This window comes from bacterium, assembly GCA_035691305.1.
Lineage (GTDB): Bacteria > Sysuimicrobiota > Sysuimicrobiia > Sysuimicrobiales > Segetimicrobiaceae > DASSJF01.
This window is the reverse complement of the sequence record DASSJF010000033.1, coordinates 57672-107256: the sequence shown is the minus strand read 5'-3', so window position 1 is coordinate 107256 and position 49585 is coordinate 57672. Positions and strand designations below refer to the sequence as shown.

General features: G+C 70.2%; 44 protein-coding genes (1 of these 44 running past the window's edge). 14 read left to right on the top strand and 30 right to left on the bottom strand.

The window, feature by feature from the left end:
* Window positions 1–28: 28 nt before the first annotated feature.
* The 4 genes from VFL28_05810 to VFL28_05795 form a co-directional block, all read right to left on the bottom strand.
* On the bottom strand, window positions 29–778 hold the full coding sequence (locus VFL28_05810) for an ABC transporter ATP-binding protein (GenBank protein HET7264166.1): 750 nt from the start codon (window positions 776–778) through the stop codon (window positions 29–31).
* Window positions 732–2813, bottom strand: coding sequence for an ATP-binding cassette domain-containing protein (locus VFL28_05805; protein ID HET7264165.1), 2082 nt, complete (start codon window positions 2811–2813; stop codon window positions 732–734). Before VFL28_05805 ends, VFL28_05810 begins: the two co-directional genes overlap by 47 nt.
* Window positions 2814–2822: 9 nt before the next feature.
* Entirely contained in the window at window positions 2823–3752 is a 930-nt protein-coding gene (locus VFL28_05800) for a branched-chain amino acid ABC transporter permease (GenBank protein HET7264164.1), read from the bottom strand.
* 100 nt (window positions 3753–3852) lie between these two features.
* The gene (locus VFL28_05795) at window positions 3853–5109 is read right to left on the bottom strand and encodes a branched-chain amino acid ABC transporter substrate-binding protein (GenBank protein ID HET7264163.1); all 1257 of its coding nucleotides are present in this window, start codon (window positions 5107–5109) and stop codon (window positions 3853–3855) included.
* Between the two features lie 273 nt (window positions 5110–5382).
* Here VFL28_05795 and VFL28_05790 point away from each other — a divergent pair, with 273 nt between their 5' ends.
* From VFL28_05790 to VFL28_05765, 6 genes are all read left to right on the top strand, one after another.
* On the top strand, window positions 5383–5898 hold the full coding sequence (locus tag VFL28_05790) for a sulfocyanin-like copper-binding protein (GenBank protein ID HET7264162.1): 516 nt from the start codon (window positions 5383–5385) through the stop codon (window positions 5896–5898).
* Between the two features lie 144 nt (window positions 5899–6042).
* On the top strand, window positions 6043–6876 hold the full coding sequence (locus VFL28_05785; protein HET7264161.1) for a cytochrome c oxidase subunit II transmembrane domain-containing protein: 834 nt from the start codon (window positions 6043–6045) through the stop codon (window positions 6874–6876).
* Between the two features lie 17 nt (window positions 6877–6893).
* Window positions 6894–8642 (top strand): cbb3-type cytochrome c oxidase subunit I, encoded by a 1749-nt coding sequence (locus VFL28_05780; protein HET7264160.1) that lies wholly within the window; start codon window positions 6894–6896, stop codon window positions 8640–8642.
* 16 nt (window positions 8643–8658) lie between these two features.
* Window positions 8659–9321 (top strand): cytochrome c oxidase subunit 3, encoded by a 663-nt coding sequence (locus tag VFL28_05775; protein HET7264159.1) that lies wholly within the window; start codon window positions 8659–8661, stop codon window positions 9319–9321.
* Between the two features lie 28 nt (window positions 9322–9349).
* Complete coding sequence (locus VFL28_05770) at window positions 9350–9973, top strand: cytochrome c oxidase subunit 3 (GenBank protein ID HET7264158.1); 624 nt, start codon at window positions 9350–9352, stop codon at window positions 9971–9973.
* A gap of 18 nt (window positions 9974–9991) precedes the next feature.
* The gene (locus tag VFL28_05765; protein ID HET7264157.1) at window positions 9992–10348 is read left to right on the top strand and encodes a cytochrome C oxidase subunit IV family protein; all 357 of its coding nucleotides are present in this window, start codon (window positions 9992–9994) and stop codon (window positions 10346–10348) included.
* A 60-nt stretch (window positions 10349–10408) separates the two neighbouring features.
* On the opposite strand, the gene VFL28_05760 is transcribed toward VFL28_05765, so the two are convergent.
* The 7 genes from VFL28_05760 to VFL28_05730 all read right to left on the bottom strand — a co-directional run bounded on the left by VFL28_05760 (window position 10409) and on the right by VFL28_05730 (window position 18974).
* Window positions 10409–11494: a deoxyguanosinetriphosphate triphosphohydrolase gene (locus VFL28_05760; GenBank protein HET7264156.1), complete on the bottom strand. Its 1086-nt coding sequence runs from the start codon at window positions 11492–11494 to the stop codon at window positions 10409–10411.
* A gap of 73 nt (window positions 11495–11567) precedes the next feature.
* Window positions 11568–14258, bottom strand: coding sequence for a pyruvate, phosphate dikinase (gene ppdK, locus VFL28_05755; GenBank protein ID HET7264155.1), 2691 nt, complete (start codon window positions 14256–14258; stop codon window positions 11568–11570).
* Between the two features lie 130 nt (window positions 14259–14388).
* Complete coding sequence (glyS, locus tag VFL28_05750; protein ID HET7264154.1) at window positions 14389–16542, bottom strand: glycine--tRNA ligase subunit beta; 2154 nt, start codon at window positions 16540–16542, stop codon at window positions 14389–14391.
* Window positions 16526–17416 carry a glycine--tRNA ligase subunit alpha gene (locus tag VFL28_05745; protein HET7264153.1) on the bottom strand — a complete coding sequence of 297 codons (891 nt, stop codon included), beginning with the start codon at window positions 17414–17416 and terminating at the stop codon, window positions 16526–16528. The genes glyS and VFL28_05745 overlap by 17 nt, the downstream gene beginning before the upstream one ends.
* 10 nt (window positions 17417–17426) lie before the next feature.
* Window positions 17427–17672 (bottom strand): hypothetical protein, encoded by a 246-nt coding sequence (locus tag VFL28_05740; protein HET7264152.1) that lies wholly within the window; start codon window positions 17670–17672, stop codon window positions 17427–17429.
* The gene (recO, locus tag VFL28_05735; GenBank protein ID HET7264151.1) at window positions 17636–18505 is read right to left on the bottom strand and encodes a DNA repair protein RecO; all 870 of its coding nucleotides are present in this window, start codon (window positions 18503–18505) and stop codon (window positions 17636–17638) included. Before recO ends, VFL28_05740 begins: the two co-directional genes overlap by 37 nt.
* Window positions 18492–18974 carry a cytidine deaminase gene (locus tag VFL28_05730; protein ID HET7264150.1) on the bottom strand — a complete coding sequence of 161 codons (483 nt, stop codon included), beginning with the start codon at window positions 18972–18974 and terminating at the stop codon, window positions 18492–18494. The genes recO and VFL28_05730 overlap by 14 nt, the downstream gene beginning before the upstream one ends.
* Before the next feature lie 142 nt (window positions 18975–19116).
* Here VFL28_05730 and VFL28_05725 point away from each other — a divergent pair, with 142 nt between their 5' ends.
* Entirely contained in the window at window positions 19117–20208 is a 1092-nt protein-coding gene (locus tag VFL28_05725; GenBank protein ID HET7264149.1) for an SIS domain-containing protein, read from the top strand.
* A 24-nt stretch (window positions 20209–20232) separates the two neighbouring features.
* On the opposite strand, the gene VFL28_05720 is transcribed toward VFL28_05725, so the two are convergent.
* The 11 genes from VFL28_05720 to VFL28_05670 form a co-directional block, all read right to left on the bottom strand.
* On the bottom strand, window positions 20233–21531 hold the full coding sequence (locus VFL28_05720) for a hemolysin family protein (protein HET7264148.1): 1299 nt from the start codon (window positions 21529–21531) through the stop codon (window positions 20233–20235).
* A gap of 126 nt (window positions 21532–21657) precedes the next feature.
* Window positions 21658–22149 (bottom strand): diacylglycerol kinase family protein, encoded by a 492-nt coding sequence (locus tag VFL28_05715; protein ID HET7264147.1) that lies wholly within the window; start codon window positions 22147–22149, stop codon window positions 21658–21660.
* Window positions 22146–22646, bottom strand: coding sequence for an rRNA maturation RNase YbeY (gene ybeY, locus VFL28_05710; protein HET7264146.1), 501 nt, complete (start codon window positions 22644–22646; stop codon window positions 22146–22148). Before ybeY ends, VFL28_05715 begins: the two co-directional genes overlap by 4 nt.
* Before the next feature lie 53 nt (window positions 22647–22699).
* A complete protein-coding gene (argR, locus tag VFL28_05705; GenBank protein ID HET7264145.1) occupies window positions 22700–23188 on the bottom strand; it encodes an arginine repressor in 489 nt (162 codons plus the stop codon).
* Window positions 23189–23190: 2 nt separating this feature from the next.
* The gene (gene argH / locus VFL28_05700) at window positions 23191–24792 is read right to left on the bottom strand and encodes an argininosuccinate lyase (GenBank protein ID HET7264144.1); all 1602 of its coding nucleotides are present in this window, start codon (window positions 24790–24792) and stop codon (window positions 23191–23193) included.
* 9 nt (window positions 24793–24801) lie between these two features.
* Window positions 24802–26085 carry an argininosuccinate synthase gene (locus VFL28_05695; protein HET7264143.1) on the bottom strand — a complete coding sequence of 428 codons (1284 nt, stop codon included), beginning with the start codon at window positions 26083–26085 and terminating at the stop codon, window positions 24802–24804.
* Window positions 26086–26096: 11 nt separating this feature from the next.
* Complete coding sequence (locus tag VFL28_05690; protein HET7264142.1) at window positions 26097–27326, bottom strand: acetylornithine transaminase; 1230 nt, start codon at window positions 27324–27326, stop codon at window positions 26097–26099.
* A gap of 10 nt (window positions 27327–27336) precedes the next feature.
* A complete protein-coding gene (argB, locus tag VFL28_05685; GenBank protein HET7264141.1) occupies window positions 27337–28212 on the bottom strand; it encodes an acetylglutamate kinase in 876 nt (291 codons plus the stop codon).
* Between the two features lie 55 nt (window positions 28213–28267).
* Complete coding sequence (gene argJ, locus VFL28_05680) at window positions 28268–29485, bottom strand: bifunctional glutamate N-acetyltransferase/amino-acid acetyltransferase ArgJ (GenBank protein HET7264140.1); 1218 nt, start codon at window positions 29483–29485, stop codon at window positions 28268–28270.
* Between the two features lie 19 nt (window positions 29486–29504).
* Complete coding sequence (argC, locus tag VFL28_05675) at window positions 29505–30551, bottom strand: N-acetyl-gamma-glutamyl-phosphate reductase (protein ID HET7264139.1); 1047 nt, start codon at window positions 30549–30551, stop codon at window positions 29505–29507.
* Between the two features lie 114 nt (window positions 30552–30665).
* Entirely contained in the window at window positions 30666–31073 is a 408-nt protein-coding gene (locus VFL28_05670; protein HET7264138.1) for a carboxymuconolactone decarboxylase family protein, read from the bottom strand.
* A 91-nt stretch (window positions 31074–31164) separates the two neighbouring features.
* Between VFL28_05670 and pip the strand changes: the two genes are divergently transcribed.
* Window positions 31165–32142 (top strand): prolyl aminopeptidase, encoded by a 978-nt coding sequence (pip, locus tag VFL28_05665; GenBank protein ID HET7264137.1) that lies wholly within the window; start codon window positions 31165–31167, stop codon window positions 32140–32142.
* Here the strand turns inward: pip and carB are convergent.
* Together carB and carA are read right to left on the bottom strand one after the other, a co-directional pair.
* Window positions 32139–35336 carry a carbamoyl-phosphate synthase large subunit gene (carB, locus tag VFL28_05660; GenBank protein HET7264136.1) on the bottom strand — a complete coding sequence of 1066 codons (3198 nt, stop codon included), beginning with the start codon at window positions 35334–35336 and terminating at the stop codon, window positions 32139–32141. The two genes, pip and carB, sit on opposite strands and share 4 nt — an antisense overlap.
* Window positions 35336–36436, bottom strand: a complete 1101-nt coding sequence (gene carA, locus VFL28_05655) for a glutamine-hydrolyzing carbamoyl-phosphate synthase small subunit (GenBank protein HET7264135.1) — start codon at window positions 36434–36436, stop codon at window positions 35336–35338. The genes carB and carA overlap by 1 nt, the downstream gene beginning before the upstream one ends.
* A 315-nt stretch (window positions 36437–36751) precedes the next feature.
* Here carA and VFL28_05650 point away from each other — a divergent pair, with 315 nt between their 5' ends.
* Window positions 36752–37036: a hypothetical protein gene (locus tag VFL28_05650; protein HET7264134.1), complete on the top strand. Its 285-nt coding sequence runs from the start codon at window positions 36752–36754 to the stop codon at window positions 37034–37036.
* Here the strand turns inward: VFL28_05650 and VFL28_05645 are convergent.
* The 4 genes from VFL28_05645 to murJ form a co-directional block, all read right to left on the bottom strand.
* Window positions 36966–37916, bottom strand: coding sequence for a 50S ribosomal protein L11 methyltransferase (locus tag VFL28_05645; protein HET7264133.1), 951 nt, complete (start codon window positions 37914–37916; stop codon window positions 36966–36968). The two genes, VFL28_05650 and VFL28_05645, sit on opposite strands and share 71 nt — an antisense overlap.
* Window positions 37913–39046, bottom strand: coding sequence for a molecular chaperone DnaJ (gene dnaJ / locus VFL28_05640; protein HET7264132.1), 1134 nt, complete (start codon window positions 39044–39046; stop codon window positions 37913–37915). Before dnaJ ends, VFL28_05645 begins: the two co-directional genes overlap by 4 nt.
* Before the next feature lie 12 nt (window positions 39047–39058).
* Entirely contained in the window at window positions 39059–40078 is a 1020-nt protein-coding gene (hrcA, locus tag VFL28_05635; GenBank protein HET7264131.1) for a heat-inducible transcriptional repressor HrcA, read from the bottom strand.
* A gap of 109 nt (window positions 40079–40187) precedes the next feature.
* Window positions 40188–41801 carry a murein biosynthesis integral membrane protein MurJ gene (gene murJ, locus VFL28_05630; GenBank protein ID HET7264130.1) on the bottom strand — a complete coding sequence of 538 codons (1614 nt, stop codon included), beginning with the start codon at window positions 41799–41801 and terminating at the stop codon, window positions 40188–40190.
* 110 nt (window positions 41802–41911) lie between these two features.
* Here murJ and VFL28_05625 point away from each other — a divergent pair, with 110 nt between their 5' ends.
* Both VFL28_05625 and rpsT read left to right on the top strand, forming a co-directional pair.
* Window positions 41912–43225: an alkaline phosphatase family protein gene (locus VFL28_05625; protein ID HET7264129.1), complete on the top strand. Its 1314-nt coding sequence runs from the start codon at window positions 41912–41914 to the stop codon at window positions 43223–43225.
* Window positions 43226–43326: 101 nt separating this feature from the next.
* On the top strand, window positions 43327–43596 hold the full coding sequence (gene rpsT / locus VFL28_05620) for a 30S ribosomal protein S20 (GenBank protein HET7264128.1): 270 nt from the start codon (window positions 43327–43329) through the stop codon (window positions 43594–43596).
* Window positions 43597–43651: 55 nt separating this feature from the next.
* Here rpsT and holA read toward each other — a convergent pair whose 3' ends face one another.
* Entirely contained in the window at window positions 43652–44626 is a 975-nt protein-coding gene (gene holA / locus VFL28_05615; protein ID HET7264127.1) for a DNA polymerase III subunit delta, read from the bottom strand.
* Window positions 44627–44706: 80 nt separating this feature from the next.
* Here holA and VFL28_05610 point away from each other — a divergent pair, with 80 nt between their 5' ends.
* Window positions 44707–45339 (top strand): YceI family protein, encoded by a 633-nt coding sequence (locus VFL28_05610; GenBank protein ID HET7264126.1) that lies wholly within the window; start codon window positions 44707–44709, stop codon window positions 45337–45339.
* Here VFL28_05610 and thrS read toward each other — a convergent pair.
* Window positions 45336–47321, bottom strand: a complete 1986-nt coding sequence (gene thrS, locus VFL28_05605) for a threonine--tRNA ligase (protein HET7264125.1) — start codon at window positions 47319–47321, stop codon at window positions 45336–45338. The genes VFL28_05610 and thrS overlap by 4 nt on opposite strands.
* Window positions 47322–47791: 470 nt before the next feature.
* Here thrS and VFL28_05600 point away from each other — a divergent pair, with 470 nt between their 5' ends.
* Complete coding sequence (locus VFL28_05600; protein HET7264124.1) at window positions 47792–49396, top strand: ABC transporter substrate-binding protein; 1605 nt, start codon at window positions 47792–47794, stop codon at window positions 49394–49396.
* Between the two features lie 60 nt (window positions 49397–49456).
* Window positions 49457–49585, top strand: partial view of an ABC transporter permease gene (locus VFL28_05595; protein HET7264123.1) — the start only. 876 nt of this gene lie beyond the right edge of the window; 129 of the gene's 1005 nt are visible here — the first part of the coding sequence; its start codon is at window positions 49457–49459; the stop codon falls past the right edge of the window.

Below are 49585 nucleotides of genomic sequence, written 5' to 3'. Positions count from 1 at the left end.
TACGCGGGGTCTCGCCGAACGACTCGAGCTACGCTGTCTTGACCTCTCCGAGGTACGCCTCCCGGATCATCTCGTTCTCGCGGAGGCTCTTAGCGGTTCCCGACAGCACCACTTGCCCGGTCTGCAGGACGTACCCCCGGTGCGCGATGCTGAGCGCCATGTTGGCGTTCTGCTCGACGACGAAGATCGAGGTCCCCTGCTTGTTGATCGTCTGGATAATGTCGAAGACCTGCTCAACGAACGCCGGCGACAGCCCCATCGACGGTTCGTCCATGCAGAGCAGCTGCGGCCGCGCCATCAGCGCGCGGCCCATCGCCACCATCTGCTGCTCGCCGCCGGAGAGCGTGCCGGCCAGCTGGTGGCGGCGCTCCTTGACACGCGGGAACAAGCTGTAGACCCGCTCGAGGTCTTCGGCGATGCCAGCCGCGTCGTCCCGCGTGAACGCGCCCATCTCGAGATTTTCAAAAACGGTCATGCGCGGGAACAACCGGCGCGCCTCCGGCACCGGCGCGATGCCGCGCCGGACGCGCTCCGCCGTCGACAGCCGGGAGATGGTCTCGCCCTTGTAGATGATCGTCCCGCGGGCCGGCCGCACGAGCCCCAACACGGTCTTCATCGTGGTCGACTTGCCCGACGCGTTGCCGCCGAGCAGACACACGATCTCCCCGACGCCGATCTCATAGTTCACGCGCTTGAGCGCGTGCAGCTCGCCGTAGTAGGTATCGACGTCCTTAAACTCGAGCAGCGGACGCCCGGCCGAGATAGGCTCGGATGACATCGGGGTTCCGGTGCACCTCCTCCGCGGTGCCCTCGGCGATCTTCTCGCCGTAGTCGAGTACGGCCACTTTGTCGGAGATGGTGTTGACCACGTTCAGCTTGTGCTCGATCAGCAGGATCGTCAGGCCCATGTCCTTCAGGCTGCGGATCTGGTCGGCCAGCTCCAGCGTCTCCGCGGGGTTCATGCCGGCCGTCGGCTCGTCGAGCAGCAGCATCGACGGCCGCGAGGCGATCGCCCGCGCGATCTCGAGCCGCCGGCGGTTCGCGTACGACAGGCTGCTGGCCAGGTGATTGACGCGCGGGGTCAGGCGGTTGCCGAAGATCCGCAGCACTTCCATCGCCCAGTCGACGGATTCGCGCTCCTCCGTGCGAACGGAAGCCGGGCGCACCACCGCGCCGACCGCGTTGGCATGCGTCCACGCGTGCATGCCGACGAGGACGTTCTCGAGGACGGTCATGTCCGGGAAGAGCCGCAGCGTCTGGAACGTGCGGGCGAGGCCGCGTTCGACGACGGCGTGCGCGGGCAGCCCCGTGATGCTTTTACCCGCAAAGAGAATCTGGCCGGAGTCCGGCGTGTCGAGCCCGGTCACCAGATTGAAGAACGTGGTCTTGCCGGACCCGTTCGGCCCGATGAGGCCGACCACCGAGTGCGGCGGGACGACCAGATCGACGCCGCGAACCGCGGTAATGCCGCCGAACCGCTTGGTCAGAGCGCGCGTCTCGAGCAGCGGCGCGGCGTCGGGCACCGGCGCCCGGCTGAGCCGGCTCAACGAGAGCCCGATGCCGCCGCGGGACGGGTGCGCGGCCTGCTCTTCCAGCGAGAGCGCGGCGGTTGTGCGCGAGGCGGGAATCAAACCCTGGCGTCGGTAGAGCATCATCGTGACCAGAATGATGCCGAAGATCAACTCGATCGTCTGCGCCAACTCGACGTGCTGGAACATCTCGATCCCGGTGATCCGCCCCAGCGCGTGGATCCACTGCGTCATGTCCTGGAGGAACCACGACTGCAGCAGTTGCAGCAAGAGCGCCCCGACCACGACGCCGGGGACACTGCCCATCCCGCCGAGCACGATCATCACGAGCACCATCACCGACACCGGAAACATGAACATGTCCGGCGTCGCCGTCTGCAGCTTGGCGATGTAGAGGGTGCCCGTCATCCCGGCGAAACCCGCCCCGACCGCGAAGGCGAGGAGCTTGAGGCGCACGCGGTTGACGCCCATCGCGCCCGCGGCGATCTCGTCCTCGCGGATCGCCATCCAGGCCCGCCCGACGCGGGACGACTTGAGCCGGTAGCTCACGAAGACGAGCAGCATGATCATCCCGACGGCGACGTAATAGTACGGCGTCGCGTTGACGCCGAAGCTGTAGCCGAAGGTCTGCGGTGCGAGCACGCCGTTCAGCCCCATCGCGCCGTTCGTCAGCGTCTGCGCGTTGCGGACGACGATCGGGATGATCTCGCCGAACCCGAGGGTGACGATCGCCAGGTAGTCGCCTTTCAACCGGAGCGTGGGCGCGCCGAAGAGGACGCCGAAGAGCGCCGCGACAATCGCCGCCCCGGGCAGCATCCACCAGAAGGAGAAGTGGAACTGCACCGTGTCGGGGATGCCTTGGAAGTGGAAGCGGCTGACGAGCCCGAGGGTCTGCAGCGGCTGCCACGCCGGCGTCCAGAGCGGGTGCACCTGACCCGACGCCAGGATGCCGTACGTGTACGCCCCGATCGCGAAGAACGCGGCGTAGCCCAGGTCCAAGAGGCCGGCGAAGCCGACGACGATGTTGAGGCCGAGGGCGAGCGCCGCGAAGCACAGGGCGTTCGTCGCGGCGTCCACGTCGCCGCCGTTCGAATGGACGATCGGGAACAGCACCGCCGCGGCGAGCAGCGCGATCCCCGTGAGCCGGCTCCGCACGTGGGCCGGAATCCGGTCCAACGGACCCGCGAGCGGACGGGCCATCGCGTCCCAGACGCCGCGCCGCGCCCGCGACGGCCGGGCGACCTGGTCGACCTCGACGGCCGGAACGGGCGTGACGTCAGCCACGGCGTACGCTCACGACTTGTTCGGCGAGGCGATGCCCAGGAGCCCGGTCGGACGGAACACCAGCACGATGATCAGAATGCCGAAGATGATGATGTCCGTCCACCGAACGGCGAGCAGCTGACCGCCGAGCGCCTCGATCAGACCGATGATCACCCCACCCATCATCGCGCCGAGCACGTTCCCGATGCCGCCGAGCACCGCCGCGGTGAACGCGCGGAGCCCGGCCGTATAGCCGATGATGAAGCTCGTGAAGTTGTAGTAGAGCCCGAAGATCATGCCCGCCGCGCCGGCGAGGGCCGAGCCGATGAAGAACGTCAGCATGACGACGCGGTCGACGTCGATGCCCATCATCCGCGCCGCCTCGGAATCCTGGGCCGTGGCGCGCATCGCTTTCCCGATCTTGCTCCTGCGCACGAAGAGGTGCAGGCCGCCCATCAGGACGAGCGACACGCTCCACAGCAGAATCTCCCGCAGGCGCAGGGTCGCTCCCCCGATCGACCAGCCGAGCACCGGCACCGGATTGGGATAGTTGAGGGTGGAGGCGCCGGTCCGCAGCAGCACGACGTTGAAGAGGATATAGGAGATGCCGATCGTGGTGATCATCGCCGCGGTGCCCCGCACGTTCCGCATCGGCCGCAGGCCGACCCGCTCGATGACCACCCCGAGCGCGCCGCAGAACAGCATCGCCGCCGCGAACGCGAACGCCAGCGCACCGACGAGCGGCACCCCGTAGAGGATCCGGGACTGGCCCGACGCCCCGACGGCGTGCAGCGCGATCGCCGCGATGAACGAGCCGATCATGAACACGTTGAAGTGGGCGAAGTTGATCAGCTCGATGATGCCGTAGACCATCGTGAAGCCGAGCGCGAGCAGCGAGTACATCGCCCCCAGGCTCAGGCCGTTGATGATCTGTTGGACGAGTACGTCGTGGTAGGTCACGGGCTGGCGGCTCCTGCCGGTCGAGGTGCACGGCGGCCCGACGCGGGGAGCGGGCCGCTCAGGCGGCCCGCTCCCGTCGCGTCAGACCACGTGTCCCGGCCTAGTTCTCCGGGGCGACGCCGATGTACTTGTACTGGTGCAGAATGTCGTCGTCCGGGAACTTCGAGTCGTGGACGACCTGGAACACGCTGACCACCCGGCTCTTGATGTCGCCGTTCTGGTCGAACGAGATGGGGCCCTGAAGCGTCTTCAGGCTGCTGGCCTGGATCGCGTCCCGGATGTTGTGCCGGTCCGGGGTCTGGCCCTTCGCCGCGACGCGCTTGATCGCGTCGAGGACCACGAGCGCCGCGTCATACGCGGTGATCGAGTAGTCGCCCGGCTGCTTGTTGTATTTCGCCGCGAACGACTTCACGAACGGCTGCACTTCGGGGTTGGCCAAGAGGTGCGGGCCGGCGATCGTCGCGTACCAGCCGTCGGAGGCCGGGAAGCCCGCGCCCTTCAGCATCGCGCCGCTGTACACGCCGTCGCCGCCGCCCTTGGGGAGCTTCGGCATGACGTCGTAGGCCTGCTTGGCGAGCTTGGTGCCCGCGCCCTGGACGCCGCCGTAATAGAGGGCGTCGGGGTTCATGCCCTTGATCTTGGTGAGGATCGTGGTGTAGTCGGCTTCCTTCGGATTGAGCTGATCGCGGCCGAGAATCTTGATACCCTTTTCCTGCGCCCGCCTCGAGAACGTGTCCGCGATACCCACGCCGTACGCGCCGGAGTCATCCAGCACGTACACGGTCTTCGCGTGGAGTTTCTCGGCGTAGAAGTTGGCCATGTTCGGGCCCTGGAACGCGTCGGTGGTGACGGTGCGGAAGTAGACCGCTTTGCCCTTGGGCCGGTACTGCGACGCGAACTTAGGGTCCGTGATGTCCGGGTTCGTCGAGCTGGGGGTGATCGTCGCCATGTCGGCTTCGCTCAGAATCGCCGACATCGCCTTGCCCTCGCCGCTCATCTGCGGGCCGATGTTCGCGACCACGCCCATGTTCGCGACGAGCTTGCGGGTGTTGGTGGCCGCCTGCGCCGGATCGTACTGTCCGGCCGTCGCGGTCCCCGAGTCGAGGACGATCGCCTCGATCTTGTATCCCGCCACGCCGCCCTTCGCATTGGCCTCGTCGATCGCCAGCATCGCGCCGTCCTTGATCAGCTCCGCGTCTTCAGCGTCCGCACCGGTGAGCGGCAGCGTGATGCCGACGTAGAGCGTCTTCATGGCGGCGGCGTGCGTGCGTGAGAGGCCGCCGAGCGTCACCAGCGAGACTACCAGCGTGGCCGCTACGACGAGCCCGAGCACACGGTTGCGCCAAGCCCCTACCATAGATTCCCTCCCCTCCCCATTGCCGGCCATCTGGTCCGCCGCGGACGCGGGGCCTCGGCCGAGCCCGGCATGGATTCCCTACCGCCATGCCTTCTCCTCCGTACGTAGCAACACCGTCTTCGCGTTCCATTTATTCTTCGGAGGGGGGCGGTCCCGGCGGTGTCGAGAAACCAACGGGCGTTTGACGACCGTACGAAGCGCGTCTAATATAAGGAAGAACAAAAAACGCTGACGGCACCGCCATTCCCCGCTGCCGGCTCACAGGAGGTCGTAATGCTCGCTCCGCGCACGCTTGTCCGGGTGCTCTGTTTCGCCTTGCTCGCCTCGGCCGTCGCGGCCGCCGCGGCATCTCGCGCGCACGCCGCCGCCGAAGCCACGTTCACGATCGTCGCGAATCAAACGTCCGCGAACGGCGGACAGAACTTCAACGGCACCGACAAGGGCCGCCTCACCATCACCGTCGCCCCCGGCACGCCGGTTCACATCAAGTTCGAGAACGCCAAGACGGCCGTGCTCCCTCACAGCTTCCAGGTGGTTCCGCTCAAAGGCTCCGCCAAGTCCCCGGCCCTGCCCGCCCAGGCGGAGCCGCAGCCGGCGTTCCCCGGCGCCGAGACCCCGAACGCCACCGCCGGGCTGCTGGCCGGCAAGTCCGTGGACGTCCGGTTCACCGCGTCCAAGGCGGGACACTATCTCTTCGTCTGCGGCTTCCCCGGCCACGCCCTGCTCGGCATGTACGGCACGTTCGACGTGACGCCCGGCGCCAAGCCGAACCTGTCCGTCGCGAAGTGATCGGCCGGATCAAGTAGGGAAGGCGGGATTCCGGGACGAACGTTCTGTAACTTCGTAAAGAATCGCGGGAGCCGCCGACGCGGCGGGGGTCCCGCGGCAGATAGGGTTCGGCGTACGACGCGTTTCCCCGGAGGATCGTTGCCAATGAACTCTGGGTCGACCATGCCGCGCGACGAGCGCGCCGCGGGGCGATGGATGGGTGTGCTGATTCTTTTCATCCTCGCCGCCGGGGTGGTCTCGTTTATCGTCGCGGCGCACATTTGGTGGCTGCAGCCGCTTGCCTCGAAGCAGGGCGCCGCCGCCGACGAGATGTTCAACGCGATTCTCGTCGCGACGGGCATCGCGTTCATCGCGGTGCACCTGTTTGTCGCGGTTGCGTTGATCCGGTACGCGGCCTACGGATCCCGCCCGGCCGCCCATTGGCACGAGCACCTCGGGGCGGAGCTGACCTGGACGCTCGTGCCCGCGGCCGGCCTCGTCATCCTCGCGATCCTGGGCGAGATCGTCTGGGCGCACGTCTACAGCCCGCCGCCGGCCAACGCCCAGCTGGTGGAGGTGACGGGCCGCCAGTTCCTGTGGTATGTGCGCTACCCGGGGCCCGACGGCAGGCTCGCGCGGACGGATGCCAAGTTCATCAGCGCCGGCAACCCTCTCGGGCTCGACCCGGGCGATCCGGACAGCAAGACCAACGTCGTCGTCACGAACGAGTTTCACGTCGTGAACGACCGGCCGGTGAAGGTCGTCGTCCGCTCCCTCGACGTGATCCACAGCTTCTTCCTGCCGAACTTCCGCGTGAAGCAGGACGCGGTGCCGGGGCGGACGATCAGCATCTGGTTTACGCCGGACCGCGCGGGCGCGTACCAGATCGCCTGCGCGCAACTGTGCGGGGTCGGGCATTACACGATGCGTGGTAACATGGTCGTTGAAGCCGACCAGGCTGCCTTCGACGCCTGGCTGGCGAAGCAGGAACAGCACTAGCCAAGGAGTCGCGCCTGATGGATGCCCTCGCGGTACACGAAGGAACGGCCGGGCACGACGCCCACACCGAGAGCTTCATCCGCCACTACATCTTCAGCCTCGACCACAAGATGATCGGCAAGCAGTACTATCTGACGACGCTGTTCATGGCGATGGTCGGCGGTGCGCTCGCGATGCTGATGCGGGCCCACCTCGGCTGGCCGCAGAACGGCGTACTCGATCCCGGCCAGTATCTCGCCGCGGCGACGATGCACGGCACGGTGATGATTTTCTTCTTCCTGACATCGATCCTCACCGGCGCGTTCGGAAACTTCCTGATCCCGCTCATGATCGGCGCGCGCGACATGGCCTTCCCGTTCCTGAACATGATGTCGTACTGGACGCTGTTCCCCGGCGTGCTGGTGCTGCTGGCGTCGTTCTTCGTCCCCGGCGGGCCGGCCGGCAACGGCTGGACGTCGTACGCGCCGCTGTCAGCGGTGGCGAAGTTCTCGCCGAGCGGCGCCTACGGCCAGACGCTCTGGGCGATCTCGATCCTGTTCGTCCTGTTCTCGTCGCTGTTCGGGTCGCTCAACTTCCTCACCACGATCATCAACATGCGGGCCCGCGGCCTCTCGATGGGCCGGATGCCGCTGACGTTGTGGGGCATCTTCATCACGGCGATCCTCGCCCTGCTGTCGTTCCCCGTCCTGACCGCCGCGGTGGTGATGCTGATCCTGGACAAGACGGCCGGCACCAGCTTCTTCATTCCGCCCAACCTGCTCGTCGCCGGGCAGGTGCTCGGGAACAAGAACGGCGACGCGCTGCTGTGGCAGCACCTCTTCTGGTTCTTCGGCCATCCCGAGGTCTACATCCTGATCCTCACGCCGATGGGGATCGTTTCCGACGTGATCTCGACGTTCACCCGCAAGCCGATCTTCGGCTACAAGGCGATGGTCCTGTCCCTGTCGGCGATCGGGTTCCTGAGCTTCCTCGTGTGGGGCCACCACATGTTCGTGAGCGGCATGTCGCCGCTGCTCGGCGCGGCGTTCCTCGGATCGACGATCGCCATCGCCGTGCCGTCGGCGATCAAGACATTCAACTGGTGCACCACGCTGTGGCAGGGCCGCATCCATTTCACGACCGCGATGCTGTTCGCGATCGCCTTCGTCTCGCTGTTCGTCACCGGCGGGCTCAGCGGGATCTTCCTCGCCGCCGCGCCGGTCGACATCTACCTGCACGACACGTACTTCGTGATCGCGCACTTCCATTTCGTGATGGCCGCCGCGGCGCTGTTCTCCATCTTCGCCGGCACCTACTACTGGTTTCCGAAGCTGTTCGGCCGGATGATGGACGAGCGGCTCGGCAAGATCCACTTCGTGTTCACGTTCCTCGGCATCTACGCGACGTTCTTCCCGATGCACTTCCTCGGCTTCATCGGGAACAGCCGGCGCCTGTACGATACGGCCGTGTACCCGTTCCTGAGCCGCGCCGGCCCGATCGACACGTTCATCTCGTTCGCCGCCTTCATGCTCGGCGCGGCGCAGTTCCTGTTCATCTACAATTTCTTCAGGAGCATGGTCGCCGGCCCGGTCGCTGAGCAGAACCCGTGGCACGCGAACTCGCTGGAGTGGGCGACGCCGTCGCCGCCACCGCACGGTAACTGGGGCCCGTCGCTTCCCGTTGTCTATCGCTGGCCGTACGACTACTCCGTGCCCGGCGCGGCGCAAGACTACAGCCCGCAGTGGCAGGCGCCGTCGGCCGTCCCCGCGGGCGGCGCGTCCTCGTAGCGGACCGGACGCCGGGATGGACGCGGTGACTGCGCAGACGACGCTCAAGACCCGGCCGGCCGCCGGCCCCGGCGGCCGCCGCCCGTCCGGACCTTCCGGCTTCGGGCGGGGCGGCCGCGGAAACGAGTCCGCGGGGTCCGGGCCCGCCATCAGCACCGCGGTGATCGGGATGGCCGCGGGGCTCACGGCGATCGCGATGCTGTTCGTCGCGTTCACAACGGCCTATCTTGCCCGGCGGCAGGAGCCGGGCTGGGGAACCGTCGCGATGCCTCCGGTCCTATGGTTGACGACCGCGATCCTGCTGGCGAGCAGCGGCACCCTCGAGTGGGCCCGCCGCCGGATCGCCGCGGGCGACATCCGGGGACTGCAGCGCGGGCTCTCCGCGACCGCCTGGCTGGGCGGCGCGTTCCTGCTCGGCCAGATCGTCGCATGGCGATCGCTCGCGGCGCAGGGCGCGTATATTTCGTCCAACCCGCACAGCGGCTTCTTCTACATGCTCACCGGCGCGCACGGGGCGCACCTTCTCGGCGGGCTCGTCGCGCTCGGCGTGGTCGTCTGGAAGGCGCACGCCGGACGGTACGGGGTTGGGTCTCACGCCGGGATCGGCGTGTTCGCGCTCTACTGGCATTTCCTGGACGTGCTGTGGCTCTATCTCTTTGCCCTGCTGTTCTGGGCCTGACCACGGTCCGACGCGCGAGGAGGCGCTGATGGCGGCAACCGAGACTCACGGCGACGGCACGACCCTCGCGCAGCGCTGGGCCGGCGGGCGGTCCCCCTGGGACGTCAGCTGGGGCAAGCTGATGATGTGGCTGTTCCTCGCCTCGGACGCGATGACGTTCGCGGGTTTGCTCGTCGCGCTCTGGGCGGCGCGCTTCAGCGCGCCGATGTGGCCGAACCGCGCGGAGATCCTCAACATCCGGCTGGCCGGCGGCATGACCGCGATCTTGATCTTCAGCAGCACGACCATGGCGCTGTCGGTCTTCATGATCCGCCGCGGCCAGCGGGGACCGGCGGTCCGCTTCCTCGTCGCGACGGTCATGGCGGGTGCCGTATTCGTCTGCCTGCAGGCGTTCGAATGGTCGCACCTGATCGGCGACGGCGCCGGCATGGGCGGCAACCCGTGGGGCGTGCCGGCGTTCAGCTTCACGTTCTTTACGATCACCGGCCTGCACGGCCTGCACGTCCTGGGCGGCGTCGTCTACCTGTGGGCCACGGCGGTACGCGTCGCCAAGAACCTCGGGTCGGCGGAGGGCCTGGAGATCGCGGGGCTCTACTGGGGCTTCGTCGACCTGGTCTGGGTGTTCATCTGGCCGTCGATCTACCTGCTGTAGAGGGAGGACCTCACGCACATGAGCGATTCGCAGGCGGGTCACGGGGCGATGGAGCACGGCGAAGCCGAGGAATTCCACGCGCAGCCGCTACCCGAAGGCGTGACGCGGGTCTACATGGTCGGTTTCGCCGTCCTACTGCTGCTGACCCTAATCGAGGCCAGTACCGTGCTGGCGTGGCACCTGCCGCCCGCGGTGCGCGTCACGATCCTCATCATCACCGCCTCGATCAAAGCCTCGATGATCGCCGCTTACTACATGAACCTCAAGTTTGAGCGCGTGGCGATGGTGGGCATCGCGGTCTCCCCGCTGCTCCTCGCGGTGCTCATGTTCTTCATGATCGCGCCCGACGCGGCGCAGCGCTTCGGAGCCCGCTGAGTCCACCGCCCGACGCGTTCCGCCAGCGTCGCGATCGTCGGGGTCGAACCGGCGTAGTGCCTACGGCCCCTCCCAGGCCCGCGGCACGAAGAGCCGCTCGTGCGTGCGGATCGCGAACCGGTCGGTCATTCCCGCGAGGAAGTCGCAGACGGCGCGGTGCACGTCGGCCGTGCCGTCCTCCAAGGCCGCGCGGGCCTCGTCCCCGATCTCATCCGGATGCGCGGCGAAATAGTCGAACAGCTCCCGCACGAGACGCTGCGCCTTGCCGATGTCCGACTTGGCCACCGAGCCGAGGTAGACGCGCTCGAAGAGAAAGTCCTTCAGCCGGTTGAGCGCGCTCCGGATCGGATCGCTCATTTCGATCCGGGGCTTCCCCGTCGAGCGCTCGACGATGTCGCGGACCGTCACGTCGACCCACTGGCCGCGCGTCTCGCCGAGCACATCCCGCACGGACGCCGGCACGTCCCGTTCGCCGATCAGTCCGGCCCGGATCGCGTCGTCGGTGTCGTGGTGAACGTAGGCGACGCGGTCGGACACGCGCGCCAGCTGCCCCTCGACCGTGTGCGGCATCGCGTCCGGCGGCGTTTCGTCGATCGGCGGCAGCGTCTCGAGATCCGCCGGACCTTTCGAGTGGCCGCCGATCCCGTCGCGCACTTCCCAGGTCAGGTTGAGCCCGTGCTCGACCCGCCCGATGCGCGTGCGCCGGCGTTCCAGCAGCTCGACGATGCGCAGGCTCTGCACATCGTGGCGGAAGCCGCCGTGGGGCGCCATCACGCCGTTCAGCGCCTCCTCGCCGGCGTGCCCGAACGGCGGATGGCCGAGGTCGTGGGCGAGCACGATCGCTTCGGTGAGGTCCTCGTTGAGCCGGAGCGCCCGCGCGACCGTGCGGGCGATCTGCGACACCTCGAGGGTATGCGTCAGGCGCGTCCGGTAGTGGTCGCCCTCCGGGGCGATGAACACCTGCGTCTTGTGCATCAGGCGGCGGAACGCCTTGGAGTGGACGACCCGGTCGCGGTCGCGCTGGAAGTCGGTGCGGATGGAATCGGGAGTTTCCGGCCGCGCCCGTCCTCGGGACGCGGCGCTGCGGGCGGCGTACGGAGTAAGCAGCCGGTCCTCCAGCGCCTCCGTCGTTTCGCGCGGATTCACCGCCGCCGGCCCCCCCGACCGCTCAGGCTGATGTCGCAGCCGGCGGGGCGCGCGGCGCGCCCCGCCGGCTGCGTTACTTGTCCCGCTCGGCGCGCGTCCTGCGCTCCCGGAGCGCGGCCTGCGCCGCGGCCAGCCGCGCCGTCGGCACGCGGTACGGCGAGCAGCTCACGTAGCTCAGGCCCACCTTGTGGCAGAACTCGATGCTGGCCGGATCGCCGCCGTGCTCGCCGCAGATACCGAGCTCGATGTCGGGCCGCATCCGGCGCCCGTCGCGGACCGCCATGTCGATCAGCACGCCGACGCCCTCGGCGTCGAGGACCTGGAACGGGTTCTCGGGCAGGATCTTCTCCTTCACGTACTGGAGGAGGAACTTGCCCTCCGCGTCGTCCCGGCTGAAGCCGAAGATCAGCTGCGTCAGGTCGTTGCTGCCGAACGAGAAGAACTCCGCCCGCTTCGCGATGTCGCCGGCGACGACGCAGGCGCGCGGGACCTCGATCATCGTCCCGAACTTGTAGCCGACCTTGATCCCCTGCTCCTTCATCACCCGCTCGGCGAGCGGCCGGACCCGCTCCTCCACGACCGCCAGCTCGTTCACGTGGCCGACGAGCGGAATCATGATCTCGGGATGCGTCCGCACGCCCTGCTTCGCCAGGAGGCACGCCGCCTCGAGGATCGCCCGGACCTGCATGTCGATGATGCCCGGGAAGAGGATGCCGAGCCGGATGCCGCGGAGCCCCAGCATCGGGTTCTGCTCGCGCATCCCCTGCACGGCGCGCAGGAGATGCTCCTTTTCCGCGAGCTCCGCCGGGTTGTCGCCGCGGTCGCGCAGCTGCGTGACCTCGACCAGCAGCTCGTCGTAACGCGGCAGAAACTCGTGTAGCGGCGGGTCGATCAGGCGGATGACGACCGTGTGGCCGGCCATCGCGCGCAGGATGCCGACGAAGTCCTGCCGCTGCACCGGCAGCAGCTCGTCGAGCGCGCGCTGCCGCTCGGCGTCGGTGTCGGCGAGGATCATGCGGCGGACGATCGGCAGGCGGTCCTCTTCGAAGAACATGTGCTCCGTGCGGCAGAGTCCGACGCCCTCCGCGCCGAACGCCCTCGCGCGCTCGGCGTCCCGCGGGTAGTCGGCGTTGGCCCACACGCCGAGCCGGCGGGCCTTGTCCGCCCAGCCGAGCAGCCTCTGGAGATTTTCGTCCCGGGCGACGTCGGGGTCGATCGTGCGGATCGAACGGCCGAAGACCTCGCCGGTCGTGCCGTCGATGGAGATGAAGTCGCCCTGGTGCACGACCTGGCCGTTCACGCTGAACCGCCGCGCCTCCGGATCGACGCGGATCGCCTCGGCGCCGGCGACGCAGGGCTTGCCGAGGCCGCGCGCCACGACCGCGGCGTGGCTCGTCGCGCCGCCGCGCGCGGTGAGGATGCCGCGCGCCGCGAGCATCCCGTGGACGTCGTCGGGGTTGGTCTCCGGACGCACGAGGATGACCGCCTCCCCTTTGCCCCCGAGTTCGGCCGCGGTGTCGGGATCGAAGACGGCCTTGCCGGTCGCCGCGCCCGGGGAGGCGTTGAGGCCGCGCGCCAGCAGCTTGCCCTCGCGCTCGGCGACGCCCTTGTCGTCGGGATCGAACCGCGGCAGCAAGAGCTGGTAGATCTGCTCGGGCTCGACCCGCAGCAGCGCCTCGTCCTTCGTGATGAGCCGCTCGCGCGCCATGTCGACCGCGGCCTTGACCGCCGCCTGCGCGGTGCGCTTGCCGCTGCGCGTCTGCAGCATCCACAGCCTGCCGCGTTCGACCGTGAACTCGAGATCCTGGATGTCCTTGTAGTGGCGCTCGAGCATCTGCGCCACCTTGAGGAACTGCTTATACACGCCGGGCATCTCGTTCTGCATCTGGCTGATCGGATGCGGGGTGCGGATGCCGGCGACGACGTCCTCGCCTTGGGCGTTCGGCAGGTACTCGCCGTACAGCCCCTTGTCGCCCGTCGCGGGGTTGCGCGTGAAGGCGACGCCTGTCGCGCTGTCCTCACCCATGTTTCCGAAGACCATCGCCTGTACGTTCACCGCGGTGCCGAGGTCGTGCGGGATCTTGTTGAAGTTCCGGTAGTCGATCGCGCGGCGTCCGTTCCACGAGTCGAAGACCGCGCGGATGGCCATCTCGAGCTGCTCCCACGGGTCGACCGGAAACGTGAGGCCGGTCTCGTGCCGGATCAGATCCGTGAACCGGGCGGACAGCGAGCGCAAATCCGCCGCCGGGAGATCGGTGTCGAGCTTCGCCCCGACACGCTGCTTCTGCTCCTCGATGAGCTGCTCGAACTTCTGGCCCGGCACGTCGAGCACGATCTTCCCGAACATCTGCGCGAACCGGCGGTAGGCGTCCTCGGCAAACCGCTCGTCGCCGGTGAGGGCCGCGAGCCCGCGCACCGTGTCGGAGTTGAGGCCGAGGTTGAGCACCGTGTCCATCATGCCCGGCATGGAGAACTTCGCGCCCGACCGCACCGAGACGAGAAGCGGGTTCTTCGGATCGCCGAACCGCTTCCCCATCCTGCGCTCGACCGTGGCGAGCGCCCGCCGCACCCCGTCCATGAGCCCCGGCGGAAACGTCTTGCCGTGCGCGAGGTACGAGTTGCACACTTCGGTGGTAATCGTAAAGCCGGGCGGCACCGGCAGGCCCACCCGGCTCATCTCGGCCAGCCCGGCGCCCTTGCCGCCGAGCAGTTCGCGCATCGAAGCGTTGCCCTCTTCAAACAGCCAGATCGCCTTCGCGCCCAGGTGGCCGCGCGCCGCGCGGCCCGCCGGGCGGCGTGTCCCAGGTCCTTTCGGCCGAGCGGCCCCCCGCCGCGGTTTCGTGCCGAGACGAATAGCCATTACGGGATCACCTCGCGTAGAAATGTGCGGCCAGTCATGCTTGGGAGACAGCCGCCTGCTTTCCTTCAGCCCGTGTATCGGCTACCACCAGTTTGGACAGATCCGCGATCGGCCGGACGAGCCGCACGACGTGCGCCAGCAGGCCGAGGCGGTTGCGGCGGACCGCTTCGTCTTCCGCCATCACCAGCACGTCCGTGAAAAGCCGGTCGACCGGCCCCGCAAGCGACGCGAGCCGCCGGAGATTCCGTTCGTAGTGCGCCGCGAGGTCCTTCGGCGCCGCGGCCCCCCGCGGCGGGCGCCCGTCGCCGGCCCGCGGTGCGGACGCCGCCCGGATCGCGTCGAGCAGCGCCCGCTCCGCCGGCGCCGTCAGCAGATCCTCGCGGACCTCGGCGTCGAAGCCGGCCGGCACGATGCGGGCCGCGCGGTCGAGCGCCGTATACGTCTTCGCAAACTCGGCCGTCCGCCGGAACACCCACAGCGCGCGCGCGCGCGCGGCCGCGTCGGGCGGTAAATCGATCCCCGCGGCGAGCGCGGCGTCGACGGTATCGTAGCTGATCTCCTCATCGATGAGCGCGGCCCGCAGCCGCTGGCGCACCAGGTCCCGAACCGCCTCGAGCACCCGCGCCCGGCTTGCCGGGTCCGCCACAGCGTATCCGTCGAGGACGGCCCCCGTCAGATCCGGGATCGTGACGGACCAATGCCGGTCGAGCAGAATCGTGACGATCGCGTTGGCCGCGCGGCGCAGCCCGTACGGGTCCTGGGACCCGCTCGGCACGAGGCCGGCCGACAGCGCCCCGGCCAGCGTGTCGGCGTGGTCGAGAAGCGCAAGGCGCGCCCCGACCGCCGTGCGGGGCAGCACGCCGCCCCGGGGCAGATACTGCTCCCGGACACCGGCGGCCACCGCCTCCGGCTCGCCGTCGAGCGCGGCATACAGGCCGCCCACGATCCCCTGCAACTCCGGCAGTTCGCGCACGACCTGGGTCACGAGGTCCGCCTTGGCGAGATGCGCGGCGCGCGCCAGCGCCCGCGCCTCCGCGGGCCCGTCGCCGAGCCACACCGCGAGGCGCGTTGTAAGTTGCTCGAGCCGCGCCGTCTTGGCCGCCATCGTCCCGAGCGGCTCGAGGAACGTCACGTCGTCGAGCATCGGTATGCGCGCCTCGAGCGGCTCGCGGCGGTCCTCCTCGAAGAAGAAGCGGGCGTCGCCGAGGCGTGCCCGCAGCACCCATTCGTTGCCTTCGCGCACGCCGTCGAGGTTGCGGGTCCCGCCGTTCCGCAGCGCGACGAACGCCGGCAGGAGCGTGCCGTCCCGGTCTTCGACCGCGAAGTACTTCTGGTGGTGCTGCATCACCGTGATCAGGATCTCCCGCGGCAGCGCCAGAAACGGCGGGTCGAACCGGCCGGCGAGCACCGTCGGCCACTCGACGAGTTGAACGCTCTCGTCGAGCAGGTCGGGGTCGAGAATCGGCCGCCCGCCCGCGCCGCGCGCCGCGCGCCGGATCCCCGCGGTGATGCGGCGGCGGCGCGCTTCCGGATCCACCATGACGCGGGCGGTGCGCATCGCGGCTTCGTACCCCTCCGCCGACGCGACGGCGACAAGGCCGGGGTGCAGCGCGCGGTGCCCCGCGGTCTCGCGGCCGGCGGACACCCCGGCGAACCTCAGCGGAACAACGTCCTCGCCAAGCAGCGCCACGATCCACCGCACGGGCCGCGAAAACCGGGTCGTCCCGGCGCCCCACCGCATCGCCCGCGGGAAGGAGAGCCGGCCCGCGAGCGCCGGTAGGCACTCCGCCAGCGCCGCCGCGGAGTCCCCGCCCGCCTCGCGCCGCACCGCGTAGACGTACTCGCCCTGCGGCGTGCTCCGCCGCTCAAGCGCGCCGACGTCGATGCCCTGCGCGCGGGCGAAGCCCTCCGCCGCCGGAGTCGGCCGCCCGTCGGGTGCGAACGCGACGCGCACCGCCGGCCCCCGGATCTCGCGAACCAGATCCCGCAGGCGCAGCCCCACCCGCTCGACGATCAGCACCAGGCGGCGGGGGGTCGCGTACGCCCGCAAGTCCCCGGCGTCGAGGCGCGCCTCCTCGAGCGCCGGCCCCGCCAGCTCTCGAAGCTGTCGAATGCCGTCCCACGCCGCGGACGGCGGCAGCTCCTCGGTGCCGATCTCCAAGACGAGGCGCTTAGACTGTGGCGGCATGCGTACCCCCGCGCAGCAGCGGCCATCGCAGCGACTCGCGCTGCGCGAGGTAGCGCTCCGCGCACCCGCGCGCGATCACCCGGCAGCGGCCGAGGAGGCTCGCGCGCTCGGCGACGCCGACCGCGCCGCGGGCATCGAGGAGATTGAAGAGGTGCGAGCACTTCAGCAACTGCTCGTACCCGGGCAGGACGAGGCCCTCTTCGAGCAGCCGGCGCCCCTCCCGGTCGTACGCGTCGAAGAGCGAGCGGAGCGTCGAGATGTCCGCCACGTCAAACGCGTGCTTCGAGTGCTCCACCTCCTCCTCGCGCCGGACCTCGCCGTACGTGATGCCCTCGGTCCACACGAGGTCGTAGACGCTCGCCTTGCGCTGAACGAACTGGGCAATCCGCTCCGTGCCGTAGGTCAGCTCAGCGGACACAAGCGGCAGATCGAGCCCGCCGACCTGCTGGAAATACGTAAACTGGCTGATCTCCTGCCCGTCGAGGAATACCTGCCAGCCCACGCCCCAGGCGCCGCCGGTGGGCCATTCCCAGTTGTCTTCGAGAAACCGGAGGTCGTGATCGCGCGGCCGGATGCCCGCGGCGCGAAGGCTTTGGACGTAGAGATCCTGCACGTCGTCCGGCGACGGCTTCAGGATCACCTGGTACTGATAATGCTGGTAGAGGCGGTTCGGATTCTGCCCGTACCGGGCGTCCGCCGGACGGCGGCTCGGCTGCACGTACGCCGCGCGCCACGGCTCGGGACCGAGCGCGCGGAGGAACGTCGCCGGATGCATCGTCCCGGCGCCGACCTCAACATCATAGGGTTGCGCGATCACGCAGCCCTGCGATGCCCAGAATCGCTCCAGGCTGATGAGGAGTTCTTGAAACGTCACGCGGGTGCGGCTATCCGATGCCGAGCGGCTCTTCTTCGCGCACTCTCCGGAACGACGGCAGCTGCGTCAGCATGCTGGCGAGCGCGAACGCCGCGAGCCCGGCCGCGGCCCAGGTGAGCGGCATTTCCAGCACCTTGTCATCGGTGTGGAAGCGCACCACGCCGGGCCTTCCGTTGCGGACGACGCCCTGCGCCTCCTCCATCGCCGATCCGAAGTGGATCAGCGCCCGCTTCGCCCGTTCGAGATCGACTTCCATGGGACCACCTCCGCGTCTATCTTACCACGGCCCGCCTGACGAAGCCGCGCGATCACGGCGGGGGCGCGCAGGCGGCCGTCGAGGTGGTATTCCAGGTGCGCCTGCACCAGCGCGGCCAGCGCCCGTCGCTGACGCTCCGGGACGCGGAGGCGCCGCGCGTGCTCGGCGGTGCCGCGGAGGAGGTAGGCGCCGGTCGCGAGCACACCCGGCGCGACCCGGACGGCCGACGTCTCACCGGCCGCGCACGCGGGGCACAACGCGCCGCCCGCGGCCGGGCTGAACGCCCATCCGGCGCCCCCTCGCGCCGCGGGGACCGCGTCCGGATCGCCCGACGGGGCGCCGGACGGCAGCGCGCGGCCGCAGGCCAGGCAGCGGTCCAACTCCGGACGGTAGCCGAGGCTGTCGGCGAGGCGCAGCGAGAACCACAGCGCGTAGACCTCGGCCTCGTCTTCGCCCGCGGTATCGATCACGCCGAGCGCGTCCACGAGCGCCGCGAAGACCTCGGCATGGCGGTCCCGTTCCGGGAGAAACCGGTCGACCAGCTCCGCCACGTAGGCGGCATAGGCGCTCCGCAGCAGGTCCTGCTGCAGCCCGGCAAAGGACCGGACGACTTCCGCCTGGGCGACGACGTCGAGCGTGCGGCCGCGCGCCAGCAGAAATCGGCCTTCCGTATACGGCTGGACCCTGCCGGCGAGGCGGCTCGTCGTCTTGCGCACGCCGCGGGCGGAAACACGCAGTTTGCCGTACTCCAGAGTGAACAGCGTCAACACCCGGTCGGCTTCGCCCACGGGCTGGTGCCGAAGAACGACGGCTGCGACTTTATAAACCGGCATGACGCAGTCGACGGCGACCGCCGGACGGCGCGCGTGTACGAAGACTCGGACGCGCGCGTTGCGGCCTCGCCGCTTGTAGGTTCCGGGCGCCGAACGGATGCGGCAACAGGTCCGCGAACGTCACGACGGCCGGCGCGGATCCCTCCGCGGCGATCACGACCGTGCGCACGCCGAATTCGGCCATCACCTGGCGGCAGGCGCCGCAGGGCGAGATGCCGGCGGCTCCCGCGATCGCCACGGCCCGAATGCGCACGTGCCCGGCCGCGGCGGCCGTCTGCATCGCGACCCGCTCCGCGCACTGGGTAAGCCCGAACGACGCGTTCTCGACGTTCGCGCCGGCGTAGATCGATCCGTCCGAGGTGAGGGCCGCCGCGCCGACGGGAAAACGTGAATACGGCGCGTACGCCCGCGCGCGGGCCGCGCGGGCGGCGCGGATCAACGGACGGTAATCGGGAGAGCGGTGAACCATGCACACTCCTCGAACGGCGGCGAGATCGGTCAGGGATTCGCTGATGGGGGTCCGCGTCCTGTGCGACACCCCCCCCGGTCCGGGCCGCCTTCGCGGACTCCTGCTGCGGGGAGCGCCGCGCCCCGGCCGCGAAGTGTGCCGTATGACCCCCGCCGACGCCCGCACCGCGCATCCTTTTTATATGTACGAGGCCATGCGGGAACAGCCCGACGCATTCGCGGCGGTGGCCGGCCGCACCGCGGCCGCGGCCGAAGCCTGCGCGCCCCGCCTCGCCGCCTGCGACCGCCTCTATTTCGTCGGGATCGGCACCTCGTATCATGCCGCGCTGACGGCCGAGTATCTGATGCGGAGCTACGGCGGGATGCCCGTGTACGCGGCGCACGCCTTCGACTTTGCGCTCTACGGTCCGACGCTCGGCCCCCGGGACGGCGTGATCACGGTCACGCACCGCGGTACGAAGCGGTACACTCGTGACGCGCTGGTACGGGCGAGGAAGGCCGGTTCTCCAACCGTGGTGGTAACCGGCGACGGTCCCGAAGATCGCGCGGTCGCAGACGTGGTCATCCAGACCGTGGCGCAAGAGCGTTCGGCGACGCACACGGTGAGCTACGCCGGCGCGGTGGCCGCGTTGGGGGTCCTCACGGCGCAGATCGGCGCAGCGCGCCGGGCGCGGCCTGTGCTCGACGCCGCGGTGCTCAAGACTACCGTCCCGGGGGCGCTGCGGGGAGCGCTCGCCCTCGAACCGCAGATCGCCGACCGGGCGCGCGGCCTCGCGTCGAGCCCGCGCATCTGGCTTGTCGGAGGCGGGCCGGGCGCCGTCGCCGCCACCGAAGGCGCGCTGAAGATCAAAGAGACCTCCTACGCCACGGCGGAGGGGATGAGCGCGGAGGCGATGTTGCACGGTCCGTTCCAATCGACCGAACGCGAGGATCTGTTCATCCTCATCGCTCAGGCCGGCGCCGCCCAGCCCCGCGTCACGGACGTGGCGGCGGCGGTGCAGGAGATCGGCGCGAAGTTGATCGTGGTCGACGACGGAACGGCGTCGATCGCGGGCGGCGGCGTCACCGCGCGTTGGCGCGTGCCGGCCGTGCCCGAGCCGTTCACCGCGCTCACCTGCGCGGTGCCGCTGCAGCTGTTCTCGTACCACCTCGCCCTCGCCCGCGGCACGAACCCCGACAGCTTTCGCCTCGACGACCCGAGGTTTCGCGCGGCCTACCGCCGCGTCGCGCTCTAAGCTCCGGCGACCGACGACCGGCCGTCAGGCCGTGCCCGGCGTCCGGCCCGAGACTTCGGCCTCCTGCGGCGCCGGCGGCGCGGTCTGGCGCGTGATCCGCACCTTGGTGATGCGCTGGCCGAGGGCGCGTTCGACGCGCAGCTCGGCGCCCGCGAGGGAGACCGTTTCGCCCTGTACCGGGACGTGCCCGGCGAGCGCGTAGACGAGCCCGCCGATCGTATCGACGTCCTCCGTCGGCAGCTGCAGTCCCAGGATCTCGTTGACTTCGTCGATGTGCGTCCGGCCGTTGACAACGGCCGTCCGGTCGTCGATCAGCTGAATGGGCTTCTCCTCGAGATCGTACTCGTCCTGAATCTCGCCGACGATCTCTTCCAGCAGGTCTTCCATCGTGACGACCCCGGCGGTCCCGCCGTATTCGTCGACGACGATCGCCATGGAGATCTTCCGGCGCTGCATCTCGCGGAACAGCTCGTCCACCTTCTTCGCGTCGGGCACGAAGAACGGCGGGCGCTGCATCTCGCCGACGGTTTGGTCGAGGCGGCCCTGGCGGAGGGCCGGCAGCAGGTCGCGGACGTAGACGACGCCGACGATGTGGTCGACGCTGCCCTCGTACACGGGCAGCCGCGAGTGGCCGGACTCCATCATCAGGCCGAGCGCTTCGTTGATCGCGGCCTTCGCCTGCACGGCGACGATGTCGACGCGCGGCCGCATTACCTCGCGCACGAGCGTGTCGCCGAATTCGAAGATCGAGTGGATCATCTCGCGTTCCTCTTCCTCGATGACCCCCTCTTCCTCGCCGACCTGGACGAGGAACCGCAGCTGATCCTCCGTCACCAGGGGCGCGTGCGGCGTGATCGCGCCGCCGAACGGCCGGACGACCGCCGTCCCGGCCAGCGACAGGAGGCGCACGAGCGGCGTCAGCACAAGGCTGACCGCCCGCACCGTGCCGGCGACGTTGAGCGCGAACCGGTCGGCGTAGCGCACCGCGAGCGTCTTCGGTGCGATCTCGGCGAGAATCAGCACGAGCGCGGTCGCGCCGATGAAGGCGACGATCTCTCCCGCCCGGCGGCCGAGCAGGCTGAGAGCGATCGACGTCGCAACGACAGAGGAGCCCACGTTGGCGATTGTGTTACCGGCCAGCAGGGTCGTCAGCAGGTGGCCGGGGTGCTCCAGCAGCTGGTGCGCGAGGCGGGCCCGGCGGTCGCCGGCGTCGCGCATCCGGCGCAGCGTGAGCCGGCTCGCGGCAAACAGCGCGGTTTCCGCGGCGCCGAAGAACGCACCGCAGAGAATGAGGAACGCGAGGAGGGCAAACCGGAGGCCCAACGGCGCCTACCCTTCAGCCCCGGCGCCCGCGGGGGCGCGCCGGGACGGTAACCGGCGAAAACGCGGAGCCGCTAATGGAATTATCGTATCCAATGACGCAATTATACCATCCGGCGCCCTGGCGGCTTACGCGTCCGCGGTGCGGCCGCGGACGGCCAGTACGAACGCGGTCAGGCACGCGGCGCCGAGCGCCGCGGCCGTCCGCCCGGGGAGCGGCGTTCCCGGCCACGCGCGGCCAACCAAGATGAACGCCGCGAGCGCGACCGCGGCGCCGGACGCCACGAGCACCGCCGCGGCCGACACGTCCTTGATCGCCGCCGCGCGCGGATCGTAGCGCGGAGACACGAGGTCCGTGAGCATCTCGATCGACGTGTTGACGAGCTCGGCGGCGAGTACGAGCCCGATCGCCCCGGTCAGCAGCGCCAGCTCCACCGCCGAGCAGCCCGCCGCCGCCCCGCCGAGCAGCACGAACCCCGCGATCGCGATGTGCGTCCGCAGATTGGGATGCCGCCGGGCCGCGTAGGCGGCGCCGCCCGCGGCGATCCTGATCGCCGCCGCGAACGAACGTGGCGCCGGAGCGGCGCGGTCCGCCGCCTGATCGCCCGCCGGTTCTCTCACCGGGGGCCCCGGGCGGGGTCGCGGCCGTCAGCGGCGCCGAGGATCGTGTCGAGCAGCTCCTTCTGCCGCGCCCACATCACCGAGGCGGCGGCCTCGGTTTCGTCATCGTAGCCGAGGAGGTGCAGCACGCCGTGGATCGCCAGCATCGCCACCTCGCGCCGCAGCGTCTGCTTGAATTGACGCGCCTGATCCCGGGCTCGCTGAACCGAAATCACAATGTCGCCGAGAACCGGCGGCTCCGCCTCCCCCCCACCCCGCGCCGCGCCGCCGGCGCCCGGGCCGCCGCCGTCGTCCAGGCGAAACGACAGGACGTCGGTCGCGTAGTCGCTGCCGCGGTACTCGCGGTTGAGCACGCGGATGTAAGCGTCGTCCACGAGAGCCACGCCGACGTCGGGCGGCGCGGGATAGCCCTGGAGGCGGAGAACCTGGACCACGACGTCGCGGACGAACTTCGGGTCCACGAAGATGCCTTGGAGATTCGTAACGATGACGTCCATCGCGTGCGTCGCGTGGACGTTTCTGTCCGTCCGGACGCGACCCCTTCGGCCGCCTAGGGCGCGCCGCCCTCCATCACGCGCCGCAGCATCGCGAGGAGGCGCGGCCGTCCGGCGCGGCGCCGCGGCACGATGAGGATCGTGTCGTCGCCGGCGATCGTGCCGACCGCGGCCGGCCACTGCATCTCGTCGATCGCGGCGGCCACGGCGTTCGCCCGTCCGGTCAGGGTGTGGACCACGACGAGGTCCTCCCCGGCGTCCACCGACAGCACGTACTCCGTGACCGCGTGCTGGAGGCGCCGCAGCACGTCCGCCGGCGACGGCCGCTCAGGCGCGACGTACTGCGACCGTCCGTCGGACAGCGGAATCTTGACGAGCCCCAGACGCTTGATATCGCGGGAAACGGTGGCCTGCGTCACGGCGAGGCCCTCGCGGCGCAGCCGCTCGACCAGGTCGTCCTGGGTCTCGATCGCGTGCCGGCCGAGGATCTCGCGGATGCGGCGCTCGCGCTCGGTACGCGTCGCTTCGCGGCGGGCAGGCGCCATCGTTACTCCGGTGGACCGCCTTTCGGCGGACTCGCCGGCAACGATGTCGTCGAAGCCGACGCACCGCCGCCCGGGGCGGGCGGCCCGGCCGCCGGACGGGCGGCGGCGGGTGGCGCGATTTCCCGTTCCGCCGGAACGGCCGGGAGCGACGACAGCCAAGACAGCGTGCGCGCGACCGCGCCGCGGGCGGCCTGCGTCTGCTCGGCGACCCGCTCGGGCGCGGTGCCGCCTTCCGACCGCTTCGACGCGACCGCGCCGGCGGGAGTCGTCAGCTCGCGGACGTCGTCGCCGAGCATTGGGCTGATCCGCCGGTACTCCTCGGGCGACAGTTCCCACAGTTCGCGGCCGCGCTCCTGCGCATAGAGCACGACGCGGCCGACCAGCTCGTGCGCGTCGCGGAACGGCATGCCGCGGCGCGCGAGGTAGTCGGCGAGCTCGGTGGCGCCCATCAGGCCGCCCCGCAGGTGCGCGGAGATGCGCCCGGTGTCGAACCGGACGCCGTTCAGCACGATGCCCATCACCTGCAGGCTCCCCTGCGCGGTGTCCACAGCGTCGAACACCGCCTCCTTGTCTTCCTGCAGGTCGCTGTTGTAGGCGAGCGGCAGTCCGCGAAGCACAGCCAGGATGGCGGTGAGGTCGCCGAGCACGCGCGCGGCCTTGCCGCGCACGAGTTCCGCGGCGTCCGGGTTCTTCTTCTGCGGCATGATGCTGCTGCCGGTGCTGATCGTATCCGAGAGCTCGACGAAGCCGAACTCCGACGTCGCCCAGAGCACGATCTCCGCGGCGAGCCGCGACAGATGCGACATCAGAAGCGACGCGGCCGCAATGAATTCGACCGCGAAATCGCGGTCCGCCGTCGCGTCGAGGCTGTTCTCCGCCACGCGGGAGAAGCCGAGCAGCGAGGCGACCAGCCGGCGGTCGATCGGATACGAGGTGCCGGCGAGGGCCGCCGCGCCGAGCGGCAGGACGTCCGTGCGCGCGAACACCTCCCGGAGCCGCTCCGTGTCGCGCTGCAGCATCCACACGTACGCCAGGAGGTGGTGCGCGAGCAGCACGGGTTGGGCGCGCTGCATGTGCGTGTACCCGGGGATGATCACCGACGGGTGGGCCTCGGCCAGCATCAGCAGCACCTGCTGCAGCGCCGCGGTCCGGCCGACGAGCGTCACGATCTCGCCCTTCAGGTACACCCGCAGATCGGTCGCCACCTGGTCGTTGCGCGACCGCGCCGTGTGCAGGCGCCCCGCGACGTCGCCGAGACGCGTGCGCAGCCGGGCCTCGACAAACGAGTGAATGTCCTCGGCGCCCTCGATGTCGACGATGCCCGCGTCGATCTCTTGAATCAGCTCGCGGAGGCCGCGGACCAGCTCCGTCGCCTCGGCCGGCTCGATGATCCCGCACCGGCTCAGCATCGTGGCGTGGGCGATGCTGCCGAGAATGTCGGCGCGGTACAGCCGGCGGTCGAACGGCAGCGACGTCGTGAACGCGGCGACCTTGGGATCGACCGCGCCTCGGAACCGGCCGCCCCACATCCGGGCGCCGGCCTCGTCCGCCGGCAGTTCACCGCCCGTGTCGTCTCCCCCGCGGCCGCGCGGCCGCTTATTCACGTCAAGCCCTCAACGGCGGGGCCGCCCCCCGCCCTGTTGCGCCGATCCCGCCGGGATCTCGAGGGAGATCGGGGATTCGTCGCGGGTGGACTCCGGATTCGCCGCCGCGTACACCCGGGTCGGCAGACCGAAGAGCCGGATGAACCCTTCCGCGTCCTTCTGATCGTAACCCGCGCCGCGGCCAAACGTAGCGAGATCGTAGCTGTACACCGACCGCGCAGCGCGGCGCCCCACGACCGTCGACGTCCCCTTGTAGAGCTTCACCCGCACCGTGCCCGTAACGGTCCGCTGCGTCGAGGCGACGAAGGCGTCGAGGGCCCGGCGCAGCGGCGAATACCACTGGCCGTAGTAGACGAGCTCCGCGTAGCGTGGGGCGACCAGCTCCTTGAAATGCTGCGTCTCCCGGTCGAGGGTGATCGTCTGCAGGTGATGGTGGGCCTCGACCAGCACCGCCCCGCCGGGCGTCTCGTACACGCCGCGGCTCTTCATCCCGACGAGCCGGTTCTCGACGATGTCCACCCGGCCGACGCCGTGCGCGCCGGCCCGCTTGTTGAGCGACGCGACCAACTCGACCGCGTCGAGCTGCCGGCCGTCGATCGCCACCGGCGTCCCGGCCTCGAAGCCGATTTCCACGTACTCGGGCGCGTCCGGCGCCCTCGCCGGATCGACGGTCAACCGGAACATGTCCGCCGGCGGCTCCGCCCACGGGTCCTCGAGGATGCCCGCCTCGTAGCTCTGGTGCCACAGGTTGCCGTCCATGCTGTAGGGCTTCTCGTGCGTCACCGGCACCGGTACGCCGTGGGCGCGGGCGTAGTCGATCTCTTCCTCACGGGAGCCGAGCGACCACTCGCGGACCGGCGCGATCACCGCGAGCCGAGGCGCCAGCGCCTGGTAGGTCAGCTCGAACCGGACCTGGTCGTTGCCCTTCCCGGTGCAGCCGTGGGCGAGGGCGTCGCACCCTTCGGCCACGGCGGCTTCGACCTGCACCCGCGCGATCAGCGGCCGCGCCATCGACGTGCCGAGGAGGTAGCGGCCCTCGTAGATCGCGTCCGCCCGCAGGACGGGCCAGATGTAATCCGTCACGAAGATCCGCCGCACGTCGACGACGTGGACCGCGTCCGCGCCGCTGCGCCGCGCCTTGTCCTTCACCTGGTCGAAGTCGTCGCCCTGGCCGACGTCGGCGACGACGGCGACGACGCGCACCCCCGGATACCGCTCCTTGAGCCACGGGATGATGACGGAGGTGTCGAGCCCGCCGCTGTACGCCAGTGCGATGTTCTTGGGCTGCGCCATCAGCGTGCTCCTCAGCCGGCCGACGCCGGGGCTTTGGCGGCGGCCGCCACATCCGCCAGCGCCGCGCCGAACAGCTCGATCGCCCGATCCACGTCCGCGCGCGTCGCGATGAGCGGCGGTACGAAGCGGATCGACGTGGGCCGCACGTTGTTGACGAGGAGGCCCCGCGCCATGCACGCGGCGACCACTTGGTCCGCCGGCACCGTGATCTCCACCGCGACCATGAGCCCGCGGCCGCGGACCTCCGTCACGGCCGGCGTCTTCTTCGCCAGGTCGCGCAGGCGGCCCATGAAATAGGCGCCGGTGTCCTGCGCGTTGTCGACGAGGCCTTCGGCCTCGATCGTCTCGATCACCGCGAGGGAGGCGGCGCAGACGAGCGGGTTGCCCCCGAACGTGGTGCCGTGGGTACCCGGCTGCAACGCCTGCATGATCTCCTCGCGCGCGATCACCGCGCCGATCGGCACGCCGCCGCCGAGGCCCTTCGCGAGAGCCAGGATGTCCGGCATGACGCCGGCGTGCTGGTACGCAAACCAGCGGCCCGTGCGGCCGAAGCCGGTCTGGATCTCGTCGAGCACGAGCAGCAGGCCCTTCGCGTCGCACAGCCGCCGCAGGCCGGTGAGGTAGGCGTCGTCCGCGGGGTTGATGCCGCCCTCGCCCTGCACCGGCTCCATCAGCACGGCGGCGGTCTTCGGACCAACCGCGCGCTCGACGGCGCCCAGATCGTTGAACGGCACCTCCACGAACCCCGGCACGAGCGGCTCGAAGCCCTCGTGGTACTTCGGGTTCATCGTCGCCGACAGCGCGCCCATCGTCCGGCCGTGGAAGCTGTGGCCGCCGACGATGATCTCGTACACGTCCGCGCCGCGGCGGGCGCGGCCGGCCTTGCGGGCGAGCTTGATCGCGGCCTCCGCGGCCTCTGCGCCGCTGTTGCAGAAGAACACCCGACCGTCCGGGATCCCGGCCACTCCGATGAGCCGCTCGGCAAGGCGCGCCTGCTCCGCAATCAGGTACAGGTTCGAGACGTGGACGATGCGGGCGGCCTGCTCCTGGATGGCGGAGACGAGCCGCGGGTGCGAGTGCCCGAGGACGTCGACCGCGATGCCGGCGACGAAATCGAGATACTCTTTACCCTCCACGTCCCAGAGACGCATTCCGCGCCCCTCGCGGAACGCGACCGGCGCCCGGCGGTAGTTGGGGGCCAGCACCCGCGCGCTCAACTGTGCGACCTCGCGATTCGTCATGGTCTCCCTCCTACGGGGTCAGCATCGTGCCGATGCCGCGTTCGGTGAACAGCTCCACGAGGAGCGCGTGCGGCACGGTTCCGTTGATGATGTGCGCGCTCGGCACGCCGCCGCGGATCGCGTCGAGGCAGGCCGACACCTTCGGGATCATACCGCGGCTGATCGTGCCGTCCCGGATCATCGATTCCGCGTCGGCGGTCCGCAGCTCGGACAGCAGCGTCTTGGCCTCGTGGTCCCGGTACACGCCGTCGACGTCGGTCAGCAGGATGAACTTGCTCGCGCCGACGGCGACGGCGAGCGCGCCGGCCGCGGTGTCCGCGTTCAGATTGTAGCTCGTCCCGTCCTGGCCGATGCCGATCGACGCGATCACGGGGATGTAGCCGTCCGCGCTCACCGTGCGCACGAGCGCCGGGTCGACCGCCGCCACCTCGCCGACCTGGCCGAGGTCGACGTTCGACTCGTACTTCCGCGCGAGCAGCATCCGTCCGTCCTTGCCGCTCAGGCCCACCGCCCTGCCGCCGGCCTGCGTGATCACGGAAACGAGCGACTTGTTGGCGCGGCCGGCGAGGACCATCTCGACGACCTCCATCGTCTCCGCGTCCGTGACCCGCAGCCCGTGCACGAACTTGGACGGCTTGCCGAGCCGCTCGAGCATGCGGGTAATCTCGGGCCCGCCGCCGTGTACGAGCACCGCGTTGATGCCGGCGCCCTTCAGCAGCACGAGGTCTTCGGCGATCGTCGATCGGCCGGCGACGTCCAGCACGCTGCCGCCGAATTTCACGACGACGGTCTTGCCCTTCCAGGCGCTCACGTACCCGAGGCCCTGGGCGATCACGCCGCCGGCCAGCGCGGCCTCGCCGGCCGCGAGCATCGGAGTGCGGCTCATGAGCTCATTCGACCCCGCATGCGCCGCCCGGCAGGTGCCACGCCGCGAACCTCCCTCACGTAAGATAGTCGGCGTTTTCCTTCACGTACTGCTCCGTGAAGTCGCACGTCCACATCGTCGTCTCGCCCCGGCCGAGCCCGAGATCGACGACCACCGTAATCGTATCGCCGGCCATGTAGCGCGCGACCTCGGCGAGGCTCTCCGGCTCCCCCGCCGGGCCGCCGCGGTCCGCGACCAGCACGGGGCCGATGCGGACCGACATCCGCTCCGGCTGCACCTCCGCGCCCGACCCGCCGACCGCGACGAAGATCCGGCCCCAGTTCGGCGAGCGGCCGTAGATCGCGGTTTTGACGAGCGGCGACAGCGCGACCGCCCGCGCCGCCTTGTAGGCGTCCTCCTCGCTCTGCGCGCCGCGCACGGTCACCTCGATCAGCTTGGTGCCGCCCTCGGCGTCCCGCGGGATCATCCGCGCGAGGTCCGTCGCGCACGCGGTGAGGGCCGCCTGGAACGCGTCGAGCGCCTCCCCGGGCTCGGTGATCTCGGGCGCGCCGGCCTCGCCGTTCGCCAACAGCAAGATCGTGTCGTTGGTGCTCTGATCGCCGTCGACGGTGACGCGGTTGTAGGAGACCTCCGCGGCCCGCCGAAGAGCGGCCTGGAGCAGCGGCGGCGCGACGGCGGCGTCGGTCGTCAGCACCGTGAGCGTGGTCGCCATCTGCGGGTGGATCATCGCCGCGCCCTTCGTCATGCCGCCCACCGTGACGGCTTGGCCGGCGATCGCCACCTGCACCGCGGCCGCCTTCGGCACCGTGTCGGTCGTCATGATCGCCTCCGCGGCGGCGCCGCCGTCGGGGCTCAACTGCCGCACGGCCTCGGGAATCCCGCGGCGGACCGCCTCCATCGGCAGCAGCCGGCCGATCACCCCGGTGCTGCAGACGTACACGAGGTCCTCCGCGACGCCGAGGCTCTGGGCCGTGAGTTGAGCCATCTCCCGCGCGTCGCGCATGCCCTGCTCGGCGGTGCAGGCGTTCGCATTCCCGCTGTTCAGCACGACGGCCTGTCCGCGCCCCGAGCGGATGCGCTCCATGTCGAGCAGCACCGGCGCGGCCTTGACCTTGTTCGTGGTAAAGACGCCGGCGGCCGCGGCCGGCACGCGCGAGAAGACCAGCGCGAGATCTTTCTTCTGCGGCTTGATCCCGCAGTGCACACCCGAGGCGATGAAGCCCTGCGCGGACGTCACGCCCCCCTGCACCAACCGCGTCACCGTGCCCGCCATGCCGCCTCCCTCTCCGTCCCTACGGGTACAGCGCGGGCGTCCTAAGGCCCGCCTCCTCGGGAAACCCGCACATCACGTTGAGGTTCTGGACCGCGAGCCCGGCGGCGCCCTTGCCCAGGTTGTCGAGCGCCGCCATCGCGATGAGCGTCTGCGTGCGGCCGTCCACCCGCGCGGCCAGGTCGCAGTAGTTGCTGCCGAGCGTCGCCTTGGTCTGCGGCAGCGCGCCGTCCGGCAGCACGCGGACGAACGGCTCCCCCTCGTACGCCTGACTCAAGATGACCTGGGCCGCGGCCGCGTCCGCCGGGCGCGCGAGCCGCGCGTAGGCCGTGACCAGGATGCCGCGCGTCATCGGCGCGAGGTGCGGGACAAACGTCACGCGCACGGGGCCGCCGGCCGGGCCGGACAGCTCCTGCTCGATCTCCGCGGTGTGGTTGTGCGTCGCAACCGAGTACGGCCGCAGGTCTTCGTTGGTCTCGGAATACCCGAACCCGCCGCCGACGCCGCCCCGGCCGGCTCCGGACACGCCCGACGCCGCGTTGACGACAATGCCCTCCGGTCGGATGAGACCCGCCTTGACGAACGGCACGAGCGCCAGCAACGCCGCCGCCGGATAGCAGCCGCAGTCGGCGACGAGCCGCGCCGCGCGGATCTTGTCCCGGTACAGTTCGGTGAGGCCGTAGACGGCCTCGGCGAGATACCGCGGCGCCGTGTGCTCGAATTTGTACCACACCGGGTACTGCCCGGGATCGCGGAGGCGAAAGTCCGCGGCCACGTCGATCACCCGCACGCCCCGCTCGAGCAGTTCGGGCACGAGCGCCATGGCCTTCCCGCTCGGCAGAGAGGCGATGACGACGTCCGAGTCCGCGGCGAGCGCCGCGGGGGCGGCCTCCTCGGTCACGAGGTCGACGAAGCCGCGCAGGTTCGGATAGAGGTCCGGGAGGCGCCGGCCCTTCTGCGTCTCGGCGGTCACGTGCGCGATGCGGACGTGGGGATGCGTGGCGAGGAGGCGCACCGCCTCCGCCCCGCCGTACCCCGACGCCCCGATCACGCTCACCCGAACGGCCACGACGGAATAATCATACACGGATATGAATAAAGTTGCAAGCAGGCCGTCCGGGGGCCGACACCGCCGCCCGCTCGGCGGCCGGTCCCGCTCCCGCGGGGGCGTCCGGGCCTCGGGCTAGCCGGCCTGACCGGCCTTGCGCTCGTCGAACACTTTTTTCGCCACCCGGAAGCCCTCCGCGGCGATCGGCACGCCCGCGTAGACGCCGGCCTGCAGCAGGATCTCCGCGATCTCGTTCTCGGTGACGCCGTTGTTGAGCGCGCCGCGCACGTGGACTTCGAACTCGTGCCAGCGAGCCAGCGCGCTCAGCATCGCCAGGTTGAGCATGCTGCGGGTCTTGAAATCCAGCCCGGGACGCACCCAGACCGTGCCCCAACAGTGTTCCGTCGTAAAATCGACAAAGTGCTGGTAGAACGGATCGACCTGCGCCTGGGCTTTGCCGCGATCGACGTATCCGCCGCCCAGCACCTGCCGGCGAATGCGCGCGCCTTCTTGGATCCGCTCCGCGTCGGTCAAGCGACTCACCGTCACCACCTCCCCGTCTCGCCGTGCCCTGTGTCGGCCGCCTTCGCGCCTCCTGGGAGGCTTCGCGCCCGGCGGGCCGAATGCTCCCTTCATGCATCCCGACGCCGAACGTCACCTGTTTCCCGCGATCGAACCCCACGCCGGCGGTCATCTGGCGCTCGACGGCCTGCACGAGATGTATTGGGAAGAGAGCGGCAACCCGAAAGGCGTTCCGATCGTGTTCGTCCACGGCGGGCCCGGCGGCGGCGCCGGCCCGTCGCACCGCCGGTTCTACGATCCCAACTTCTGGCGCATCATCGTCTTCGATCAGCGCGGGGCGGGCCGCTCCAAGCCGCTCGCGGAGATCAAGGACAATACCACGCAGCATCTGATCGGCGACATGGAGCGGCTGCGCGAATCGCGCGGGATCGATCGCTGGGCGGTGTTCGGCGGATCGTGGGGCTCGACGCTCACCCTGGCCTACGCCGAGACCCACCCCCAGCGCTGCCTCGGCCTCATCGTGCGCGGCATCTTCCTCGCCGAGTGGCCGGAGCTCGACTGGTTCATGACGGGGATGAAACTGTTCTCGCCGGTTGCCTGGAATGAATTTGCCGAAGCCTCGGGCCCGGGCCCCCGGGACGCGAAGAGCCTGCTCCAGCGATACCACGCCCTCCTCAACGACCCGAACCCCGAGGTGCGCGTGCGCGCGGCGCGCGTGTGGTCGCACTACGAGGCGCGGTGCACGACGCTGCTGCCCGATCCCGTGGCGGAGGCCGAGTCCGAGATCGACGCGAAGGCGCTGCCGGTCTCGCGCATCGAGAACCACTTCTTCGTGCACGACTGCTTCCTCGAGCCGGGGCAGCTGCTCCGCGACGTCGGGCGCATCCGCTCGATTCCGGGGACGATCGTGCAGGGACGCTGGGACCTCGACTGCCCGCCGTACACCGCGAATCGCCTGCACGAGGCGTGGCCGGAAGCCGAGTACATCCTCTGTCCGGACGCCGGCCACGTCGCGTTCGAGCCGTCGATCGCGAAGGAGTTGGTGGCGGCGGCGGAGCGCCTGAAGGGACGGCTCCGCGCCGGGCGCTAGAGGGGGGAAACCTCCATCGCCGCGTGCGGGGCCGGGATCTCGCCGGCCCTGATCGCGGCCAGCACGTCCAGGAACGCCTCGGCCGTGTCGAGCGAGGTGAAGCACGGCAGGTGGCGCTCGAACGCCGCGCGGCGCAGCGCGAACCCCGCGCGCCCCGGCGTGCGGCCGCGCGTCGGCGTGTTGAGCACCAGGCTGACCGCCCGCTCGTGCACGAGCCGCAGCGCGGTCTCGGGATCGCCGTTCTTGCTCACGTGGATCGCGTGCACCCCGTGCTCCGCGAGATACTTCGCCGTGTCGTCCGTCGCGTAGACCGTGAATCCGAGGTCGACGAACCGCCGCACAAGCCCGACGGCGCCCGCTTTGTCCCGGTCCGCGATGCTCGCGAGCAGCGCGCGCTGCTCCGGCATCTCGATCCCCGCGGCGACCAGCGCGCGGTAGAGCGCGCCGGGGAGGCTGCTGTTCTGCCCCATCACCTCGCCGGTCGAGGTCATCTCCGGTCCGAGCAGCACGTCGAGCTGGGCCATCTTCTCGCTGCTGAACACCGGCGCTTTCACCGACACGCGCGACGGCGCCGGCAGGCGCGTCACGCCGGGATATCCCAGGTCGGCGAGCGTGCGGCCGAGCATGACGTGCACGGCGAGCCGCACGAGCGGCGCCCCGGCGGCCTTGCTCACGAACGGGATCGTCCGGCTGGAGCGGAGGTTGGCCTCGAGCACGTAGACGCGGCCGTCCTTCACGACGAACTGGATGTTGAGGAAGCCGCGCACGCCGAGCGCGCGGGCGATCGCGACCGTAGCGTCGACGACCTGGTCGGTCTCGTCGGGGCTGAGATGCTGCGCCGGGAACACCGCGATGCTGTCGCCTGAATGCACGCCGGCGCGCTCGATGTGCTCCATGATGCCGGGCAGATACACCGCGTCGCCGTCGCTGACCGCGTCGACCTCGACCTCCGTCCCCTCGACGTAGGTATCGGTCAGCACGGGATGCGCCGGATCGGCCGCGAACGCCGACTCCAAGTACCGGGTGAGCTCGGCCGCGTTCGCCACGATCTCCATGCCCCGGCCGCCCAGCACGTAGGACGGCCGGACGAGCAGCGGGAATCCGACCCGTTCCGCCAGCGCGCGTCCCTCCGGCACCGACCGCACCGCGCCGCCGGCCGGGTGCGCGATCTCGAGGCGGCGCAGCAGCTCGTCGAACTTGCCGCGGTCCTCCGACGCGTCGAGCCCCTCGACCGGCGTGCCGAGCACGCGCACGCCGCGCGCGGCCAGCGGGCCGGCGAGGTTGAGGCCGGTCTGGCCCCCCACCTGCACGATCACGCCGTCGGCGCGCTCCCGCTCGATGACGTTCAGCACGTCCTCGACCGTCAGCGGCTCCACATACAGCCGGCTCGCGACGTCGAAGTCGGTGCTGACCGTCTCGGGGTTGTTGTTGATCAGCACCGCGTCGAGGCCGCCGTCGCGCAGCGCCTTCACGGCATGGACGCTCGAGTAGTCGAATTCGATCCCCTGCCCGATCCGGATCGGGCCGGAGCCGAGCACGACAATGCGGCGGCGCGGGCTGTCCGGCACCTCGTCCTCGCGGCCGTAGGTCGAGTAGAAGTACGGCGTCCGCGCCGGAAACTCGCCGGCGCAGGTGTCGACGACCTTGTACACCGGCCGGATGCCCTCGCGAAACCGGGTCTCGCGGACCGCCTCTTCGGTCGTGTCCCACGCCCGGGCGACGGCCGTGTCCGGCAGCCCCATGCGCTTCGCCGCGCGCAGGGTCTCGGGATCGCGCCGGCCGGGCAGCCTCAGCTGCACGCCGACGATGTTGGCGATCTTGTTGATGAAGAACAGATCCATGTGCGAGAGGTCGGCGATTTCCTGCGGCAGCATGCCGCGGCGGAGGCCTTCTGCGACCGCGAACAGCCGCTCGTCGCACGGCTCCGCGATCCGCTGGCGGAGCGCCTCGCGCGACCAGCCCGCGGCCGCGGGGTAGTCGAAGCCGTCGACGCGCTGGTCGAGCGACCGCAGCGCCTTGAGCAGGGCCTCTTCGACCGTGCGGCCGATCGCCATCGCCTCGCCCGTCGCCTGCATCTGCGTCCCGAGCCGGCGGTCGACGTAGGGGAACTTGTCGAACGGCCATCGCGGGATCTTGATGACGCAGTAGTCGAGCGCCGGCTCGAAGCAGGCGAACGTCTCCCCGGTGATCGCGTTGCGGATCTCGTCGAGCGTGCGCCCGAGCGCGATCTTCGCCGCCACGCGGGCGATCGGATAGCCGGTCGCCTTGCTCGCGAGCGCGCTCGAGCGGCTGACCCGGGGGTTGACCTCGATCACGTAGTAGCGCGTGCTGCGCGGGTCGAGCGCGAACTGGATATTGCAGCCCCCCTCGATGCCGAGGCCGCGGATGATCCGCAGGCTCGCGCTACGCAGCATCTGGTACTCCCGGTCGCTCAGCGTCTGGCTCGGGGCGATGACGACGCTGTCGCCGGTGTGCACGCCCATCGGATCGAGGTTCTCCATGTTGCAGACGGTGATGCAGGTGTCGAGCCGGTCGCGCATCACCTCGTATTCGATCTCCTTCCAGCCGGCGACCGAGCGCTCGACCAACACCTGGTGGATTCGGCTGACGGCGAGTCCGCGGGAGGCGATCTCGTCGAGCGACCGCGCGTCGGCCGCGATGCCGCCCCCGGTGCCGCCCAGGGTGTAGGCGGGACGGATGACGACGGGGAAACCAACGCGCGCGGCGAAGGCACGCGCCTCCTCGACGGTGTGCGCGACGACGCTCTCCGGGACGGGTTCGCCGAACGACCGCATGGCGTCTTTGAACAACTCGCGGTCCTCGGCCCTGCGGATCGCCTCGAGGGGCGTCCCGAGCAGTTTCACGCCGTATTCCTCGAGCACGCCGGCCTCCGCCAGCGCGACCGCGAGGTTGAGGCCGGTCTGGCCGCCGAGGGTGGCGAGGAGGCCCTGCGGCCGCTCGCGCGCGATCACCCGGGTCAGGAACTCCACCGTGAGCGGCTCGATGTAGACGCGGTCGGCGGTTTCGACGTCCGTCATGATCGTCGCCGGGTTGCTGTTGACGAGGACGACCTCGACGCCCTCTTCCGAAAGCGAGCGGCACGCCTGGCTGCCGGAGTAGTCGAACTCCGCGGCCTGACCGATCGTAATCGGTCCCGATCCGATGACGAGAACTTTGCTGATACTGCCGGTCATCAGATTCGGGCGGACTCCGGGCGAGTGCCGGCCCCTATCATCTCCATCCACGCATCGAACAGATACGACGAGTCGAGCGGTCCGGGCCGCCCCTCGGGGTGGTACTGCACGGTCATGATCGCCAGCTTCGGGTGCCGCAGGCCTTCCACCGTCCCATCGTTGAGGTTGCGGTGCGTCACGGCGAGTTCTGTGCCGGCGACCGACGCCTCGTCGACCGCATAGCCGTGGTTCTGGGTCGTGACGCAGACGCGCCCCGTCACGAGATCCTTCACGGGATGATTGCTGCCGCGGTGCCCGTACGGGAGCTTGAACGTCGAGGCGCCCGCGGCGCGGCCGATGATCTGGTGGCCGAGGCAGATACCGAACATCGGCACCCGGCCCCACAGGTGCTGCACGTGCGTCACCTGCCGCGGCAGCATCTGCGGGTCGCCGGGACCGGGCGAGAGCACCAGCCCGCCCGGCGCCATCTCCAGGATCTCCTCCGCGGTCGTGCGGTGCGGCAGCACCCACACGTCACACCCGCGCCGGCGCAGACTCTCGATGATGCCGGCCTTCACGCCGCAGTCGAGCAGCGCGATCTTGGCCCCGGGCCCGGGAAGGTGCCGCACGGCCGGGGTGCTGACCTCGCCGACGAGATCCAGCGTCCCGATGTCGGCCAGCCCGCGGGCCCGCGTGACGAGCGCCCGGTCGGGCGGGTCTTCCTCGGTCGAGATCAGGCCGCGCTTGAGCCCGTGCGTGCGAAGGTGCCGGACCAGAAACCTCGTGTCGACTCCGGCAATGCCCGGGATCTCCCACCGCGCGAGCGTGGCGGCGAGCGTGCTCTCGGCCTGCCAGTGGTGCGGCAGATCGGCGGCCTCGCCGACGACGAATCCCTCGACGTGCGGGCGGAACGACTCCCAAGCCTCGCCGCTCACGCCGTAGTTGCCGATCAGCGGGTACGCCATCGTGACGATCTGGCCGTTGTAGGACGGGTCCGACAGAACTTCCTCGTAGCCCGTCATCGCGGTCGTGAAGACGACTTCGCCCCCGGCCCACCCCCGCGCGCCGATGGCGCGCCCCGCGAGCACCGTTCCGTCCTCAAGCACCAGCCGTGCCTGCATCCCCAGCCTCCGCGGTCCGCTGCCGCATGATTATACTCGTGAATGTATAAAAATTCAATTCGGGCTTCCGCCGTCCTGCCGTCCCGGGCGGCGTTCGGGGCATAAGAAAAGAGGAGCCCGGAAGAGGCTCCCCGATCGGCGCACGGTATCCCGGCGCACCATCGATCCCTCCCGGAGATCGTTAATGGTCCGCTGCTGCACCCCATTCTATCGAAGGGACGAGGAAATGCAAGCCGGATCACCGAAGAAGCGGCCATGAGATCGATCCCGCCGGGGCGACGGGCGTCTCCATCGCCCGCGCGTCGGAGCGGACCGGTGCTTCGCGCCGTGTACGCGGTCGTCCGAACGCTTCTGCTCGTCGCCTTCGGGCTCGGGGTGATCTGGCTCTCGATCGTCGCCAGCGTATGGGGGTTGAGCGCGTTCCTGGTCGCCCTCGCGCTCGTCGGGCTTGTCGCTCTTCGCACGGCCTCGCGGCTGCACGCGGAGGAGTCCCCGGTGCGGGCCCGGCCGCCGCAGCGGGCCTTTATCATCACCGCGGTTGTGCTGATCGGTTTTTTCGTTCTGCTGACGCTCGCGAGTCAGATCTGGGCGTCGCGCTGAGGAGCACCGCCCGCCAGTCTCCTTCCCGCATCACCGGTCCCGCGCGAAAGCCCGCCGCGCGGGCGGCCCGCAGCACGACGCGCACTCTCCCCGCGACGATCCCGGACCCGATGAACACGCCGCCGGCGGCGAGATGCGCGCGGACGTCCGGGAGCAGCTCGACGATCGTGTCGGCCACGATGTTCGCGACGATCACGTCCGCGCGGCCCGGCGCCATCCCGATCCCGGCCCCATCCACCACGCGGACCCGCCGCGCGCAGCGGTTGAGCCGGACGTTGGCGCGCGCGGCCGCGGTCGCAACGGGATCGCTGTCCACCGCCAGGACCTCCGCGGCGCCGAGCGCGGCCGCCGCGATCGCGAGAATTCCCGAGCCGGTCCCGACGTCGAAAACCCGCGCGCGCGACTGTCGCGCGAGCGCCCCAACCAGGCCCCGCAGCGCGAGCCGCGTGCTCGCGTGCATGCCGGTGCCGAACGCCATCCCCGGGTCGACCGCGACGGTCACGTCTCCGCGGCGCGGCGCCGCACGGAGCCAGGAGGGCCGCACGAGGAGCCGCCCGACGCGCACGGCCCGGGCGTGTTTGCGCCACGCCGTCGCCCAGCGGCGCGCCCGAACGGACCGGCTCGAGACGGTGATGCGCCCCGGCTCTAGACCGTACCGGCGCAGGCCGCGGACCCGCGCCCGCAGCGCCGCGAGGGTAGCGCGGAGCAGCCGCGACGGCGGCAGATAGACGCGAAACCGCACCCGGCCGGAGCCGGCACTCTCTTCGATCGATCCGTCGCCGCGCAGGCCGCGCAGAATCTCCGCGACCGCTTCGGCGGCGTCCCGGGACACGGTGACGCGAAGTTCGGTCCAGCTCGCCGGCGGCGCGGCGGCCGTCACGACCCGCCGGAGTGGAATTTGCCGAAGAGGGGCTTGCGGCGGCCGCCGGTACGGCGGGGATGTAGCTCGTCGCCGCGCAGGCGCGCGAACGCCGCGAGCGCCGCGGACTGTTCGGCGGTGAGGTGCTTGGGGATCTCGACGTGCACGTGGGCGATGAGGTCGCCGCGCGCACCACCGCGGGGCCGCGGCATGCCCTTTCCCGGCACGACGAGCGCGGCGCCGGGCTGCGTGCCGGCCGGCACCGCGAGCGGCGCCGGACCGTCGAGCGTGGGCACCTCGACGTCGACGCCGAGCGCGGCCTGGGTCATCGAGACGGTCACGGCGCAGTGCAGGGTGCGTCCTTCCCGCGTAAACACCGGGTGCTCGGCGAGGCGGATGTCCACGTAGAGGTCGCCGCGGTCGCCGCCGCGCATGCCCGCCTCCCCTTCGCCGGCCAGGCGCAGCCGGGTGCCGTCTTCCACGCCGGCGGGCACCGCGACCGTGATCTCGCGCTTCGCGTCCATGCGGCCGCGCCCGCGGCATTCCCGGCACGGCTTCCGGATGACCTTGCCGCCGCCGCGGCACTCCGGGCATGTGGTGATCTGCTGGAACGACCCGAACGGCGTCTGGCGGCCGTAGCGGACCTGGCCGGTGCCGCGGCACGTCGGGCACGTTTCGGGGGCACTCCCCTTCTCCGCACCGGTGCCGAAGCACACGGGACACGTCTCCTCGCGCACAATCGAGATGCGGTGCTCCACGCCGTGCGCCGCGTCCTCGAGCGTGAGCTCAAGCGCGACGCGCAGGTCGCTGCCGCGCTCGGGCCCCGCCTCGCCGCCGCGCATGCCCGCGCCCATCGTCTGTCCGAAGAACATGTCGAAGAGATCCTCGAACGGCCCGGCGCCGAAGGGGCCGGGGCGGCCGTCCGGCCGCCCCGCGGCGAGGAAATCGCCCCGGTCGTACCGGGAGCGCCGCTCGGGATCGCCGAGCACCTGATAGGCCTCGTTGATCACCTTGAAGCGGTCCGCCGCGCCGGGATCCTTGTTGACGTCGGGATGATGCTCGCGGGCGAGCTGCCGGAACGCGCGCTTGATCTCGTCCTGCGTCGCCGCGCGCGCGACCCCCAGCACCTCGTAGTAGTCGGTTCGTGCCATCGCGATGCGAGCCTAGAGGCGGCCGAGCGCCTCGCCCAGCGTATCGGCGAGAAACCGGACCAGCGAGATCGCGCGGCCGTACCGCATGCGTGTCGGACCGACGATCGCGAGTTCGCCCGCGGGCCGGCCGCCGACGTAGTAGGTGGCCGCGATGACGCTCGTGTCGCGCATCTCGCCGCGGCGGTGCTCGGCGCCGATCGTGATCCGCACCGGCGCGGCGCCACCGTCGTGCAGAATCTCCGTCACCACGTCGTGGCGCTCGAGCGCGGACAGCACCGGCTCGGCGCGGCGTGCGTCGCGAAACTCCGGCTGCTTCAGAATGTTGGCCTGGCCCTCGGTGTGGATGCGCGAAGACGCCACGATCTGATCACCGATGAGGCGGCCGACCTCGGCCACGACCTGGCGGTAGAGCGCCACCTCTCCGATCACCTCGTCCATCGCGCGCACCGTCAGGTCGCCGAGGCGCCAGCCCGCGATCCGACGGCTGATCTCCTGCGACAGCCGGTCGCATTCGTCCGGCGCGGTGGGCGCCTGCAGTTCTACCGTCTTGCCCTCGAACACACCGGCGTCCGTCACCACGACGATGAGGGCGCGCCGCGGCGTGAGCGGAATCAGGTGCAGGTGGCGGATCACCTGGTCGCTGAGATGCGGCGCCTCGACGACGGACGCGTACTCGGTGCCCGCGGCCAGTGCCTGCGCCACGCGGGCAATCGCGCGATGAGGCTCGTCGCGCAGGAAGAGCGTCTCCCGGAGGCGCGTCTGCTCGGACGACGGCAGCGTCTCTTCCGTGACCAGGGAATCGACGTAGACGCGATAGCCGCGGTCGGTCGGCACGCGCCCGGCCGAGGTGTGCGGCTGATTGAGAAACCCCATGTCTTCCAGGACGGCCATCTCGTTGCGCACGGTCGCCGAACTGACGTTCAGGCCGTGGCGCTCCCGGACCGCCTCGCTTCCGATCGGCTCGGCGGTCGCGATGTAGTCGTCGATGACAATTCGTAGAATCTCGCGCCGCCGGCCCTCGATGGGCTCCATCGCGCCGCTCCTTAGCACTCAGGCATCCAGAGTGCTAAACGCCTACGGTGGAGCCTATCATCCCCGGGAAACGAGTGTCAAGCCGCAAGCGTCGCACGCCTGCGCGCGCTCAGCGGTTGAACCGTAGCAGCCGGAGCTCGCGCACGCCGAGAAGCCGGCAGACGCCGAGGTAGACGAGACCGCCGGCCGCCGTGGCGGCGAGCAACACCGCGAGCGCCCCCGTAAGTCGGGCGGTCGACACGATGTGGGGCCCCCCCCGCAGCACGGCGGCCATCACCGCCGTCAGGCAGAGCGCGGCCACGCCCGTGCGGATCGTCGTCGAGGCGAGAGCGCTGCCGTCGAGCCGACCCAGCCGGCGGCGCAGGATCCAGACGAGCACGCCGACGTTGGCAAACGCGACGATCGAGGTCGCAAGCGCGATACCGAGATGGCCGAACCACCGCATCAACACGTAGTCGCCGAGGGCGTTGAGCGCCACCATGTAGACGCCGACCTTCACCGGCGTCCGCGTGTCGTGGAGCGCGTAGAACGTGCGGGTCACGATGTAGTAGGCGGCGTACGGCACCGCGCCGACCGCGTAGCCGACGAACCCCACGGCCACGGCGGCCGTAGCCGCGGGTCCGAAGGCCCCGCGCTGGAAGATCACGCGGACGATCAGCGGGCTCGCGATCAGGATCCACGCCATCACCGGCATCATCGTGAACAGCACGCCGCGCAGCCCGAGCGACGTGGCGTCGCGCAGCGCGCGGTGGTCGGTCTCGGCGTGGCGCGCCATCGTGGGAAAGAGCGCCGTCGCGATCGACAGCGCGAAGATGCTGACGGGCGCCTGCACCAGCTGGAACGCGTAGTCCAGCACCGCGAGATAGTCGACGCCGGGCCGCGGATGCAGGTAGGACGCGAAGAACCGCCCGACGTTCGAGTTGATCTCAATCACGGCGAGGCCGAGCATCGCGGGCACGGCGAGCCGGCCCATCTCCCGCACCGCCGGGTGCGAGAGGTCGACCGAGAACCGCCAGCGGAAGCCGACCGCGCGCGCCTCCGGCAGCTGCACCAGGAACTGCGCCGCCCACCCCAGGAGGAAGCTGACCGCGACGCCCATGATGCCGATCCGCCGCGCCAGCAGGTACACGGTCGCGATGATCACCACATTGAAGACCACCGGCGCGAGCGCGGGCGCGCCGAACCGCCGGTGCGCGTTCAGATAGCCGGTCGCGAACGCCGACAGCGCGAGAAACGCCATCGAGACGAACATCACCCGCGTCAGCGCGACGGCGGTGGTCAGCACGCCGGGGTTCGTGTGGAGGTAGCCCGGAGCGGCGATCGGCACGAGGAGCGGCGCCGCGACCACCCCGACGACGACCATCGCCGCGCCGATCAGCAGTACGATCGTGAATGTGCTCGAGACAACGCGGTCGATCTCGTCGCGGTCGCCCTGCACCAGCACCCGCGTGATCGCCGGGATGAAGACGATGCTGAGCGTGCCGCCGAGGAACAGCCGCTGCACGAAGAACGGCAGCGAGTAGGCGATGACGAACGCCGAGCGGGCCGCGGTCGCGCCGAAGATCGCGGCGATCATCACGTCGCGGGCAAGACCGAGCACGCGGCTGGCGACGGTCCCCAAGGCGATGAGTCCCGCCGACCGCGCGATCGCCCCCGCGGTCGAGGCGCCGGCGGGACGGCGCGGCGCGGCCGATACGGCCGCGGGCATATCCGGAGCTGTCATGTCGGGGTCATTATAACCCGCGCCGGGTGATTTGAGACATGACGGAGCGCGGGAGGCGCCGCGAAGGCGGCCGCGCCGGGGCAGGAGCCGCGTCGAATATCTCTTTGCGGATGAAGCGTGTCGTCATCGTCATTCTCGACGGCCTCCGGCGGGACCTCGTCACCGAGACGCTCACGCCGTCGCTTGCGGCGTTCCGGACGCGGGCCGAGGAGTTTCGGGCCCACCGGTCGGTCTTTCCGTCGGCGACCCGCGTTGTGTCGGCCAGCGTCGCCACGGGGTGCCACCCGGCGCGCCACGGCCTGCAGGGCAATTCCGTCGCGCTGCTCGAGGACGGCGTGTTCGTCCGCCACGACGCCGGCGGTCCCGATTTTCTCCAGCACAAGCGCCGCGTGACGGGCACGTCCCTCTCGGTGCCGACGATGACGGAGCGCGTCGAGCATCACGGCGGCGCGATCACGTTCAGCAACGCGTCGCCGGGGGCCGCCTACGCCCAAGATCCGGACGGCCACGGCTTTCTCTACAACCGGGCGGGTTCGTTCGAGCCGGGCCGCGCGCCGGTGGCGCCGGCCGACGAGCTGCGGGTAACCGGCGACCTCGCGGGCGACCGGGCGATGACGGAGCGATTCGTCGGCGAGGTGCTGCTCGAGCGGCGCCCGGCGCTGGCCGTGCTGTGGCTGCATGAACCCGATCACGTGCAGCACGCCCTGCCGCTCGGCTCGCCGGCGCATCGCGAGACGGTGCGGCAGGCCGACGCCCATGCCGGCGTCGTCATCGCGGCGGTGGACCGCCTTCGCGCCGCGGGCGACGACGTGCTCTTCGTTGTCGGCTCGGACCACGGGCATCAGAGCGTCACGGGCGTGATCGACGTCGACGCGGAACTCGTCGCGGCAGGGCTCAAAGAGAGTCGCGCCTCAAGCGACGTCGTACCGGTCTCGAGCGGCACCTCCACGCTCATCTACGTGCACCCCGATCACCGCGCCCGGATTCCGGCGGTCCACGACTTCCTTTCGTCATGTGGATGGGCGGGCGGCGTCTTTGCGCCCGACCGCCTGTCGGAGGTCGGTCAGGCGCCTGTCGGCGGACTGGCCTTTGCCGTGTCGATGCGCGCCGAAGACCGGCCCAACGAGTTCGGCGTCCCGGGGCTGAGTCTCGAGGCGCTGCCGCTCGCCGGCAAGTCGGAACATCTCGGCTTTGGCCAGCACGGCGGATTGGCCACGTACGAACAGTCGCCGTTCTTGATGATCGCCGGGCCGGGATTTCAGCCCGGCGCCGCCGCCCGCGGGCCGACGTCGGTTGTGGACATCGCGCCGACGGCGCTCCGCCATCTCGATCTCCCGGTTGCCGGCATGGACGGGCACCCGCTCCAGCGTGCCGGCGGCCGTGCGTCCGACGAGTTTCCACCCGCGGACGCCACGCGCACCTGACTCCGGCCCGGGCCTGCGCGAACCGCCGCCCTGTGCTACAATGAGCGTCGCTCGTCGCGGAAACCGTCCGACGCCGCGGCGGCATCAAGCGGAGGTGCGGTGTGGCAAAGCGCACGAAGTCCGGCCTGAAGCGGAAACGTCAGGATCTCAAGCGCGCGGTCCGCAATCAGGCGATCCGGTCCGAGGTGAAGACGCTCGTCAAAGACGCCCGCACGGCGGAGCAGCCGGGCGGCGACTCGCTGCGCGCGGCCATCAGCGCGCTCGACGCGGCGGCCCGCAAGGGCATCATGCACCCGAACGCGGCGGCACGGAAGAAGTCGCGCCTGATGCGCTGGGCCGGATCGCAGGGGCGGGCAACGGCGACCGCGTAGCGCCCGCCGGGCGCGCCGGTCGTGTCCGCGGCGGAATTCTCCGCCGCGGTTCTGTTTAGATCGCGCTCATGCGAACGATCAGCGTCTCGAGCGCAAGCCGCGGCGCCATCTGCCCCGTCTTGATCGCCCCGTCGGTTTCGAGCAGCAACCCAAGCAGGGGCTCCACGTCGACCCGTCCGAACGCCTGGACCTGCTTCTGATAGTCGCGGTATCGCCAGGCCCGCGAACCGAGGGCCTTCTGCACGTCGGCGCGGCCGCGGACGCCGCGGTCGACGAGTTCCTGCACCCGCGCCAGCATGCGCACCTGGTCTTCCAACATATACAGGATGCGCAGCGGCGGCTCCCCGAGCGCGATCAGGGCGTCGAGCAGGCGGAACGCGTCGTCCGGCCGCCGGTGGCCGACCGCGTCCATCATCTCGAAGATCGTCGCCTGCGCCGCGACGTGGCTCACGACTTCGCGCACGTCATCCGCGGTGATCGTCGTGCGGTCCCCGGTGTAGGCGGCCAGCTTGGCCACCTCGAGGCCGAGCGCGCGCAGGCCGCTGCCGGCCAGCTCGACCAGCTGCGCCGCCGCCTCCGGCGTGATCGTCTTGCCGGACTCGCGGGCGCGCGCGGCAAGCCAGGCCGGCGCCTCTTCCGGAGCGATCGGGTCGCAGCGGATCACCTGCGCCGTTCGCTCGAGCACCCCGGTGAGGCGGCGCCGCTTGTCGAGGTGCGGCGCGACGACGATCAGCACGGACGGAGGCGAACCCCGGCTCAGGTAGTCCGCGAGCGCGTCCTGCTCAGCGGCGCGCCACGATTCCGGACTCCGCACGTTGAACACGACGGCGCGCCGCGCACCGAAGAACGGCAGGGTTTCGACCCTCGTGATGACGTCCTGGATCGGCACGCCCCCGGCGTCGAGCACATCGAGGTTGAGGCTGCGCTCCTCTTCCGGCACGACGTCGCGCAGGATCGCGCGCAGCGCCGCCTCCGCGCGCACGTCCTCTTCGCCGACGAGGAGATAGACGGACGGCGCGGGCGCGCTCATGGCCGTCGGTCCGGCTCGGGGACGGCGCCGCCGTGACGCGACGGATACACGCGCGGGGTAGCACTCAGACTGAAAACGCCATGGCGACGGTGTGGATCAGACCGGGCCTCGTGCTGCTGGCGGCGATCGCCGCCGGGTCCATGCTGTGCGCCGCGGCGGCCCCGGCTCCGGCGGCTCCGGCCCTGCGCGCTGCGGTCATCCCGCTGCAGGCGTTTGCGATCGTGCCGGGCGAGTCGTCCGTCAAGTTCGACGTCCCGGACAACCGCGGTGGCTTCTCCGGTCACACGACCCGGGTCACCGGCCGCGTCGAGGTGGAACCGGCGGGCGGCGACGTCTACGCGGCGCGGATCTCCGCCGCGGTCGACGCGCGCACCATCACGACCGGGATCGGGATGCGCGACCGCGCGATGTACGCGACCTTCCTCCAGACCGCCACCTATCCCGCGATCACGTTCACGGGCACGGCGACGGCCCAGCCCGGCGCCGCGGTGAAGCCGTTCCCCGCGGAGGTCCGCGGACGGCTCGTGATCCGCGACGTCGCGCGGGAAACCGCGTTCACCGCGCGTGTACTGGCCCTCGCCGCGGAGTACACCGCCGACGCCACGGCGACGGTCCGGATGGCCGACTACGGAATCCCTTACCCGCGTGCGTTCATCTTCGTGGCGCGGGATCCGGTCACCGTCACCCTGCATATCGTCGCCCGCGCGCCCTAAGACGCCGGCTGGTGCGCGCGCGCGGCGGCCTCCGCACCGACCCGCCGGGCGAACGCCTCGAGCGGCTGCGTGCCTTCGTCGCCCTTGGCGCGGCTGCGCACCGCGACGGCGTTCTGCGCCTCCTCGCGGTCGCCGACGACGAGCATGTACGGAATCTTCATCAGCTGCGCCTCGCGGATCTTGTGGCCGGTGCGCTCGCTGCTCGCGTCCACCTCGACTCGAAGGCCCCCGCCGCGCAGCGCGTCGGCGATCCGGCGCGCGTAGGCGAGATGCCGGTCGGCGATCGGGAGCACGCGCACCTGCTCCGGCGCGAGCCAGAGCGGGAAGGCGCCCGCGTACTGCTCGATCAGGAACGCCATCATCCGCTCGAGCGTGCTGATGACGCCGCGGTGGATCATCACCGGCCGGTGCGGCTGGCTGTCCTCGCCGATGTATTCCAGGCCGAACCGCTCGGGCAGGTAGAAGTCGATTTGCACCGTCGAGATCGTCTCGTCCTTGCCCATCACGTTGGGCACCTGCACGTCGAGCTTGGGGCCGTAGAACGACGCCTCGCCCGGTGCCTCCACGTACTCGAGGCCGAGCGCCTGCATCGCCCGGCGCAACTGCCCTTCGGCGGATTCCCACATCGCGTCGTTCTGCACGAAATTCTGGCGGTCGTGGGGATCCCGGAGCGACACCCGATACCAGAACGGATGCAGGCCGAGGTCGGCGTACACGCGCTGGATCAGCCGCACCACGGCCATGAACTCGTCCATCAGCTGGTCGGGACGGCAGAAGATGTGCGCGTCGTTCAGCGTCATCGCGCGCACGCGCGCAAGCCCCGTCAGCACCCCGGACCGCTCATACCGGTACATCGTGCCGAGCTCGGCGATCCGCACCGGCAGCTCGCGGTAGCTGTGCCGGCCCTGCTTGAACACCATGATGTGGTGCGGACAGTTCATCGGGCGCAGCACGAGCTCTTCGTTGTCGACCTTCATCGGCGGGTACATGTTCTCGCGATAGTGATCCCAGTGCCCGCTGATCTTGTACAGTTCGACGTTCGCGAGGTCGGGCGTGTGCACGTGGGCGTAGCCGAGGCTCTCTTCCAGGTCGATGATGTAGCGTTCCAGCAGCCGGCGCACCGTCGCGCCGCGCGGCAGCCACAGCGGCAGGCCCTGTCCCACTTCCTGCACGGACGCGAAGAGGCCCAGCTCCCGGCCGAGCTTGCGGTGGTCGCGGCGCTTGGCCTCCTCCACGCGCGCGAGGTAGTCGTCGAGCGCGGCCTGCTCGGGAAACGAAATGCCGTAGATCCGCTGCAGCATCGGCCGGCGCTCGTCGCCGCGCCAGTACGCCCCCGACGTGCTGAGCAGCTTGACCGCCTTGATGAGGCCCGTTGCCGGCAGGTGCGGGCCCCGGCACATGTCTTGAAACCCGTTCTGCCGGTAGAAGCTCACCGGATCGTCCGCGATGCCCTCGAGCAGCTCGCTCTTGTAGACGTCGTCGCGGTCCCGGAACAGCCGCGCCGCCTCCGCGCGCGGGACGGCGATCCGCTCGATCGGCTGGTTGCGCGCGGCCAGCTCCCGCATCTTGGTCTCGATCCGGTCGAGATCCTCGGGCGTGAACGTGCGGCCGATGTCGAAATCGTAGTAAAAGCCGTCCTCGATCGGCGGTCCGATCGCGAGCTTCGCCTCTGGGAAGAGCTCCCGTACGGCCTGGGCGAGGAGGTGCGACGTGCTGTGCCAGTAGACCTCGCGGCCGGCGGGCTCCGCGAAAGTCAGCCACTCGACCGACGCGTCGCGGTCGAGACGCGCGGTGAGATCGCGGACGTCCCCGTCGACCTTGGCGGCCAGCACGGCCCGCGCGCCCGGCTCGCGGGCCGCCACCTCGGCCAAGCTGACGCCGCGAGGAAAGGTCCGCGCCGCCCCGCCCGGCAGGCGCAGCGTGATCTGCTCACCCCAGCCGTGGCCGCCTTCGCGGCCTATTGCCGACGTCCGTTCGGCCATCGCAACCATCTCCTCCACTTTGCCGCAGGGCCGCCGGTGAGCCCGGCAGGCTCGCGTACAGCGTGACAAAACAAAAACCCCCGTCCTAATGGGACGGAGGATCCGCGGTTCCACCCACCTTCCCGCCGCGCTTCACGAGCGGCGCGGCGGACAACTCCATGCGCGGTCACGGGCGCTTCCCGGCCGGCGTAGCCGCGTCCGTGAGCCTCGGGCACGGCGTCCGCCCAACTGCTCAGGGGAGGTTTTCAGCCCGGCGTCCGGGCGGGACTTCCAGCCGTGATCCCGCCTCTCTCTCGTCCGCCGTCCGGCCTACTCGTCCCCGTCATCGCCGAACACCCACATTATAGCACGTGGCCGCCGCCGCGGCGACCGGCCTGGTGTAACGGCGGGCCCGAGAGGCAAGGAGTGTTCTTAGCCGCACCGAATCTACCGGGGTTCCGAAGACATCCTGTACCGCAAGGAGGCGTCGCATGGTGACAGCGCCACAGGGGTGGAGGCGCGTGGCGACCTCGCTCGGCATCGTTGCCGTCTTGATCGCCGGGATGCTGTTCGTTCCCGGCTCGGTGACGGGCTGGGCCGCGGCCCCCACGACGTTCATCTGGGGCAAGTCCGGGGATGGCGACTCGATGGACAGCCCCGTCAGCACGAACGGCGAAACCTACGAAGTGACGACGCAGATCTTCAACCTGCTGGTCCGCGCGCAACCCGGCAAGACCGACATCGAGCCGGATCTCGCCACCAGCTGGCAGGTATCGCCCGACGGATTGACCTGGACCTTCAAACTCCGCCAGGGCGTGACGTTCCACGACGGGACGCCGTTCAACGCGGAAGCGGTCAAGACCAACTTCGACCGCTGGGCCTTCAAAGACAACCCCTACCATGAGGTCAAGGGCGGCGAGTACGAGTACTGGGGCGACTTCATGGCCGACTCCTACAAAGAGGCCAAAGTCGTCGACCCGTACACGGTGCAGTTGATCCTGAAGCAGCCCAACTCCCCGCTGCTGCAGAACCTCACGATCATCGCGTTCCAGATCGCAAGCCCGGCGTCGTTCAAGCAGTACGGCGGCACGGGCGTCGGCACGCACCCGGTGGGCACCGGCCCGTTCAAGTTCGTGGAGTGGGTGCGCGACGACCACGTTACGATGGTCGCGAACCCCAGCTTCTTCCGCAAAGGCCTCCCGAAGGTGCAGCGCTTGATCATGCGCGTGATCAAGGATAACTCCGCGCGGTTCCTGGCCCTCAAGGCCGGCGAAGTCAACGCCATCGAGCTGCCGAACGTCGACGACGTGAAGGCCGCGTTGAGCGACCCGAACCTGAAGGTCGGCTACCGGCCGCCGTTCAACACCAGCTGGCTCAAGATCAACATGAACGACCCGCTCATGAAGGACATCCGGATCCGCAAGGCGATCGCGTACGCGATCAACAGGCCGGCGATCGTCCAGGGCCTGTACTCCGGGTACGGCGCGGTGGCAGGCCAGGCGATGCCGCCGGGGATGTGGGGCCGCGCCTCCAGCCCCGACCCGATTCCGTACGACCCGGCGCAGTCCAAGAAGCTGCTCTCGGAAGCGGGCTATCCGAACGGGTTCTCCTTCGACTTTTGGTACATCCCGGTGAGCCGGCCGTACTTCCCGAACGGCAAGGAGATCGGCACGGCGATCGCGAGCGACCTCAACAAGGTGGGCATCCGGGCGCACCTTCAAACCGAGGACTGGGCCACCTACCTCAAGGACCAGAAGAGCAACAAGTTCCCGCTGTACATGGCGGGCTGGATCGGCGACAACGGCGATCCGGACGACTGGCTCGGGTTCTTCTTCCCGAAGTACGACGCCACGAGCGCGCGGTGGTCGTACAACAACCCGGCTGTCTTCGACCTGATCAACAAGGCGAAGACCGAGAACAGCCAGGCGAAGCGGGCCGCGATGTACGCGCAGGCCATGACGCTGATCTCCCACGACCTGCCCAACATCTGGATCGCGCACGCCAAGGTGCCGATCCTGATGCGGAAGAACGTGGAGGGCCTGATCGGGCAGCCCGACTCGAACGAATATATGGAACTGGTGTACTTCAGTAAGTAAGAGGGCGACGCGTGATGGGGGCGCGAACTCGGGTTCGCGCCCCCTCCGTATCCGCGGGTAATGGCCCGCTACATCGCCCGCCGCCTCGTCGCCCTGCTGCCGATCCTGCTCGGCGTGTCGGCGGTCGCGTTCTTGATCGTCCACCTCATTCCGGGCGACCCGGCGACGGTCTACGTGGGTGAGCACGCG

Bases quoted from the DNA above. Each gene is read 5' to 3' on its own strand.
- recO (HET7264151.1), bottom strand. From the start codon at position 18,505: ATGCCGGTTTATAAAGTCGCAGCCGTCGTTCTTCGGCACCAGCCCGTG.
- hrcA (HET7264131.1), bottom strand. From the start codon at position 40,078: ATGGAGCCCATCGAGGGCCGGCGGCGCGAGATTCTACGAATTGTCATC.
- VFL28_05695 (HET7264143.1), bottom strand. From the start codon at position 26,085: ATGGCGCAGCCCAAGAACATCGCACTGGCGTACAGCGGCGGGCTCGAC.
- thrS (HET7264125.1), bottom strand. From the start codon at position 47,321: ATGGCCGAACGGACGTCGGCAATAGGCCGCGAAGGCGGCCACGGCTGG.
- VFL28_05775 (HET7264159.1), top strand. From the start codon at position 8,659: ATGGACGCGGTGACTGCGCAGACGACGCTCAAGACCCGGCCGGCCGCC.
- VFL28_05600 (HET7264124.1), top strand. From the start codon at position 47,792: ATGGTGACAGCGCCACAGGGGTGGAGGCGCGTGGCGACCTCGCTCGGC.
- VFL28_05690 (HET7264142.1), bottom strand. From the start codon at position 27,326: ATGACGAATCGCGAGGTCGCACAGTTGAGCGCGCGGGTGCTGGCCCCC.
- glyS (HET7264154.1), bottom strand. From the start codon at position 16,542: ATGCCGCCACAGTCTAAGCGCCTCGTCTTGGAGATCGGCACCGAGGAG.
- VFL28_05780 (HET7264160.1), top strand. From the start codon at position 6,894: ATGGATGCCCTCGCGGTACACGAAGGAACGGCCGGGCACGACGCCCAC.
- argB (HET7264141.1), bottom strand. From the start codon at position 28,212: ATGAGCCGCACTCCGATGCTCGCGGCCGGCGAGGCCGCGCTGGCCGGC.
- carA (HET7264135.1), bottom strand. From the start codon at position 36,436: ATGCAGGCACGGCTGGTGCTTGAGGACGGAACGGTGCTCGCGGGGCGC.
- VFL28_05730 (HET7264150.1), bottom strand. From the start codon at position 18,974: ATGGTTCACCGCTCTCCCGATTACCGTCCGTTGATCCGCGCCGCCCGC.
- VFL28_05725 (HET7264149.1), top strand. From the start codon at position 19,117: ATGACCCCCGCCGACGCCCGCACCGCGCATCCTTTTTATATGTACGAG.
- VFL28_05610 (HET7264126.1), top strand. From the start codon at position 44,707: ATGGCGACGGTGTGGATCAGACCGGGCCTCGTGCTGCTGGCGGCGATC.
- VFL28_05810 (HET7264166.1), bottom strand. From the start codon at position 778: ATGTCATCCGAGCCTATCTCGGCCGGGCGTCCGCTGCTCGAGTTTAAG.
- VFL28_05795 (HET7264163.1), bottom strand. From the start codon at position 5,109: ATGGTAGGGGCTTGGCGCAACCGTGTGCTCGGGCTCGTCGTAGCGGCC.
- VFL28_05740 (HET7264152.1), bottom strand. From the start codon at position 17,672: ATGGAAGTCGATCTCGAACGGGCGAAGCGGGCGCTGATCCACTTCGGA.
- pip (HET7264137.1), top strand. From the start codon at position 31,165: ATGCATCCCGACGCCGAACGTCACCTGTTTCCCGCGATCGAACCCCAC.
- argJ (HET7264140.1), bottom strand. From the start codon at position 29,485: ATGGCGGGCACGGTGACGCGGTTGGTGCAGGGGGGCGTGACGTCCGCG.
- holA (HET7264127.1), bottom strand. From the start codon at position 44,626: ATGAGCGCGCCCGCGCCGTCCGTCTATCTCCTCGTCGGCGAAGAGGAC.
- carB (HET7264136.1), bottom strand. From the start codon at position 35,336: ATGACCGGCAGTATCAGCAAAGTTCTCGTCATCGGATCGGGACCGATT.
- ybeY (HET7264146.1), bottom strand. From the start codon at position 22,646: ATGGACGTCATCGTTACGAATCTCCAAGGCATCTTCGTGGACCCGAAG.
- VFL28_05625 (HET7264129.1), top strand. From the start codon at position 41,912: ATGAAGCGTGTCGTCATCGTCATTCTCGACGGCCTCCGGCGGGACCTC.
- VFL28_05770 (HET7264158.1), top strand. From the start codon at position 9,350: ATGGCGGCAACCGAGACTCACGGCGACGGCACGACCCTCGCGCAGCGC.
- VFL28_05765 (HET7264157.1), top strand. From the start codon at position 9,992: ATGAGCGATTCGCAGGCGGGTCACGGGGCGATGGAGCACGGCGAAGCC.
- murJ (HET7264130.1), bottom strand. From the start codon at position 41,801: ATGACAGCTCCGGATATGCCCGCGGCCGTATCGGCCGCGCCGCGCCGT.
- dnaJ (HET7264132.1), bottom strand. From the start codon at position 39,046: ATGGCACGAACCGACTACTACGAGGTGCTGGGGGTCGCGCGCGCGGCG.
- VFL28_05790 (HET7264162.1), top strand. From the start codon at position 5,383: ATGCTCGCTCCGCGCACGCTTGTCCGGGTGCTCTGTTTCGCCTTGCTC.
- VFL28_05785 (HET7264161.1), top strand. From the start codon at position 6,043: ATGAACTCTGGGTCGACCATGCCGCGCGACGAGCGCGCCGCGGGGCGA.
- argR (HET7264145.1), bottom strand. From the start codon at position 23,188: ATGGCGCCTGCCCGCCGCGAAGCGACGCGTACCGAGCGCGAGCGCCGC.